Raw genomic sequence first — 55390 nt, 5'->3', positions numbered from 1 at the left:
CGGCTCCACCAGCCCTTAGAAAGGACCAGTTTCAAACCCTTCCGGCTGACCGGACGGGCCTGGCAGATATTACTTCTTCTTGCCTGCAATAGCCTTTGCCGGACCCTTGCGAGTGCGTGCATTGGTATGCGTGCGCTGACCGCGAACCGGCAGCGAGCGGCGATGACGCAGACCGCGATAGCAGCCAAGGTCCATCAGGCGCTTGATATTCATCGATGTTTCACGACGCAGGTCACCTTCGACCTGATAGTCGGCATCGATTGCTTCGCGGATCTGAAGTACTTCAGCATCCGAAAGCTGGTTCACGCGACGGTCATCGGCAATGCCGACCTTCGTCACGATTTCCCGGGCAAATTTCGGTCCGATCCCGTGAATGTACTGAAGCGCAATGATGACGCGCTTGTTCGTCGGGATGTTGACGCCAGCGATACGTGCCACGTCTGTTCTCCTTGAGTTAAATTTATCTCCATCCGAGGCTTTTCCCTCAGACAGCATGAAACAGCCGATTCCGGCTTCTTTCCTTTTCCGCCGGGACCGTCCATTCAAAACCAATTGAAGTGGCGCAGTCTTTGACGGAATCACCCAAAAAAGTCAACTCTTAACTCTCTGTAAAGCCGCCAAAAGCACCTTTCAGACCGTTAGAGCCATCTTTTTGAAGCGAAACCGGGCAGAAAGCCTGTCAGCCTCCTGCCCAAATTCTCTTATTGGCCGTCAGTCTTACGCCGGAACGAGAACTCTTTCGATCTCGGCGGTGACGTCATCGACCGATGCCATGCCATTGATCACGCGAAGTTCGCCGGTACCGGCATAATAGGCCGAAAGTGGCGCGGTCTTCTCGCGATATTCAACCAGACGCTTGCGGAACGATTCAGGATTGTCGTCCGAACGAACCTGACCGCCTTTGGCGATGGTTTCTGCCACGCGCGTTTCCATCCGCTTGACCAGAGCATTCTCATCGACCTTGAGCTCGATGACCGCATCGAGCTTGAGGCCCTTGTCCGCCAGCATCTGGCCCAGTGCTTCTGCCTGCGGGACAGTGCGCGGATAGCCGTCAAGAATGAACCCGCCTGCACAGTCCGGCGCATCAATGCGCTCGGAAACGATCTCATTTACCACATCATCGGACACCAGCTCACCGGCATCCATGATGGCTTTGGCGCGCTTGCCGATCTCGCTCTGCTGGGCAACTGCTGCACGCAGCATGTCTCCAGTCGAAAGCTGAGGTATCCCATGCTTCTTGGTAAGAAGTCCAGCCTGCGTCCCCTTACCTGCTCCCGGCGGCCCAAGAAGTATCAATCTCATCTATTACGTTTCCCACCTCTGAGTTTGGACTTCTTTATCAGCCCCTCATATTGATGAGCGACAAGATGCCCTTGAATTTGCGCAACCGTATCCAGTGTCACGCTGACGACAATCAGCAGCGACGTACCGCCAAGATAGAATGGCACGCCGGTTGCGGAAATCAGAAATTCCGGCAGGAGACAGACGAGTACGATATAGATGGCGCCAATAACCGTAATCCGCGTCAGCACATAATCGATGTACTCTGCCGTACGCTCGCCCGGACGAATGCCGGGAATGAAGCCGGAATGTTTCTTGAGCTGATCAGCCGTGTCCTTGGGATTGAACACGATCGCGGTATAGAAGAAACAGAAGAAAGCAATCAGTGCAGCATAAAGCAGCATATAAAGCGGCTGGCCATGACCGAGCGCATTGAGGATGACCGTAGCCCAGCCGGGCATTTCCGTGGTATTGGCAAATCCCGCCACCGTTGCTGGCAAGAGCAAAAGCGAGGAAGCGAAGATCGGCGGAATCACGCCAGCCGTATTAAGCTTGAGCGGCAGATGGGATGTATCGCCCTGGAACATCCGGTTGCCGACCTGGCGCTTTGGATACTGAATAAGCAAGCGGCGCTGCGCGCGTTCCACAAACACGATGACCGCGATCAGCACAATCGCCAGAACGATCACACCGAGAATAAGACCGGTGGACAGAGCGCCGGTACGGCCAAGTTCCAGTGTGCCCGAAATAGCAGACGGAAGATTGGCGACAATACCGGCAAAAATGATCAACGAAATACCATTGCCGATACCGCGAGCGGTGATCTGCTCACCCAGCCACATCAGGAACATCGTTCCGCCGACAAGCGTGATGACGGATGAAATGATGAAGAACGGTCCGGGTGAAGTCACGATTCCGCTACCCGACTGAAGTCCTACGGAAATTGCATAGGCCTGGACGATCGCCAGAAGCACCGTGCCGTAACGGGTATACTGGTTGATGATCTTGCGGCCCGACTCCCCTTCCTTCTTCAGCGCTTCAAGCGTCGGAACGACCGACGTCATGAGCTGCACGATAATGGAAGCGGAAATATAAGGCATGATGCCAAGGGCAAAAATGGCCATACGGCCAACCGCGCCACCGGCGAACATGTTGAAAAGGCCCAGAACACCACCGCTATGCTGCTGGAAAGCCTGCGCAAGGGCATCAGGATTGATACCGGGAAGCGGGATATAGGTACCGAAGCGATACACGAGCAGCGCGCCCAATGTAAACCAGATACGCTTCTTGAGTTCTTCTGCCTTGGAAAAAGCAGAAAAATTAAGATTGGAAACTAGCTGTTCAGCAGCCGATGCCATTAAATTTCTCCGGTGAAAAGTCTCCGGTCCTCTGATGATGAAGACGCGAATCTTTCAGACTCGTATCCGCAGATAAGAAGACCCTACCCAGATATGCGCATTGGCATAAAGGTGCAAGCGGCGGCCCAGTATTAATCGCAATTCAGGACGGAAAACCGATTAGAATTTTCCGCGAACCGCACCGGGCCGCCGCTTATATTTCTTGTTAAAGTCTTATTCCGCAGCAGCTTCGGGAAGCTTGATGCTGCCACCGGCCTTTTCGATCTTTTCGACCGCAGACTTGGAAGCGCCAGCTACCTCGAAAGCAACCTTTGCTTTCAATTCGCCATCGGAAAGAATGCGCACGCCATCCTTCGCACGACGAATGATGCCGGCAGCCTTCAGCGAATCGAGGTTCACGACATCTTTCGCATCGAGCTTGCCCGCATCGATCGCAGCCTGAATACGGCCAAGCGAAACGACGTTGAAGCTTTTTGCAAAAATGTTGGTGAAGCCGCGCTTCGGCAGACGGCGGTAGATTGGCATCTGGCCGCCTTCGAAACCATTGATCGAGACGCCCGAACGCGACTTCTGACCCTTGACGCCCCGGCCACCGGTCTTGCCGCTGCCCGAACCGATACCACGGCCAACGCGCTTGGCCGCCTTGACTGAACCTGGCTTGTCACGCAGATCGTTGAGTTTCATGTCTCTGTCTCCCTGCGTTATCAGGCCTCGTCCACGATGCGGACGAGATGCTGAACCCTGGCAATCATACCGCGAACGGAAGGTGTGTCTTCCAGCGTGCGGCGGCGGTGCATTTTATTAAGTCCGAGTCCGATCAGCGTAGCACGCTGCTCGACCGGACGGCGGATAGGGCTGCCGATCTGTTCGACCGTAACCGTCTTACCCTTCTTCTCAGCCATCACTCAAATCCCTTGTCTATGGCGTATCCGGCATTACCGCCGGACTGGCACAAACTATTGGCTATTCTTCCGAACCGACGACTTCGTGGCGGCGAGCCTGAAGCGTCGAGTACTTGATGCCACGCTGTGCAGCGATGTCCTTCGGATGCATCTGATGCTTCAGAGCGTCAAAGGTTGCGCGAACCATGTTGTAAGGGTTCGACGAGCCGAGCGACTTGGCAACCACGTCCTGAACGCCAAGCGTTTCGAAGACTGCACGCATCGGGCCACCGGCAATGATACCGGTACCGGCAGGAGCCGCACGCAGCAGAACCTTGCCTGCGCCATGACGGCCATGCACATCGTGATGCAGGGTACGGCCCGAACGAAGCGGGACGAAAATCAGGTCGCGCTTGGCCGACTCAGTCGCCTTGCGGATCGCTTCCGGCACTTCGCGCGCCTTGCCATGACCGAAGCCTACACGGCCCTTCTGATCACCAACGACGACGAGCGCAGCAAATCCGAAGCGACGACCGCCCTTGACCACCTTGGCCACACGGTTGATGTGAACGAGCTTGTCAACGAATTCGCTGTCACGCTCATCACGACCGCGATCATCGCGGTTACGTTCTCTCTGTGCCATATCCTGTTCCTTTGTTCTTTTCCGGAAGCACAAATATTGATTAGAAGCTCAGCCCGCCTTCGCGAGCGGCTTCAGCGAGAGCCTTGATGCGGCCGTGGTAAATGAATGCACCACGATCGAACACGACTTCCTTGACGCCTGCCTTGACTGCGCGCTCCGCAAGCAGCTTGCCAACCGCAGCCGCAGCCGCCTGGTCCGCACCAGTCTTGAGCTTGCCCTTCAGATCGCCGTCCAGGGTCGAAGCCGCCGCGATGGTAACACCGCGAACGTCATCGATGACCTGAACATAGATATTCTTCGAAGAGCGATGAACGCTGAGGCGCGGACGGCCATTGGCGACCGACTTGAGCTGGCGGCGTACGCGAGCAGCGCGGCGCTGCAAAATTTCTTTTGGCGATGCCATGACGCGCTTCCCTTACTTCTTCTTGCCTTCTTTGCGAACGATGGTTTCGTTCGCATACTTGACGCCCTTGCCCTTGTAAGGCTCTGGCGCGCGATATTCGCGGATCTCAGCCGCAACCTGGCCGACCTGCTGCTTGTCGATACCCGAGACGACGATTTCCGTCGGCTTGGGAACAGCTACAGTGATGCCGGCAGGCACGTCATAGACCACTTCATGGCTGAAACCGAGCGACAGCTGCAGGTTCTTGCCCTGCATAGCCGCACGATAACCAACGCCGCTGATTTCCAGCTTCTTCTCGAAGCCATCCTTCACACCGGTGAAGATGTTGGAAATCATCGTGCGGGCCATGCCCCACTTGGAGCGGGCATCCTTCGACTGGTCGCGCGGATCGACGGCAACGGCGCCATCTTCCATCTTCACCAGAACTTCATCGTGCACGACGAAAGACAATTCGCCTTTCGCGCCCTTGGCCTTGACGGTCTGCCCTTCAACACTGGCGGTCACGCCTGCCGGGACCGGCACGGGTTTTTTACCGATACGAGACATTTTTATACCTGTCTTTTATCTGTTCACTGCCGACCGCATCAGAAGATACGGCAGAGCAGCTCACCACCAACGTTTTGTTCACGGGCTTCATGATCCGCCATCACGCCCTTGGGCGTCGAGAGGATCGAGATGCCAAGGCCATTCGCGACCTGCGGGATCGACTTGACCGACACATAAACGCGACGGCCAGGCTTCGATACGCGGGTAAGTTCACGAATAACTGGAACACCTTCATAATATTTCAGCTCGATTTCGATCTCGGCCTTGCCGTTCACGAATTCGCTCTGCGAATATCCGCGGATGTAGCCTTCGGACTGAAGGACATCGAGAACGCGGGCGCGCAGCTTGGAAGCCGGGGTCGTAACCTTGGTCTTCCTGCGGCCAACCGCGTTGCGGATACGGGTCAGCATATCGCCGATAGGATCTGACACAGACATATGCTACTCCTTACCAGCTCGACTTGACGACGCCCGGAACCTGTCCAAGCGAACCCAACTGACGAAGCGCAATACGCGACATCTTCAGTTTACGGTAATAACCACGCGGACGGCCCGAAACTTCGCAACGATTGCGAATACGAACCTTGGCAGAATTGCGCGGCAACTCGGCGAGCTGGATGGTAGCGCGGAAACGCTCGTCCAGCGGAAGGCTCTGATCCATGACGATCGCCTTCAGGCGTGCACGCTTTTCGGCGTGACGCTTAACCAACTTTTCGCGGCGCTTGTTTTTTTCGACTGCGCTAGTCTTGGCCATATTAATATACCTCGCTACGCTTGCCGTTACTGCCTAAACGGGAAGTTGAAGGCACGCAGAAGTGAGCGCGCTTCATCATCCGTCTTGGCGGTCGTGCAAACGATGATGTCCATGCCCCAGATCTGATCAACTTTATCGTAGTTGATTTCCGGAAACACGATGTGTTCCTTGATACCCATGGCAAAGTTGCCACGACCATCAAAGCTCTTGGGATTCAGACCACGAAAGTCGCGAACACGCGGCAGCGCAATCGTGATCAGGCGGTCAAGAAACTCATACATGCGATCCTGACGAAGAGTAACCTTCGTGCCGATCGGCATGTCTTCACGCAACTTGAAGGTTGCGATCGAATTGCGAGCGCGCGTGATTACGGCCTTCTGACCGGCAATCAGGCCGAGATCTTCAGCAGCAACCGAAGGCTTCTTGGAGTCGCCCGTTGCTTCGCCTACGCCCATGTTGATGACAACCTTGTCGATGCGCGGAATCTGCATCTCGTTGTCATATTTGAATTCTTCAAGGAGAGCTTTGCGGATATTGTCCTGATAAAGCTTCTTGAAGCGGGGAAGTGCCTTTGCTTCAGCCATCGATCAGCGCTCCAGAACGTTTTGCGACACGAACCTTCTTGCCTTCCTCAACGCGGAAACCGACGCGGGTCGGCTTGCCATCCTTGGGGTCGGCGATTGCCAGGTTCGACAGATGAATCGGCGCTTCCTTGGAAATAATGCCGGCTTCCTGTGTCTGGGTCTGGCGCTGATGACGCTTTACGATATTGATGCCGCGAACGAGCGCCTGCTCGTCCTTCGGCATGACCTTGAGTACTTCGCCCTTACGGCCCTTGTCCTTACCGGACAACACGACAACGCTGTCGCCTTTGCGAATCTTTTGCATCGTCTTGCTTCCTTACAGAACTTCCGGAGCCAGCGAGATGATCTTCATGTGGCTCTTTGCACGAAGCTCGCGCGGAACCGGTCCGAAGATACGTGTACCGATAGGCTCTTTCTTGTTATCGATGAGAACGGCTGCGTTGTTATCAAAACGAATTACGCTGCCATCCGGACGACGGATGTCCTTGGCGGTCCGTACGACCACCGCCTTCATCACGTCACCTTTCTTGACGCGGCCGCGCGGAATAGCTTCCTTGACCGACACCACGATGATGTCGCCAACGGAAGCGTAACGCCGCTTCGAACCGCCCAGCACCTTGATGCACATGACACGACGTGCGCCGGAATTATCCGCCACGTCGAGGTTTGTTTGCATCTGAATCATGACTGGCCGCCTTCTTTTCCTTCAGCTGGTTAAGGGCTCCTGCCCTACCTAAGCTGCGTGTTTGTAATTTAGCCCGCTGCTTCGTTCGTCAGAACGACCCAGCGTTTGTCCTTCGAGATTGGTGCCGATTCCTGGATGGAAACGGCGTCGCCAACCTTGAACTGGTTGTTTTCGTCATGCGCTTTGTACTTCTTCGACTGGCGCACGGTCTTCTGGAGGAGCGGATGCGAATAGCGGCGCTCAACCTTAACCACAACAGTCTTGTCGTTCTTGTCGCTGACGACAACGCCCTGCAGAACGCGTTTAGGCATGATATTCTTCCTTATGCCTTGCTTGCGGCCGCCTTCTGGCGGGCAATAGTCTTGATACGCGCAATGTCGCGGCGAACCTGCTTCACGCGCGCGGTTTTTTCAAGCTGGCCGGTTGCTTTCTGAAAGCGCAGGTTGAACTGCTCCTTCTTCAATGCGGCCAACTCATCGTTGATCTGATCGAGGCTTTTCGCCCGAACGTCTGCGGCTTTCATGGCTGCCTCTCTTATTCAGCTATGCGCTGGATAAAGCGCGTCTTGATCGGCAACTTCGCAGCGCCGAGTCGTAGGGCTTCGCGTGCCACATCTTCGGGTACGCCGTCAAGCTCAAACATCACGCGACCTGGTGCCACACGGCATGCCCAGTAGTCAACCGAACCCTTACCTTTACCCATACGGACTTCAGTAGGCTTCGACGTAACCGGCAGGTCAGGGAAGATACGGATCCATACGCGACCCGCACGCTTCATATGACGGGTGATCGCGCGGCGGGCCGCTTCGATCTGCCGTGCAGTGACGCGCTCAGGCTCCATGGCCTTCAGGCCGAAAGCACCAAAATTGAGATCCGTGCCACCTTTCGAGTTGCCGTGAATACGGCCCTTGAACTGTTTACGGAACTTGGTGCGCTTTGGCTGCATCATTGTTCTCTACTCCAATTTTCTCGCCCGCGGCCCGCTTTATCAAGCGTTTTCGCGGCGGCGGTTCTGCTGGGAACCCTGATTGTCACCCTCAACCGCACGACGTTCGGAAGCCATCGGGTCATGTTCAAGGATTTCGCCCTTGAAGACCCAGACCTTCACACCGCAGATGCCGTAAGCGGTCTGCGCCTCAGCCGTACCGTAGTCGATGTCGGCGCGCAGCGTGTGAAGCGGAACGCGGCCTTCGCGATACCATTCCATACGTGCGATTTCAGCACCGCCAAGACGGCCGGAGCAGTTGATACGGATACCTTCCGCGCCCAGACGCATTGCCGACTGAACGGCACGCTTCATGGCGCGACGGAATGCCACACGGCGTTCGAGCTGCTGCGCGATCGACTGGGCAACCAACGTAGCGTCGATTTCCGGCTTGCGCACTTCGACGATATTGAGCGACGCATCAGAATTCGTCATCTCGGAAAGCTTCTTGCGCAGCTTTTCGATGTCTGCGCCCTTCTTGCCGATAATGATGCCCGGGCGAGCCGAATGAATGGTCACGCGGCACTTCTTATGCGGGCGCTCGATCACGATCTTCGAGATCGCGGCCTGCTTGAGTTCGCTTTTCAGATACTCACGGATCTTGACGTCTTCGTGCAGAAGCCTGCCGTATTCACCAGTATTCGCGTACCAACGTGAATCCCAGGTGCGGTTGATACCGAGACGGAAACCGATCGGATTAATCTTCTGGCCCATTATGCGGCCTCCCCTTTTTCCGCAACTTCGCGGACAACAATGGTGAGATGCGAAAACGGCTTTTCTATACGGCTTGCCTTACCACGTCCACGGACATGGAAACGCTTCATAACAATCGACTTGCCAACATAAGCTTCAGCAACGATCAGCGCATCAACGTCGAGATCATGATTGTTCTCAGCGTTGGCGATAGCCGATTCGAGCGTCTTCTTCACTGTTTCCGCGATCCGCTTGCGCGAGAACGTCAGATCGGCGAGTGCCGCATTCACCTTCTTGCCGCGAATCATGCTCGCTACAAGATTCAGCTTCTGCGGGCTGACGCGAAGCGTACGGGCGACGGCTTTCGCCTCGTTATCCTTAAGCTGGCGGGGAGCCTTGGCCTTGCCCATCGTTACTTCCTCTTTGCCTTCTTGTCCGCGCCGTGACCGTAATAGGTCCGTGTCGGCGCGAATTCACCGAACTTGTGACCGACCATCTCTTCGGAGATCGAAACCGGCACATGCTTGTTGCCGTTATAGACACCGAATGTCAGGCCGACGAACTGCGGCAAGATGGTGGAGCGACGGCTCCACATCTTGATGACTTCATTACGACCGCCCTCGCGCACCTTCTCAGCTTTCTTGAGAAGATAGCCATCGATAAACGGACCTTTCCAAACTGAACGAGCCATTTCAGACTACCTCTCTTATTTCTTGCGCTGATGGCGCGAGCGCATGATGAACTTGTCGGTCGACTTGTTCGAACGGGTCTTCTTGCCCTTCGTAGGCTTGCCCCACGGCGTAACCGGATGACGGCCACCTGAAGTACGGCCTTCACCACCACCATGCGGGTGATCGACAGGGTTCATCGCGACGCCGCGAACGCCCGGACGCTTGCCGCGCCAGACCGAACGACCGGCCTTGCCGTCCTTGATGTTGCCATGCTCCGGATTGGACACTGCGCCAACCGTTGCAAAACATGCACCAGGAACCAGACGCTGTTCACCCGAATTCAGGCGCAGGATGACCATGCCCTGATCGCGACCGACCAGCTGGGCATAGGTGCCTGCGGAACGAGCAATCTGACCGCCCTTGCCCGGCTTCATCTCCACATTGTGGATGATGGTGCCGACCGGCATGGACGAAAGCGGCATTGCATTGCCCGGCTTCACGTCGACGGACTGACCGGCAACGACCTTGTCACCGACTGCCAGACGCTGCGGCGCCAGAATATAGCTCAACTCGCCATCTTCATAGCGGATCAGCGCAATGAACGCGGTGCGGTTTGGATCGTATTCCAGACGCTCGACCGTTGCGACGACATCATGCTTACGGCGCTTGAAGTCGATGAAACGATAAGAACGCTTGTGACCACCGCCCTGATAGCGGACAGTGATACGACCGGTGTTGTTACGGCCACCCTTCTTGGACAGACCTTCGGTCAGGGACTTGACCGGCTTGCCCTTGTAGAGTTCCGAGCGATCCACGATGACCAGCTGGCGCTGGCCCGGCGTGATCGGATTATAGTGCTTGAGTGCCATTGTCTTTACTCCACGGCCTCTCAGAGACCAGTCGAAACGTCGATGCTCTGGCCTTCAGCCAAAGTCACGATCGCTTTCTTGACGTCGCTCTGGCGCCCGACAATGCCGCGGAACCGCTTCACCTTGCCTTTGCGCACAGTGGTGTTGACGGCCTTGACCTTGACGCCGAAAAGCGCCTCGATTGCAGCCTTGATTTCGGGCTTCGTCGCCTTGCGGGCTACGTTGAAGACAACCTGGTTGTTTTCGGAAACCAGCGTGGACTTCTCCGTAATGACGGGGCTGACGATCACGTCGTAGTGGCGAAGATCAGTCATTTGAAACGCTCCCATTAAAACGGGCTTCGAGAGCTTCGACAGCGGCCTTGGAAAGCACGAGCTTGCCGCGACGCAGAATGTCGTAAACATTGATGCCCTGCACCGGCAGAACGTCGATGTTCGGAATGTTCGAAGCCGCACGCGAGAAGTTTGCCTCGATCTCGGCACCGCCGATGAGAAGCGCATTCTCAAGTCCAAGCTTGGCGAATTGCGACACGAGCGCCTTCGTCTTGGCGTCCTTGGCCGTCAGATCATCGATGATGATCAGATCGGAAGCCTTGGCCTTTGCAGACAGGGCATGACGCAGACCAAGAGCGCGAACCTTCTTCGGCAGATCGTGGTCATGCGAACGAACCACCGGTCCGTGAGCCTTGCCACCACCGCGGAACTGCGGAGCGCGAGCCGAATGGTGACGGGCGCGGCCCGTACCCTTCTGCTTGTACATCTTGGAGCCGGTGCGAGCAACTTCACCACGCGTCAGCGTCGAGTGACCGCCCTGCTGGCGACGTGCCAACTGCCAGCGCACGACGCGCTGGAGAATGTCGTCACGCGGGTCAAGGCCGAAGATGTCCTCGTTCAGCTTGACCTTGCCGGCATCCTTGCCTTCAAGAGTTGTAATCGTGAGATCCATTATTCGGCTCCCTCAGTCGCGACAGCATCCGCTGCTGCATTATTCGCGCCTTGGCGCAGGGCAGCCGGCTTTGGTGCATTCTCTGGCAGAGAAACCTTCACGGCATCGCGAACCAGAATCCAGGCTCCCTTGGAGCCGGGAACCGCACCGCGGACCAGAATGAGGCCACGATCGCTGTCCGTGGAGACAACTTCGATGTTCTGCGTGGTCACGCGGGTCTGCCCCATGTGACCGGCCATCTTCTTGCCCTTGAACACCTTACCCGGATCCTGACGCTGGCCGGTAGAACCGTGAGCGCGGTGGGTAATGGAGTTACCGTGCGACGCACGATGACCGCCAAAGTTGTGACGCTTCATAACACCGGCAAAACCTTTACCGATAGAAGTACCTGTCACGTCAACCTTTTGACCGGCGACGAAATGCTCGGCAGTGATTTCCGAGCCAACTTCAAGAAGGTTATCCGGGGAAACGCGGAATTCCGCAAGCTTCGCCTTCGGCTCGACCTCGGCCTTCGCGAAATGACCGCGCATAGCCTTGGACGTGTTCTTCACCTTGGCGAGTCCTACGCCAAGCTGAACAGCCGTATAACCGTTCTTTTCAACTGTACGCTGAGCGACCACATGGCAGCTCTCCATACGAAGAACTGTCACCGGTACATGCTCGCCTGCGTCGTTATAGACGCGGGTCATGCCCAGCTTTTGTGCAATAACACCTGAACGCATCGGGTTCGTTCCTTCCGTCCTCAAGCCGATTAAAGCTTGATCTCGACATCGACACCTGCTGACAGATCGAGCTTCATCAGCGCATCAACTGTCTGCGGGGTCGGGTCAACGATATCGAGAAGACGCTTGTGCGTGCGCATCTCGAACTGCTCGCGGCTCTTCTTGTCGATGTGCGGCGACCGGTTGACTGTGAACTTCTCGATCCGCGTTGGAAGCGGGATCGGTCCGCGCACATTGGCACCGGTACGCTTGGCAGTCGACACGATTTCCCGCGTCGAAGCGTCAAGGATCCGATGATCAAACGCCTTGAGGCGAATGCGGATGTTTTGACCGTTCATTTCATCTGTTCCTTGTTACGCGGGACGCTCAGCTTTGAGCATGACCTTATCCGAAAACCGGAAACCACTTTTCGGGATCATGTTCGGGGCCAAGCGCCCCTGCACAATCTAATTACTCGATGATCGAGGATACGATGCCGGCGCCGACGGTGCGGCCGCCTTCACGGATAGCGAAGCGCAGCTTCTCTTCCATTGCAATCGGCACGATCAGCGTCACGTCCATGGCAACATTGTCGCCAGGCATGACCATTTCCGTACCTTCCGGCAGCGTCACAACACCCGTCACGTCGGTCGTGCGGAAGTAGAACTGCGGACGGTAATTGGTGAAGAACGGCGTATGACGGCCACCTTCGTCCTTGGTCAGAATATAGGCTTCTGCCTTGAACTTGGTGTGCGGCTTGACCGAACCCGGCTTGCAGAGAACCTGACCGCGCTCGACGTCTTCACGGCCAACGCCGCGAACCAGTGCGCCGATATTGTCGCCAGCCTGGCCCTGATCGAGCAGCTTGCGGAACATTTCAACGCCCGTAACCGTCGTCTTCGACGTCGCCTTGATGCCGACGATTTCGACTTCTTCACCAACCTTGACGATACCGCGCTCGACACGACCGGTCACAACCGTACCACGGCCCGAGATCGAGAACACGTCTTCGATCGGCATCAGGAACGGCTGGTCGATCGGACGTTCCGGGGTCGGGATGTAGCTGTCGACAGCTTCCATCAGCGAACGGATCGCGTCTTCGCCCAGTTCCTTCGAGCTGTCTTCAAGAGCGGCCAGTGCCGAACCCTTGATGATCGGGGTTTCGTCGCCGGGGAAGTCGTACTTCGAAAGAAGCTCGCGCACTTCCAGTTCGACCAGTTCGAGCAGTTCCGCATCGTCAACCTGATCGCACTTGTTGAGAAACACCACGATTGCCGGAACGCCGACCTGACGGGCAAGCAGGATGTGCTCGCGGGTCTGCGGCATCGGGCCATCAGCAGCCGAAACCACCAGGATCGCGCCGTCCATCTGAGCGGCACCGGTGATCATGTTCTTCACATAGTCGGCGTGGCCGGGGCAGTCGACATGCGCATAGTGACGGTTCGGCGTCTCATATTCGACATGCGAGGTCGAAATGGTGATGCCGCGTGCCTTTTCTTCCGGCGCTGCGTCAATCTGGTCATACGCCTTGAAGTCGCCGAAGAACTTCGTAATCGCCGCAGTCAACGACGTCTTGCCATGGTCAACGTGACCAATCGTGCCAATGTTAACGTGGGGCTTGTTACGTTCAAATTTGCTCTTTGCCATCTGAGCTCTCCTAATTTCTAGCCTGCTCAGGCTCTATTACTGTCTGGCGTAATGAAGGATTACGCGAACTTCTTCTGGATTTCCTGTGCGACCGCGGTCGGAACCGGCTCATAATGGTCGAACTGCATCGTGTACTGCGCGCGGCCCTGGGACATCGAACGCAGGCTGTTGACGTAGCCGAACATATTGGCCAGCGGAACCATTGCGTTGACGACCGTAGCGATACCACGGGCTTCAGTGCCGGAAATCTGACCGCGACGCGAATTCAGATCGCCGATCACGTCACCGACGTAATCTTCAGGCGTCACGACCTCGACCTTCATGATCGGTTCGAGAAGCTGTGCGCCAGCTTTCTGTGCGCCTTCGCGGAACGCTGCACGGGCAGCGATTTCGAAAGCGAGAACCGAAGAGTCGACATCATGGTAAGCACCATCGATGAGCGTGGCCTTCACGCCGAGCATCGGGAAGCCGGCGAGCGGACCCGCGCCCATGACGCTTTCGATACCCTTCTGAACGCCCGGAATGTATTCCTTCGGAACTGCGCCACCGACGATCTTCGATTCGAAGATGAAATCATCACCTTCATGCGGCTCGAAAATGATCTTGACGCGAGCGAACTGACCCGAACCACCCGACTGCTTCTTGTGGGTGTAATCGATTTCGGCAGCCCGCGTGATGGTTTCACGATACGCAACCTGCGGCGCACCGATATTGGCTTCAACCTTGAATTCGCGCTTCATGCGGTCGACGAGAATGTCGAGGTGAAGCTCACCCATACCTGCAATGATCGTCTGGCCGGATTCTTCATCCGACTTGACGCGGAAGGACGGATCTTCGGCAGCCAGACGGTTGAGCGCAATGCCCATCTTTTCCTGGTCAGCCTTGGTCTTCGGCTCGATAGCGATCTCGATAACCGGATCCGGGAATTCCATGCGTTCAAGGATAACCGGCTTCAGCGGATCGCAAAGCGTATCGCCAGTCGTGGTTTCCTTGAGGCCTGCCAGAGCAACGATGTCGCCTGCAAAGGCTTCTTCGATGTCTTCGCGGGAATTCGAGTGCATCTGCAGCATACGACCGATGCGCTCGCGCTTGCCCTTGACAGTGTTCTCAAGCGAGACACCCTTGGTCAGCTTGCCCGAGTAGATGCGAGCAAAGGTCAGCGAACCAACGAACGGATCGTTCATGATCTTGAATGCGAGCAGCGAAAGCGGTGCTTCATCCGAAGATTCGCGCGTCGTTTCCTGTTCGGTCTTCACGTCGATGCCCTTGATCGCAGGCACTTCGTTCGGAGCCGGCAGGAAGTCCACAACCGCATCAAGAAGCGGCTGAACGCCACGGTTCTTGAACGCCGTACCGCACAGGACCGGATGGAACTGAACGGCGATGGTGCCCTTGCGGATCAGCGAGCGCAGTTCGTCGTTCGACGGCATATTGCCTTCGAGATAGGCTTCCATAGCCGATTCTTCGACTTCAACAGCCGTTTCGATCAGCTTCTCGCGGTACTCTTCCGCCTTGGCCTGCATGTCGGCAGGAATCTCGCCAACTATCGTCGCGCCACCGATCGAACCATCCCAGGTATAGGACTTCATTTCGATCAGGTCGATGACGCCTTCAAACTCGGTTTCAGCACCGATTGGCAGCTGGACGACCAGAGCGGTCGCACCAAGACGGGTCTTGATCATCTCGACGCAGCGATAGAAATCCGCACCGATCTTGTCCATCTTGTTGACGAACACCATACGCGGGACGTGATACTTCTCAGCCTGACGCCAGACGGTTTCCGTCTGCGGCTCAACACCGGCATTCGCATCGAGAAGAGCGATTGCACCGTCGAGAACGCGGAGCGAACGCTCGACTTCAATGGTGAAGTCAACGTGGCCCGGCGTGTCGATGATGTTGAAACGACGCTTGTGTCCGTCGCGACCCTGCCAGAAGGTGGTGGTTGCAGCAGAAGTGATCGTGATGCCACGCTCCTGCTCCTGCGCCATCCAGTCCATCGTAGCCGAACCATCATGGGTTTCACCAATCTTATGGTTCTTACCCGTGTAGAACAGGATACGTTCCGTGGTCGTGGTCTTGCCGGCGTCAATATGCGCCATGATACCGAAATTACGGTAGTCTTCGATTTTATATTCGCGGGCCATGTTTTTGCTCTTTGAATAGGGTTCGACGATTACCAGCGGTAATGCGAGAAGGCGCGGTTTGCCTCCGCCATGCGGTGCGTATCTTCACGCTTCTTCACTGCAGAACCACGGTTGTTTGCCGCATCGAGCAATTCACCCGACAGACGATCGATCATCGTGGTTTCGTTACGACCACGGGCGGCGTTGATCAGCCAACGGATAGCGAGAGCCTGGCGGCGATCCGCACGCACGTCGACCGGAACCTGATAGGTGGCACCGCCAACGCGACGCGAACGGACTTCGACATGCGGAGCAACGTTATCAAGCGCCTGATGGAACAGCGCGACCGGCTCGGACTTCGCCTTGGCTTCGATTGTCTCAAGCGCACCGTAAACGATGCTTTCGGCAACCGACTTCTTGCCATGAAGCATGATTGCATTCATGAACTTGGTAATGACAAGATCACCGAACTTCGGATCCGGGTTGATCTCACGCTTTTCTGCTTTATGGCGTCTGGACATTTCGTCTCGATCTTTCAATTACATCGGGCTCAACTCGCCTTCCGGCGGCCGGTATCCCCGGAAAATTCTTACTTAGGACGCTTCGCACCGTACTTCGAACGGCGCTGCTTGCGGTTCTTGACGCCTTGCGTATCGAGGACACCGCGGATGATGTGGTAACGCACACCCGGCAAGTCCTTGACGCGACCGCCGCGGATCATGACCACGGAGTGCTCCTGAAGGTTATGGCCTTCACCCGGAATGTAACCGATGACTTCGAAGCCATTGGTCAGGCGGATCTTGGCAACCTTACGCAGAGCCGAGTTCGGCTTCTTCGGGGTCGTCGTATAAACGCGGGTGCAAACGCCGCGCTTCTGAGGGTTGGCCTGCAAAGCAGGTACCTTATTACGCTTCACCGGGGCAGTGCGCGGCTTGCGGATCAGCTGGTTTACGGTAGGCATCCAAACCTTCCTCTATAAAAAATCTCGTATCAGCGCCCCAGAAGGGCCGTTTCACCGGAGTGCTCATGCACAAAATCCGGGACCAGCCACACCATTTAGCGGCCACCCCGAACAAAAGCAGAGGAAGCATTAGCTTCATGCGAACGGCAAGTTGCATTTCGATCGTAAAACGAACCCTGTTTGAGGCGAAGTTCAGGACGTGTCGCCCCGAAACGGCCAGCCTCACATCGGCTCAGATGGGCTGCTGATACGTGTTTGAAGGCGTTTCGTCAAGAGCAACACGTCAAGTTTCTGCTCCAAACAGCAGTAAGGCTGCGATTTCGCTGCGCCTGGACCGCTTATTGCGCTAATATCGACCTCGTATTGCGATTATTTCGCATTCAAAACTGTCATTTTCATCTGGCAGCATGGCATGATCGATCAACAGCCGCTATTGAAGCACATCTGACTCGAAACGCAACCGAATATTAAGGGATCTTCAATGTCATCCACCCCCACATCCGCGGACAACGATTCGCAAACTGTTCATCTGGTTATTGCCGACGTCTGGACCGAGGGAGAAGAGGGATCCGTTGAGGTCCACCTGCTTCTCAAGGCTGATGAGGATGAAGACCTCGTTCAAACCGTACTCGGAATTCTGGCCGAGGAAGGTTTTCACGAAGCGGAACTGCTCGAAATCGGCACCATCACCGAAGAACCGGAAGAAGAGCCGCACAAGAGTGCGTGGAAAACCGCGCTCACCGGCGAAGTCGCCCTCATCGAATTTGAAGATGACGACGAGGACGAAAGCAAAGAATAGCAGGCACGGATTTGGCGATTACCATGTAGTCGCCATTTTTGCGCTGGCAGCTTCAAAAAAACACTTTAAAAAACAAAAGGCCGCCCGAAAGGCGGCCTTTTCAATTTATAAACCCGGCTTATTCGGCCGCGCTGTTGGTCATATCCGTCAGCATGGCGTTTGCTTCCGCCGATCCCGAGGACTTGCGGCGCTCGTCGATGATCAGTTCGTCGCGAGCCGTTGCAATGCGGCGGATCTGATTGGTCATGCCGCCCGTGCCTGCCGGAATGAGACGTCCAACGATGACGTTTTCCTTGAGGCCTTGCAGCGTATCGATCTTGCCTGCAACCGCAGCTTCGGTCAGCACGCGGGTCGTTTCCTGGAACGATGCCGCCGAGATGAACGAAGGCGTTTGCAGCGAAGCCTTGGTAATACCGAGCAGGACCGGATTGCCGGAGCCCGGCGCCTTGCCTTCCTCGATGAGACGTTCATTGATCTCTTCGAGTTCGATACGGTCGACATGATCGCCGGTAATATAACCGGTATCCCCTGCCTCGGTGATTTCCACCTTCTGCAGCATCTGGCGAACAATCACTTCAATGTGCTTGTCGTTGATAAGAACGCCCTGCAGACGATAGACTTCCTGGATTTCGTTAACGAGGTAAGAAGCAAGCGCCTCTACACCCTTGATCGCCAGGATGTCGTGCGGCGCCGGATTGCCGTCGAGAATATACTCACCCTTTTCGATGACGTCGCCATCCTGAAGATGGAATGGCTTGCCCTTCGGAATGAGATACTCGACCGGCTCGATCGTGTCATCATTCGGCTCGATGACGATGCGGCGCTTGTTCTTGTAGTCGCGACCGAAGCGGACAGTACCATCGATCTCGGCGATGACGGCATGATCCTTCGGACGACGAGCTTCGAACAGTTCCGCAACACGCGGCAGACCACCGGTAATATCCTTGGTCTTGGCGCTTTCCATCGGCAGACGGGCGATAACGTCACCAGCCTTCACATGCGCGCCCGGCTCGAACGAAAGGATCGTTTCCACCGAAAGCAGGAAGCGGGCTTCGCCACCCTTCGACAGCTTGGCGACCTTGCCGCTCTTGTCCTTGATAACCATGGCCGGCTTGAGGTCCGAACCGCGCGGGGTAGAACGCCAGTCGATAACGACGCGCTTGGTGATACCGGTCGATTCATCGGTCGTTTCCGAAACCGAAAGACCATCAACGAGATCTTCGAACTCGATATAACCTTCCACTTCGGTGAGGATCGGACGGGTATATGGATCCCATTCGGCAATACGCTGGCCGCGCTTGACCGTGTCGCCCTCGTCCACGAACAGGCGTGAACCATAGGTGACGCGATGGACCGCCCGCTCCTTGCCCGAAGCATCGACGATCAGGACCGCCATGTTGCGGCCCATGACGACGAGATTGCCGTCAGAGTTACGCACCACATTGCGGTTACGCAACTTGACAGTACCCTCATAGGAGGCTTCCAGATAGGAGCTGTCGACAACCTGCGCCGTACCGCCAAGGTGGAAGGTACGCATGGTGAGCTGCGTGCCCGGTTCACCGATCGACTGCGCGGCAATAACACCGACAGCCTCGCCCTGATTGACCGGCGTACCGCGTGCAAGGTCACGACCATAGCACTTGGCGCAAACGCCATTGCGGGTTTCACAGGTCAGGGCCGAGCGGATACGGATCGACTGGATACCGGCCTTCTCGATGACTTCGACGTCCTTCTCCTCGATCATGCGGCCAGCTTCGACGATAACCTCGCCGGTCGCAGGATGCAGGATCGGATCAAGCGCCGTACGGCCCAGAACGCGCTGGCCGATGGAAGCCACGATCTGGCCCGCATCGACGATCGGCTGCATGGTGAGGCCGATTTCGGCGCCGCAATCCACTTCCGAAATGATCGCATCCTGAGCGACGTCAACGAGACGACGCGTCAGATAACCGGAGTTTGCCGTCTTCAAAGCCGTATCAGCCAGACCCTTACGGGCGCCGTGGGTCGAGTTGAAGTACTCGTTAACGGTCAGGCCTTCCTTGAAGTTGGAAATGATCGGCGTTTCGATGATTTCACCCGACGGCTTGGCCATCAGGCCGCGCATGCCGCCAAGCTGGCGCATCTGGTTGACCGAACCACGGGCACCCGAATGCGACATCATGTAAACCGAGTTCATCTGCTTCTGGCGACCGCTCACCGGATCGAATTCGACGGCCTTGATGCGCGCCATCATCTCTTCGGTGATCTTGTCGGTAGCCTTGCCCCAGGCATCGACAACCTTGTTGTACTTTTCGCCCTGAGTGATCAGGCCGTCATTGTACTGCTGCTCATACTCGGTTGCCAGCGCTTCGGTATCGGCGACGATCTTCGCCTTGGCGTCCGGAATGACCATGTCATCCTTGCCAAACGAAATCCCCGCACGGCACGCATGCGCAAAGCCGAGCTGCATGATGCGGTCGCAGAAAATGACCGTCTCTTTCTGTCCGCAATGGCGGTAGACGTGGTCGATCATCTTGGAGATGTTCTTCTTCGTCATTTCCTGATTGCAGATGTCGAACGGCACGGCTGCGTGCTTCGGCAGCAGTTCGCCGATGATCATGCGACCGGGGGTCGTATCAAAAATCTTCGATACCGGATTGCCTTCGGCATCCACGCTCTTGTAGCGGCCCTTGATCTTGGTGTGCAGCGTGACGATCTTGTTTTCAAGAGCATGCTGCATCTCGCCCATATCGGCGAATGCCATGCCCTCGCCCGGCTCCTTCTCTGCCACGATCGACAGGTAATAAAGGCCGAGAACCATGTCCTGCGACGGAACGATGATCGGTGCGCCGTTCGCCGGGTGCAGGATGTTGTTGGTCGACATCATCAGCACGCGTGCTTCAAGCTGCGCTTCAAGCGAAAGCGGGACGTGAACAGCCATCTGGTCGCCGTCGAAGTCGGCGTTAAATGCCGTACAGACGAGCGGATGCAGCTGGATCGCCTTGCCTTCGATCAGAACCGGCTCGAAAGCCTGAATGCCAAGACGGTGCAGCGTCGGAGCGCGGTTCAGCAGAACCGGATGCTCGCGGATCACTTCGTCAAGAATATCCCAGACTTCCGGACGTTCCTTTTCAACCAGCTTCTTTGCCTGCTTGACGGTCGAGGAGAAACCCTTGGCGTCGAGGCGGGCATAGATGAACGGCTTGAACAGTTCGAGCGCCATCTTCTTGGGCAGGCCGCACTGGTGCAGCTTGAGTTCAGGACCAGTCACGATAACCGAGCGGCCGGAATAGTCGACGCGCTTGCCAAGCAGGTTCTGGCGGAAGCGGCCCTGCTTGCCCTTGAGCATGTCGGAGAGCGACTTCAGCGGACGCTTGTTGGCACCGGTGATGACACGACCGCGACGGCCATTGTCGAACAGTGCATCGACAGCTTCCTGCAACATGCGCTTTTCGTTGCGGATGATGATGCCGGGTGCCCGCAGTTCGATCAGGCGCTTGAGACGATTGTTACGGTTGATGACGCGACGATAGAGATCGTTGAGATCCGAAGTCGCGAAACGACCGCCATCCAGCGGCACAAGCGGACGCAAATCCGGCGGAATGACCGGAACGATCTTCATGATCATCCATTCGGGCCGATTACCGGACTCGATGAAGTTCTCAACGATCTTGAGACGCTTCATCAGCTTCTTCTGCTTGAGTTCAGACGTTGTCTCGGCGAGCTCGACGCGCAGATCGGCACCGATCTTGTCGAGTTCCATCGAGGCCAGAAGCTCATAGATGGCTTCCGCGCCGATAAGCGCCGTAAACTGATCTTCGCCGAACTCATCGACAGCGATCATATATTCTTCTTCCGAAAGAAGCTGATGCTCTTTCAGCGAAGTGAGACCCGGCTCGGTGACGATATAGTTCTCAAAATAAAGGACGCGCTCAATATCCTTGAGCGTCATGTCCAAGAGCGTGCCGATGCGGCTCGGCAGCGACTTGAGGAACCAGATATGCGCTACGGGTGCAGCCAGTTCGATATGGCCCATGCGCTCGCGACGAACGCGCGACAGCGTGACTTCAACGCCGCACTTTTCGCAGATGATGCCTTTATATTTCATGCGCTTGTACTTGCCGCACAAGCATTCATAATCCTTGATCGGGCCAAAGATGCGCGCGCAGAAGAGACCATCGCGTTCTGGCTTGAACGTGCGATAGTTGATCGTCTCCGGCTTCTTGATCTCGCCGTATGACCAGGACAGAATCTTCTCAGGGCTGGCAATCGAGATTCTGATGGAATCGAACGTCTGTGCCGGAGCCTGAGGATTGAAAAGATTCATGACCTCTTGGTTCATGCCGTTCTCCTTGAGGGCGATCCGCCGCCCTGTGTCGCCGATGGCAAGTTCAAAGCCCCGATTGGCTGCAAACTGCCATCCAAAATAGAATTCGCGGTATAGGCAGCAACGCGCTGCTCATTCTCTAACCGTTCCCGGATGCAGGCACCCTGCCCTTCACGGGAACAGTTTATGGGCGCGCCATGGCATTAGCATGGCGCGCCTCGATTTTATTCCGCCGCGTCCGGAAGCGCCGGATGCTGGTCTTCACGCGTGTCGTCCAGTTCGACATCAAGGCCGAGCGAGCGCATTTCCTTGACGAGAACGTTGAAGCTCTCCGGAATGCCTGCCTCGAACGTGTCGTCGCCGCGAACGATCGCTTCGTAGACCTTGGTACGGCCCGCAACGTCGTCCGACTTGACGGTCAGCATTTCCTGCAGCGTGTATGCCGCACCATATGCTTCCAGCGCCCAGACCTCCATTTCACCGAAACGCTGTCCGCCGAACTGTGCTTTACCGCCCAGAGGCTGCTGCGTGACGAGGCTGTAAGGCCCGATCGAACGTGCGTGGATCTTGTCGTCGACCAGATGGTGAAGCTTGAGCATATAAATATAGCCCATTGTCACCTGCCGGTCGAACGGCTCACCCGTGCGTCCGTCATAGAGCGTCGACTGACCCGAAGTCGCAAGACCCGCATCTGCCAGCATCGCATTGATGTCGTTCTCAACCGCACCGTCAAAGACAGGCGTTGCGATCGACACGCCGCGCTTCGTCTGCTCGGCCAGCATGAGGACAGCATCGTCGTCATAAGAGCGAACCGGTTCGTTGCGGTCATTGTCGGGATAAATATGTTCCAGTGTCTCACGCAGCGGCTTGATGTCAGCCGACTTGCGATAAACGTCCAGAAGTTCCCCGATCTTCTTGCCCATGCCTGCACAGGCCCAGCCAAGATGGGTTTCCAGAATCTGGCCCACATTCATACGGCTCGGCACGCCAAGCGGATTGAGCACGATGTCGGCATGCGTGCCATCTTCAAGGAACGGCATGTCCTCGACCGGCAGAATGCGGGAAACCACACCCTTGTTGCCGTGACGGCCAGCCATCTTGTCGCCCGGCTGGATCTTGCGCTTAACAGCGACAAAGACCTTGACCATCTTCATGACGCCCGGAGGCATCTCGTCGCCGCGCTGGACCTTCTCGACCTTATCCATGAAGCGTGCTTCAAGCAGCTTCTTGGAATCGTCGTACTGGCTGCGCAATGCTTCCAGCTCGCCCTGAAGCTTTTCGTCTTCAACAGCAAACTGCCACCACTGTGAACGCGGATATTCCTTGATGATCTCCGGCGAAAGCGAGGTGCCCTTCTTGAAGCCCTTCGGCCCGGCAACAGCGGCCTTGCCATCGAGCATGTCCGTCAGGCGACCATAGACGTTGCGATCGAGAATCGCCTGTTCGTCGTCACGGTCCTTGGCCAGACGTTCGATTTCCTCGCGCTCGATCGCCATTGCGCGTTCGTCCTTTTCAACGCCGTGGCGGTTGAAAACGCGAACTTCAACGATCGTACCGTAGGTTCCGGGCGGCATCCGCATGGAGGTGTCGCGAACATCGGACGCCTTTTCACCGAAGATGGCGCGCAGAAGCTTTTCTTCCGGCGTCATCGGGCTTTCGCCCTTCGGCGTGATCTTGCCGACCAGAATATCGCCCGGCTGCACTTCTGCACCGATATAGACGATCCCTGCTTCATCGAGGTTTTTCAGCGCTTCTTCCGAGACATTCGGAATATCGCGGGTGATTTCCTCAGGCCCAAGCTTGGTGTCGCGCGCGGCTACTTCGAATTCCTCGATATGGATCGAGGTGAAGACGTCATCCGAAACGATCTTCTCGGAAAGAAGGATCGAATCTTCGTAGTTGTAGCCGTTCCATGGCATGAACGCGACGAGCACGTTGCGGCCAAGCGCCAGATCACCCAGATCCGTTGACGGGCCATCAGCAATGATGTCGCCCTTCTGAATCCGGTCGCCTACACGCACGAGCGGACGCTGATTGATGCAGGTGCTCTGGTTGGAGCGCTGGAACTTCTGCAAGCGGTAAATATCGACACCCGATTTCGACGGGTCGAGATCTTCCGTCGCACGGATGACGATACGCGTTGCGTCCACCTGATCGACCACGCCGCCGCGACGTGCGCCAATAGCGGCGCCAGAGTCGCGCGCCACGATCGGCTCCATGCCGGTGCCGACAAATGGCGCTTCCGCACGCACGAGCGGCACGGCCTGACGCTGCATGTTCGAGCCCATGAGCGCGCGGTTGGCGTCGTCGTTTTCGAGGAACGGAATAAGTGCCGCCGCAACCGAAACGATCTGCTTGGGCGAAACGTCCATCAGGTCCACGTTTTCACGCGGGGTCAGCATCACTTCACCGGCATGACGGCAGATGACGAATTCTTCAGCAAAACCGCCGTCTGCATCCAGCTCGACATTGGCCTGTGCGACCGAATGCTTTGCCTCTTCCATCGCCGAAAGATAAACGACGTCGTTCGTTACCTTGCCATCGACAACCTTGCGGTACGGGCTTTCGATGAAGCCGTACTTGTTGACGCGGGCAAAGGTTGCAAGCGAGTTGATCAGACCGATATTCGGGCCTTCCGGCGTTTCAATCGGGCAGATACGACCGTAATGGGTCGGATGCACGTCACGCACTTCAAAGCCGGCACGCTCGCGGGTCAGACCACCCGGTCCAAGTGCCGAAAGACGGCGCTTGTGGGTGATTTCCGAAAGCGGGTTGGTCTGGTCCATGAACTGTGAGAGCTGCGACGAGCCGAAGAACTCGCGCACAGCCGCTGCGGCAGGCTTCGCATTGATCAGATCCTGCGGCATGACCGTATCGATTTCGATCGAGGACATACGTTCCTTGATCGCACGCTCCATGCGCAGCAGGCCGACGCGATACTGATTTTCCATCAGCTCGCCGACCGAACGCACGCGGCGGTTGCCAAGATTGTCGATGTCGTCGACTTCACCGCGGCCATCGCGCAGCTCAACGAGCATCTTGACGACGGCAAGGATGTCTTCCTTGCGCAGCACGCGTACGGTGTCTTCCGCATCCAGATCAAGGCGCATGTTCATCTTCACGCGGCCAACCGCGGAAAGATCATAGCGCTCCGCATCGAAGAAGAGCGAATGGAACATCGCTTCCGCCGAATCGATCGTAGGCGGTTCACCCGGACGCATGACGCGATAAATATCGAACAACGCATCCTGACGACCTTCATTCTTGTCGGCAGCCAGAGTGTTGCGGATATAGGCACCAATATTGACATGGTCGATGTCGAGAACATTGATCTCTTCAACGCCCGTGTCGAGCAGGGTCTTGAGAACTTTCTCATCGATCTCGTCACCGGCTTCGAGATAAATCTCACCGGTCGCGTAATTGACGATGTCTTCGGCAAGATAGGAATCGAAAAGATCGTCTTCCGTCGCCTTGATTGCCTTGAGGCCCTTCTCGGCAAGCTGGCGGGCTGAACGCGCCGTCAACTTTTTACCTGCTTCCAGCACGACCTCGCCCGTATCCGCATCGATAAGATCGGAGACGATTTTCATGCCCTTGAAGCGCTCGACCGAATAGGGAATGCGCCAGTTGTCGCCATCACGCGTATAGGTAACGGTGTTGTAGAACTTCGAGAGAATATCCTCGCCGTCCATGCCAAGCGCCATAAGCAGCGTCGTGACGGGCAGCTTGCGGCGGCGGTCGATGCGGGCATAGACTATGTCCTTGGCATCGAACTCGATGTCAAGCCAGGAACCGCGATAAGGAATGACGCGCGCGGCGAAAAGCAGCTTGCCCGAAGAGTGGGTCTTGCCCTTGTCGTGATCGAAAAACACGCCCGGCGAACGGTGCATCTGCGAAACGATCACGCGTTCCGTACCGTTGACGATGAAGGTGCCGTTATCCGTCATGAGGGGCATGTCGCCCATATAGACGTCCTGCTCCTTGATGTCCTTGATGGACTTGGCGCCGGTATCCTCGTCAATATCGAACACGATCAGGCGCAGCGTCACCTTGAGCGGCGCCGAATAGGTCAGATCGCGCTGACGGCATTCGTCAACGTCAAATTTCGGCGCGTCGAATTCATAGCGGACGAATTCCAGCATGGAAGCGCCGGAGAAATCCTGGATCGGGAAAACAGACTTGAAAACCGCCTGCAAACCTTCGTCAGTACGCCCGCCTGCGGGTTCCTCAACCATGAGAAACTGGTCGTAAGATGCCTTCTGAACCTCGATAAGGTTCGGCATTTCCGCGACTTCGGGTATCTTGCCGAAAAATTTGCGTACGCGCTTGCGACCATTGAAAGAATGGGTCTGAGCCATCGTCGCTCCTCGTTCTATAGCCTTACGGCTTGCTCACGCCTTGCGGCCTTTATCCTGTGCCGCCTTCGGCGGTCCTTTTGTGCCTATCCCTCTCGATAAAAAGAGCGATATGCATAATCTCCTGAACAGTTTGGCACATCCACCGGATATACCCTGCTCTAACGGGCTAAAACCCGTTTCCTGAAAGCCTGCCATGGCCATCAGGAAAAGGGTTTATGCAGATCGGAATGGGCATTCCACGGCCTTTCCGATTATAGCCCCACAAGCAAACCTTCTGGTTTTCGGTATCGCCTGTGCATTGCTCACCCGGCACGGGGCGAAAACCGGCGAACGTCATACGTCCGCCGGAATTTTCGAACTTACTTGAGTTCGACCTTGGCGCCAGCAGCTTCGAGCTGTGCCTTGATCTTCTCAGCTTCGTCCTTCGAAGCGCCTTCCTTGACTGCCTTCGGAGCAGCTTCGACCAGATCCTTGGCTTCCTTGAGGCCAAGACCGGTGATTGCGCGCACTTCCTTGATCACGTTGATCTTGTTGGCGCCGCCGTCAGCAAGAACGACGTCGAATTCGGTCTTTTCTTCAGCAGCGGCCGCAGGAGCAGCACCGCCAGCAGCAGCGACTGCAACAGGAGCAGCAGCCGAAACGCCCCACTTCTCTTCGAGAAGCTTGGAAAGCTCTGCAGCTTCCAGAACGGTCAGGGCCGAAAGGTCTTCAACGATCTTTGCGAGATCAGCCATTTTTGTACTTCCTATAGTTAAGGTTTGAACTGTTGACAGCGAGAAACGGCCTTAAGCCGCCTCGTTCTTCCGGGCGTGCGCGCCGATGACGCGGGCGATCTGGCCCGCCGGAGCGCTGGTGAGCACTGCAAGACGCTGAGCCGGGGTCTGGATCATACCAACCAGCTTTGCGCGCAGTTCGTCGAGCGACGGGAGCGAAGCGAGCGACTTGACGCCTTCGGCGTCGAGCGTCGTTGAACCCATTGCACCGCCGAGAACAACGAGCTTGTCGTTGGTCTTGGCGAATTCGACGGCTACTTTCGGAGCGGCGATCGGGTCGTTTGCATAAGCAACGACCGTCTGACCTGTAAACAGGTCAGCGATGCCTTCCGATTCCGTGCCCTGAAGAGCGATTTTGGCAAGGCGGTTTTTCGCGACTTTAACGGACCCACCTGCTTCACGCATCTTCGAGCGAAGATCGCTCATCTGCGCAACGGTGAGACCGGTATAGTGGGCCACGACGACCGAACCGGACTCTTTGAAAGCGCCGTTCAGCCACGCGACAAATTCGCGTTTTTCCGCTCTATCCACTGTCTCTCTCCAGTTGACAGGACCGACATGGTCCTGCTGGGTTGCCTTTGCCGGTTATGCCTTGCGATACAACCGACGTTCGAGGATCCTGTCCCCTTCAGCTCCACCCGCATCCAGCAGGCTTTGCCCAAGGCAACTACGGTTCAAACCTTGCATGCGCTTGCGCGCGAAACTCGGTTATTCCACGTCTCATGCAGGCTATGGGTTTAAGGCAATTGTCTCACGACGATAGCCGCCTGCAATCTCGGACAGGATAACCGGATTTTCATCCGGTTATCCGGATCTTGCGATCCGGAATTCTTGCTTTTCGTTCCGCATCTGCGAAACAGGCCAGCAGCCTTCCCTTCATGCGAAAGGATACAGGCCCCGGCGAACCGGAGCCTTGAAAACTCAGGCGACGACCTTGACCGTTGCCGGATCGACTTTGACGCCAACACCCATGGTCGACGAAATCGAAACGCGCTTGAGGTACTCGCCCTTCGCTGCCACAGGCTTTGCCTTGAGAACAGCGTCGGCAAATGCCTTGATGTTTTCTTCAAGCTTCTGGCTGTCGAAGGAAACCTTGCCGATACCGGCATGGATGATACCAGCCTTTTCGACGCGGAATTCGACAGCACCGCCCTTGGAAGCGGTAACAGCGCCAGCAACGTCAACGGTGACGGTGCCGACCTTCGGGTTCGGCATCAGGCCGCGTGGGCCGAGAACCTTACCCAGACGACCGACGAGCGGCATCATGTCCGGCGTCGCAATGCAGCGATCGAATTCGATCTTGCCGCTATTGACGATCTCTACCAGATCTTCTGCGCCGACGATGTCTGCACCAGCCTTCTTGGCTTCTTCAGCCTTGTCGCCGCGTGCGAAGACCGCGACGCGAACGGTACGGCCGGTACCATTGGGCAGATTGACGACACCGCGAACCATCTGGTCGGCATGACGCGGATCAACGCCGAGATTCATGGCGATCTCGATGGTCTCGTCGAACTTGGCGACCGCACGATCCTTCACCAGACCAACAGCCGTGGACAGGTCATAGAGCTTATCGCGGTCAAGACCGTCACGAATCTTTGCAACGCGCTTGGAAATCTTTGCCATCGTCTCAGCCCACCACTTCCAGGCCCATCGAACGGGCAGAACCTTCGATCATGCGAATGGCCGCTTCCACGTCAGCCGCATTCAGGTCTTTCATCTTTGCCTCAGCGATCTCGCGCACCTTGTCGCGATTGATCGTTCCGGCGCTCGCCTTGCCCGGAGTCTTGGAACCGGACTTGAGGTTGGCGGCTTTCTTGAGGAAATAGGTCACAGGAGGCGTCTTCATCACAAAAGTGAAAGACTTGTCCTGATAATATGTGATCACGACTGGAATCGGGGAACCCTTTTCCATTTCCTGCGAGGCAGCGTTGAACGCCTTGCAGAATTCCATGATGTTAATGCCACGCTGACCGAGAGCTGGACCGATCGGGGGCGACGGATTGGCCGCGCCTGCCGGAACCTGGAGCTTCAGCTGGCCTGCAACTTTCTTAGCCATTGCTTTCTGCCTTCATAAAATGCCGGAAACCCGGCGTTCTCAATACATGCCGGAAACCCGGCCTTCCTTCGACGTCAGATAAACTGACTGGCAGTTTGGTGGTCCGGAAATCAGCCGCCGGCTAAGCAGCCCGCCCTCCCACCATTTTCACCTTTTACGGTGAGCCCTTGCGGGCGAACGATCAGATCTTGTCGACCTGACCGTATTCGAGATCCACAGGCGTCGCACGCCCGAAGATCGAAACCTCAACCTTGAGCCGCGCGCGCTCCTCGTCAACCTCCTGAACGACACCGTTGAACGATGCGAAGGGACCATCGGAAACACGAACCTGCTCGCCAATCTCGAAAGTGACAGACGATCTTGGCCGATCGACACCATCCTGAACCTGATTCAGAATCTGGTCGACTTCCTTTTGCGACACGGGAACCGGCTTCGAATCCCCAAGAAAGCCGGTAACTTTCGGCGTGTTCTTGATGAGCGAAAAAACCGCATCGGTCAGCGTTGCCTGCACCAGCACATAGCCGGGGAAAAACTTGCGCTCGGTATCGACCTTGCGGCCACGCCGTACCTCAACGACCTTTTCGGTCGGAACCACGATCTGCTCGATATAATCCGACAAGCCCTTCTGCTTGGCTTTCGTCTCAATATCTTCGGCCACCTTCTTTTCGAAGTTGGAATAGGCGTGAACGATGTACCAGCGCGCCGTCATCTCGTAGCTCTCCAATCCTGCCTAGCGACCAAAGCCAAGTATAAATTCTACGCCATAAGCCATGATCTGGTCGGCAAGAAAAAAGAACGCGGCAGCAAGAAACGCCATAACGACCACCATAATAGTGGAGATGATCGTTTCACGCCGCGTCGGCCAGGTCACTTTCGCCGTTTCAGCGCGAACCTGTTGAATAAATGTGATCGGATTCGTCTTGGATGCCATCTGCCGCTCTGTCTTGCCGGGGGCGCCACTGCTTCCGACCCAAAACGAATCAGTACAGGTCCCCACGCATATACGGCACGCAAAGCTAAAAAATCAGCCCCACGCGCCGCGTGTCTGTTGACGTTACATAGAACCGATTCCCGCAAAACACAAGCCCATTGGTAAAAGAATATTATACGGGCTTATCGGCACGACCGATCTTTGCGATCTTCGCCGCCTCCATCATTCGAAGCCATGCCTTGAATGACGCCTGAAAACGGCGATCATGTTACATCTCATAGATATAAAACAAGAATATAAAAAACGGGCGCTCATAGTCAAGCTACAAGCACCCGTTTAAATGGCAGGGGCAGCAGGGCTCGAACCCGCGACCTACGGTTTTGGAGACCGTCGCTCTACCAACTGAGCTATACCCCTATAGCAGACGCCATGACGCCACTATATAAATCCTTGCACCTCAACCGGTGCCGCCCCAATCTTTGCAAAGGCTCAGGCCGACAACAAGCGCCGGCCTGTAATGATTACTCGATGATCGAGGATACGATGCCGGCGCCGACGGTGCGGCCGCCTTCACGGATAGCGAAGCGCAGCTTCTCTTCCATTGCAATCGGCACGATCAGCGTCACGTCCATGGCAACATTGTCGCCAGGCATGACCATTTCCGTACCTTCCGGCAGCGTCACAACACCCGTCACGTCGGTCGTGCGGAAGTAGAACTGCGGACGGTAATTGGTGAAGAACGGCGTATGACGGCCACCTTCGTCCTTGGTCAGAATATAGGCTTCTGCCTTGAACTTGGTGTGCGGCTTGACCGAACCCGGCTTGCACAGAACCTGACCGCGCTCGACGTCTTCACGGCCAACGCCGCGAACCAGTGCGCCGATATTGTCGCCAGCCTGGCCCTGATCGAGCAGCTTGCGGAACATTTCAACGCCCGTAACCGTCGTCTTCGACGTCGCCTTGATGCCGACGATTTCGACTTCTTCACCAACCTTGACGATACCGCGCTCGACACGACCGGTCACAACCGTACCACGGCCCGAGATCGAGAACACGTCTTCGATCGGCATCAGGAACGGCTGGTCGATCGGACGTTCCGGGGTCGGGATGTAGCTGTCGACAGCTTCCATCAGCGAACGGATCGCGTCTTCGCCCAGTTCCTTCGAGCTGTCTTCAAGAGCGGCCAGTGCCGAACCCTTGATGATCGGGGTTTCGTCGCCGGGGAAGTCGTACTTCGAAAGAAGCTCGCGCACTTCCAGTTCGACCAGTTCGAGCAGTTCCGCATCGTCAACCTGATCGCACTTGTTGAGAAACACCACGATTGCCGGAACGCCGACCTGACGGGCAAGCAGGATGTGCTCGCGGGTCTGCGGCATCGGGCCATCAGCAGCCGAAACCACCAGGATCGCCCCGTCCATCTGAGCGGCACCGGTGATCATGTTCTTCACATAGTCGGCGTGGCCGGGGCAGTCGACATGCGCATAGTGACGGTTCGGCGTCTCATATTCGACATGCGAGGTCGAAATGGTGATGCCGCGTGCCTTTTCTTCCGGCGCTGCATCAATCTGGTCATACGCCTTGAAGTCGCCGAAGAACTTCGTAATCGCCGCAGTCAACGACGTCTTGCCATGGTCAACGTGACCAATCGTGCCAATGTTAACGTGGGGCTTGTTACGTTCAAATTTGCTCTTTGCCATCGCCGTTGTTCTCTTTGTTCTAGAACCGCTCAAGCGCCGCCACGAAAGTCGACCGACCCTCGCGCCAGCATTTATGCCAAAACGGAACGGCGAACCGCCCGTCGATGATTCCTTACACGCCTATCCGCCGTCGATAAATCTGGAGCGGGTAGCGGGAATCGAACCCGCGTATTCAGCTTGGAAGGCTGCTGCTCTACCATTGAGCTATACCCGCGCACTCATGACTCGGTCCGACAGTGGTGGAGGAAGTTGGATTTGAACCAACGTAGGCATAGCCAACGGATTTACAGTCCGTCCCCTTTAACCACTCGGGCATTCCTCCACATAACACTATCAGCAGAGTCGAGCGACTAGGCATTTTGCGGGCCTCCGGTTGACTTGCCAGCCATCCATCGTTCCGCGATGGGCCTTATGCAGATAAGCTTATCGCCTGTCAACAGGCTAAAAGCGAAAAGAATGCATGTCTGTTATCAGCGGCTTGGTCGCCATCCCTTCATATGCCGCCCCAGCCCCGATAAACTGGCGTTTTTGCGCAAAAGGGCACATGGTTTACGAATGAATTTAATCTTGGCCCCTGCTATCTTCCAATCTGTGAACACGTTATAAGCGCCGCCATGAATGATGAAAAATCGCCCCGCACACCCAAAGATTCTCACTATGCGCGCCTGCGCCGCCAGTTCCGCGACCAGAAAGCGGGCGCGGAAGGCAAACCCGCGCCCAGGCCGAAGCGCGCCGCATTTGCCGGCAGCGCCGTCACTGAGGGCACGGTGCGTCTGTATGGTCTGCATACGGTACGCGCGGCGGTAGAAAATCCGGCCCGCAAAATCTTGCGCATGCGCGCGACCCGCAATGGCTTCGCGCGGCTGGAAATCGGCGAAGCGGAGCACCTGCCCTTCCCCGTCGAAATCGTTGAACCGCGCGAAATCGACAAGGAAACCGGCTCGGAAGCCGTGCATCAGGGCGTCATGGTCGAAGCTGAGCCGTTGCGCCCGAAAAAACTCTCGGAACTTGGCGAATGCCCGCTATTGCTGGTGCTCGATCAGGTGACAGACCCGCATAATGTCGGCGCGATCATGCGTTCGGCAGTGGCTTTCGGCGCAGGCGCCCTGATCACGACCAGCCGCCACAGTCCACAGGAAAGCGGCGTTCTGGCCAAGGCGGCATCCGGTGCGCTGGAACTGATTCCCCATATCGAGGTGCGCAATCTCGCCGAAGCCATCGAAGAGCTTCATGCCCTCGGTTTCATGACCATCGGCCTTGATTCGGAGGGGCCGCTGGAAATGGAAGCGTCGTTGGACAGGGACCGAATCGCTCTTGTTCTGGGAGCCGAAGGCAAGGGGCTGCGCCAAAAGACCCGCGAAACGGTCACGACGCTGGCACGGCTCGATATGCCCGGCGAGATCAAATCGCTCAACGTATCGAATGCGGCGGCTATTTCCCTTTATGCGGCCGAGCGCTATCTGCGCGCCCGGCAGCTGAAACCCGCATAAGGCGCATCCGTCAGGCCGTGGCGATATAGGTGCGTATATCTTCCGCTTCGCGTTCCACATCCTCGATGCGACGCTTCACCACGTCGCCGATGGAAACGATTCCCACCAGCTTCCCGTTTTCCTCAACCGGCATGTGACGAAACCGGCTGCGTGTCATGATTTCCATAACCTGGTTGATTGTGTGGTGTTCACGGCATTTCTGGACACTGGCGGACATGAATTCCGATAGCGGTCGCTCGACGGCGGCGCTTCCCATGGCGGCGATTGCCCGCACGACGTCCCGCTCCGAAAGTATCCCCCCGATCTGCCCTGCCGCATCGCACACCACCAGTGCACCGATTTTATACTGGTTGAGAACGGCGATAGCCTGCGCGAGCGTCTCATCGGGCCTGATCACCACGACGTCTCGGCCTTTCAGTTCGAGAATGGATCTAACAGTCATGCCAAAGTCCCTCCCAAGGTCTGGAAACCCAATATATGGAATTACCACAACAAGATAACGCAACTCCTCCTGCTGCGTTCCGTGATGGTGCACCTGCAATGTGGCTTTTGCAAGCGCGCTGAATAAGTTGGCGAATGATTCTAACGCCTTAGGACCGCGTCATAATTGCGCGGTCGATCAAGCAGCGAAATGCCGAAGAAGCCCGCCACGAAGCCGCCAATATGCGCTTCCCACGCAATACCCGAAAGATCGGCCCCCCCTGTCGAGTAAAGCCCGCTGATGATATTGATGAGGAACCAGATACCGACAAAAGTCAGAACCGGCTTCAGTGTCAGCGTCAGCCCGACAGGAAGGACGGGTCCGGCAAATTCCGAGCGACGCCCATCGCCCACACGGCGGAAACCATAACGGGCCGCAGCCCCCATCATGCCGGATATGGCGCCCGATGCACCTACGAGCGGCGTAACGCTTTCGGGGTAAAGCGCATAATGGGTCAGCCCCGCGATGATCGCGGTCAGGCCCCAGAATATAAGCATGCGCCCGGTGCCGATACGTCCTGCAAGCGGCGAACCGAAAGCAGCAAGCCAGATCATATTGACGGCGATATGGGCGATTCCCCCATGCATGAATGAATAACTGATCAGCGTGAAGAGGGCCGCAGGATCAAAAAACCCGCCAGCCAGCGAAAACCGCGCCGGTATCAGCGCAAAATTGAGCATGAACGCATAGTTTGCCTGCTCGCTGATCAGATAGTTCTGATAGACATATACCGCGATGCAAATGCCCATGAAGGCGAGTATGACGCCGGGGATATTGAAGATGGGTTCGCGTCCATTCCCGCGACGATTATCAAGGCGCGTTTCAGGCTGGGACATGTTCATGGCTGATCGCTTTCATCTGGCAATTGAAGGATGCGTCGCAAGCCGGTCGCGCATTTGTCATTTGGATGGCATCTGCGTTCAGAAACGCCCCCCTGAATCGCACTAAAGCGTGTCGCGATTTTTCAGATTCGCTCCTTACGCTTTCAGTTTTTGTTTTTACGCGCATCTTTTCCGAAAACCGTTTCACACTTTTCGAGATGCGCTTTCAGTTTTTGTTTTAACGCATGTCGTTATCCCGAAACCGGTTCCCGCTTTCGGACGACATGCTTTAGGTAAATGACAATTTGTTAAAAATAAAGGCCGCCGGAATATCCCCTGCGGCCTTGTCGCAAATCATCTGTCTGCGAGAATAAATCTGGAGATCAGAAAAAACTCAAACAAGACAAGGGCTTCTTCTGACAAGCCATCAAACCGCTGTAAGGCGGATTTTGCAACCATTACTTCCTGTTAACCTTAATGGCTGGCTTTGGTGGATGAGTGACGTGTCGCGCTGGCATTGCGCGCATTAATATTCTCTTAATAGAGCAACTGGCGGCTCAGCCTCCCCCCGAAATCCAGATTAATGGCAAGCAGCAGACGATGAAGCACCGCAGCACACGCGCGATTTTCAGCGAATGGCAGCGACTGGCCTTTGAGAAAAAGGGCAGTCTTCGCGCACCTGCACGCGAATCGATCAAGCCGCGCAAGCTGGGACGGCACCTGTCCAATCTCTTTTTGCTTGAAGAGGATAAAAACGCAGAACTGGTTTTCCGGCTCGCCGGAACGCAGATATGCACCCTTTTCGGGCGAGAGCTTAGAACTGTTCGTTTTGCATCTTTATGGCCGCACAGCAATCGCCCCGCCCTGGATGAGCTTTTGGGTAATGTGAACAGCTTGCTTGTACCGGCACTCAGCCGTCATGACGGTATCAGCCTCGCCGGGCGCAGCCTTGCATTTGAAATGCTGCTCGCTCCTCTCAGACCGCATGAGAATCACAAGGCCAGCCTCCTCGGCGCCATTTCACCGCTTGATGATGTCAGTTGGGTTGGCGCGGACCCGCTTGTCTTGGCAAATCTCAACACGATCACGCCGCTCGCCCCTGACATGATACTGGAACAGGAAGTGTCTAATCCGCCAGTCCGTGCAGCCAATGCCTCCAATATGGTGCTTTGCGAGACAAATCTTCCTGCTGTGCGTCGATCTCCCCGATTGCGCATCATCAATGGCGGAAAAGTCTGAAAACGCCCAACCCCAAAAGTAAACGCAAACTAAGGTTACGGATTGGCAAACCTCAGATAGCGGCTTTAAAGCCCGAAAACCCCATAAATAGCGTCAAAATCAGGATTATCGGGGTAATTATGAATGAGTTATTGCTCATTCATGCGGCTTTTTAAGCAAATTTGACTCGTATTTTCGCGCGCAAATTTCCCCGCCCGCAAACTCTTGCCCGCATTCTGCTTCCATCAGGGAGATAAAGAATGAGCAGGCACGCAATCCTTTCAACACTTATTGCAGCACTCATGATCCTGTTCGGAATAATCCCGGCACAGGCAGCCAATCCTGCATCGGCTTCACCCTGGATGCCGACAAGCGGACGCACTTCGCAGCCCATCGGCCATTACGAATTCTGTGAACGCTATTCCGCCCGATGCAAAAGCCACAGCCTCGTCAACGCCCCGCTGTCGCTTACAATGGAGCTTTGGCAGCAAATCATAGCCGTGAATGACAGCGTGAACAGGAAAATCGCGCCGAAAACCGATATGGAAGTCTGGGGACGGGAAGAATATTGGGAATATCCCGTCACCGCTGGCGACTGCGATGACTATATGCTTTTAAAGCAGCGTGAACTGATGGCGCTCGGCATACCCGCCCATTCCCTGCTTCTCACTGTCGTGCGCCAGCCCAATAATGAAGGCCATGCGGTATTGACGCTGCGCACCGATCGCGGCGACTTCATTCTCGACAACCTCGAAGCGCGCATTCTGGCCTGGAACAAAACTGAATATACCTACCTCAAGCGCCAATCGACGACTGATGCAGGCAGCTGGGTATCAATCAGAAACGACCGCGACCTTCTGGTCGGCAGCATCCGGCATTAAAAATTTTCGCGAGGACGCCGGGATTTTTCAAGCAGGCTCCAAACCACGCATGAAGGAATGCGCCCGCTGCACATAATGCTGCGCCGAAGCCTTCAACCGCTCGATGGCAGCTGCATCAAGCTCGCGGATTACCTTTGCAGGCGATCCGACGATCAGCGAATTATCCGGAAACTCCTTGCCTTCAGTCACCAGTGCGCCTGCACCCACGAGGCAGTTTTTGCCAATCTTTGCACCATTGAGCACGATGGCGCCCATCCCGATCAAAGTGTTATCGCCAATGATGCAGCCATGCAGAATCGCGCGATGGCCGATGGTGCAGCCCTGACCGATGGTAAGCGGAAACCCAATATCCGTATGCAGGACACAAAGTTCCTGAATATTGCTGTCCGCGCCGACAGTAATCGGCTCATTGTCGCCACGCAGCACAGTGCCAAACCAGAAACTGGCATTTTCCTCGGCAATGATCTTACCGATCAATGTCGCATCCGGTGCGATCCAATTGCTGCCTTGTTCAGAAAACTGCGGTTTATGACCATTATAGACATAGACGGGCATGGGCTCTCCTCCCTCGGATTCCATTTAGACCGCATCCCGGCAAATAGCCAATAAAAAACCCTCTCCGTAAACGAAGAGGGCTTGGCAAGCTGGCTGCGGCGACGCTTACAGATCGACGTCGAGAATCGCCATGGAAAAATTATAGGAGAGCTCTCCCTCATCCTCATCCTTGTAGACAAGGCCCAGAAACTCATCGCCAAGATAAAGCTCGGCAGAATCGTTCTTGCGAGGGCGCGCCTTCACCTGCAGATCGGGATTGTTAAACGTCCGTTTGAAATAGGCATCGAGTTTCTTGAGTTCGTCGGGTTTCAACCGGATTCTCCTGATAATGATTTGGAGCCGGTGTAATGCACCCGGCATTATAAGATGTAAAGGGCCTGATATTGGCAGGGCACAGGCACGAATAGTTCGACTGCCTGAACATATAGGTCGCCTGCTGAAAAAAGACAGCGGACGACCCGAGAATGATGGAAAAAATCAGATACCCTCGCCGAACATATGGTCGCCAAAGGCCTGCTCGTTCAGTGTCTGGTCCATGACGCGCGATGGTTCCGCGCAGCCGCTCTCACCGACAACCTTGGCCGGCACACCCGCCACAGTGCTGTTGTGCGGCACGGGTTTGAGCACAACCGAGCCCGCGGCAATTTTTGAGCAATGGCCAACTTCGATATTGCCGAGGATTTTCGCCCCCGCGCCAATCAGCACGCCATAGCGGATTTTCGGATGACGATCACCGCCAGCCTTGCCCGTGCCGCCTAACGTCACCCCATGCAGGATAGACACATTGTCTTCAATCAGTGCCGTCTCGCCGACAACCAGCCCGGTGGCATGATCAAGAAACAATCCGCTTCCGAATTTCGCGCCGGGATGAATATCTGTCTGGAACATCGATGACGAACGGCTTTGCAGATAATAGGCGAAATCCGTCCGGCCTTCCTGATAAAGCCAATGCGCCAGACGGTGGGTCTGGATCGCATGAAAACCCTTCAGATAAAGAACCGGGTCCATGAAACGGTTATAGGCCGGATCCCGGTCATATACGGCCTGAATATCCACGCGCAAAACCCGCGACCACTCCGGATTGGCCTCCAGCATCGCTTCGAAAGTCTGCCGCAGAATATCCGCGCTGACATCGGCATGCCCAAGACGCTCCGCTATGCGATGCATCACCGCGTCTTCCAGAGTGGGTTGGTTGATAATGGTCGCGTAAAGAAATGACGCCAGAATGGGATCATTTCTGGCAGCTTCTTCCGCTTCCGCACGAATGGAATGCCAGATTGGATCAAGCTGCCCCAAAGTGGAGGACGCTTTTGCCACTGAAGGAGCCGACATCACATATTACTCCGCTTTCAAACAGGCCATGAAGGGCGATTTCATCGCGCCCTTCATATAGAACAGGAATATGGCCTGCACCATATCGCAAAACAGGGCATCTTGACACCCTCGCATATTGGCATTGCGCTCAACTCAGGCAAGGTGCGTATCCACGTCAAAGCGCATTTTCTTCGAGAAACGCCAGAACGCCTTTTTTATACACCTTGTCGCCAACCGCCAGCATGTGATCCCGTCCCGGAATGTCCAGGGCTTGTCCATTGGGCAGCATATCGGCCAGTTCCTGAGCGCTACCGGCAATATCGTCTGTCGTGCCGACCGCAACAAGCGTGGGCTGCATGATACGTTCGATGGCTGCAGCCGGGACCAGTTCCTTGGACGTAATAACGCAGGCCGCAAGGGCAATGCGATCGCTCTTTGTCTGGTCGGCGAATTTTCGGAACATCTGCGCGCGCGGCAAGGTGATCGTCGCCGGGTCTTCGGCCAACAGCGCTTCGCCGATCGGCTCCCAGTCACCGGCACCCGTCACCATCCCGATGCCAAGTCCGCCAAACACCGCGCTGTGCACGCGCTGCGAATGCTCGATCGCCAGAAAGGCGCTGATCCGCGCGCCCATCGAATAGCCCATCACATGGGCCTTTTCGATGCCCAGATGATCCAGCAATGCAGCCGCATCACCCGCCATCCTGCTTGGCGTATAATCCTTTTCATCGTGGCTTTTGGTGGAGAAACCATGGCCGCGATTATCGATGGCGATCACGCGATAACCCGCTTCCCTCAGCGTGCGAAACCAGCCCGGCGAAACCCAGTTGACCAGACTGGAGGATGCAAAACCATGAATGAGCAGAATAGGGTCGCCTTCCCCGTCCTGACGGTATGCCAGACGCATGCCATCATGTTCGAAATAGTCGATGTCGAGCGCACTCACCTGTTATTCCTTTGATTTTCAGCCAATGTCATGCCGCGCGGCAGATGCTCAATTGCGGCATTCTCCGCAAATGATCCGGTGGATCACCCGGTCCCCGCGCTTGATGGCGTTCTTTTTAACAGTGCCGGCCAGAAGTTCAACGACATAAGCCGCCGGACCTTCCGAGGAAATAATATTTTCGGAAAAAGGCACGGCATTTTCGTGAATGGCCGATACATGCCCGTTATCGTCGAGAAACACCATGTCGAGCGGCGATGGCGTATTCTGCATCCACATCATGATGTCTCTCATCTTTCCAAAGACGAAAAGCATTGCACGATCTTGCGGAAAATCAGTCCGCCACATAAGGCCGCGCATGCGCGCTTCATCCGTATTTGCGATCTCGACGCCAAAGGCCACGTCCCCTTTATCCGTCTTGAAAACCAGCAATTGCGGATCGACAGGCAGTCGCATCGGCTTCGTTTCCTGCGCCTGCGCCGCCAAAGTCATGAACATGAATGCAACTGTTAAGAGAATGCGGCCCATGATGAATACCCCGATTAGAGTGCATTTCGATCTGACTGGATCAGATCGAAATGCACTCTAATTATTTGTTTTTACCGCGCATCTTGCCCGAAACCGTTTCACACTTTTCGGGATGCGCTCTAACCGCAAAGCTTTGGCTGCATGGGAGAGAATATCAATCCGCAGTCCCGACAGCAAGATCGGTCCGACAGCCTCACCGGCTTGTGACACGCGTTGCAGCCCCCACCGGTACGAAAGGCGGATCAATGGGAAACTGGAATTGCCGTGCCGATGTCGGGGTGAATTTCAGCCGCCATCAATCCCTTGTCGCCCTCGCCAAAGCGGATCAGAACCACTTGACCGGGGCGTAATTCCATCATGCCGAAGCGGCGCAAGGTTTCCATATGGATGAAAATATCTTCCGTACCCTCGCCACGGGTCAGAAACCCGAACCCCTTGGTACGATTAAACCACTTCACAATGACGCGCTCCAGTCCACTGGACGGCGTCACCGTCACATGCGTCCGCTGCGGCGGCATCTGTGCGGGGTGAACCGCCGTGGATGTGTCCATTGAAATTACGCGGAAACATTGCATGCCGCGCTCACTCTGCCGCACCTCGCAAACGATGCGCGCCCCCTCCAGTGCGGTCTGGAAGCCATCCCGGCGCAGCGAAGTGACATGGAGCAGAATATCGGACAATCCGGCGTCGTCTGGAACAATAAAGCCATATCCCTTGGCGACGTCGAACCATTTTATATGGCCCGATATTTCCATGAGATCGGCAAGCTCTTCCGAGGAGTTCTGATTGCGAAACTGGTCGTCCGACACAGATTTTTCCGCCATGCGCTCACCCCTCCTCTACTGTTCCGTTGTAACTCTGACGTGATTCTTGCTGGAAGCATAACACTTCCTTAACCATGGGCGGCAAGTCCAATCTTTCAAAGTTCCACCGATGACCACAGGCTTTATGCCTTCATCGTTAATTTGCGAATGCCTGAAATATGCTTCCGGCTGCTGCGGAAGATATGGCACCATGCCGCTTCGGCAAGCGTTCTTTCTGCTGGATGACTGAACCGGACGCGCGCAAATGCGTTAACTTCAATCTTCCGCACCCAACGAATCAGGAGAAGACCATGCGTTATCTGCATACGATGGTGAGAGTTCGCGACATCGATGAATCGCTCGACTTTTACGTCAACAAACTTGGCCTTGAGGAAATCCGTCGCAAGGAAAATGAAAAAGGCCGCTTCACATTGATTTTCCTTGCCGCACCCGCAGACAAGGAAGGCGCTGAAACAGACCGCGCGCCGGAACTGGAACTGACCTATAACTGGGATCCTGAAACCTATACGGGCGGACGTAATTTCGGACATCTCGCCTATATGGTCGATGACATTTACGCCGTCTGCAAGAAATTACAGGATAAGGGCGTCACCATCAATCGGCCACCGCGTGACGGCCATATGGCTTTCATCAAATCGCCTGACGGCATTTCCATCGAACTGATTCAGAAAGGCGAAAGCCTGCCCCCGCAAGAGCCATGGGCATCTGCGGAAAATATCGGTAGCTGGTGAAATAGGAAGCATAAAGCCCGGTCATCAGACCGGGCTTTTCCACGAGTTCATAAGCTAAAACAGAGATTTACGCTGCATGCTTGATTCAAGTCGCGAAGACTATTCCGTCCCTTGAATAGCACCGAGCATCCATGCACCCCCAGCCTTGCGGGTAAAGGTCCAGACTTCAACACTCTCCGATGGCGTTTCGGGATCGCCTTCCACAACCGCGCCCGTGTTACGGTCGAGCATGACGTCGATCGACGAATAGCGGATTGCCACGGTCGCATAGTCCACGTCACCTTCGCGCCAGGCTTCTGAAATGTCGCCCTGCAACAGTTTGACGTCCTTCACCTCATTGCGCTTGCCGCTGGAGGCGATTTCGCCCAGTTCTTCCGCGAGATAGGACATGGCTTCCGGCGTGGTCAAGCCGCGCAGCGCTGCATAATCCTCGCGACCATAGGCTTCCTGAATTTCCGAAAGCATCTCTTCAAAACGATCGAGATCGGACTGGCCAACCTCGATTGGCTCGTCTTCAACGGCAGGCGCTGCGGAGGCGGTTGCTTTTTGCTCAAAAGGATTGACCGAAGGCGTGCGAGCGCCGGAACCTGCCTGCGATGCGGCAGTCTTTGCCGCGCCGAAAGGCTGTGACGAACCAAAGCCTTGCGGCCCGACATTGCCTGCTCCGGCCCCCGCACCGACCGCTGCCTGCTTGCGATTAGCCAGCATACGCATAATGAACATTGCAACCAGAGCAATAACCGCTACCTGAAGCAGCAGGCCGAACATGCCTGCAAGTCCGCCAAGTCCATTGCCAAGCAGCATGCCGATCAGGCCGCCGACGAGCAGACCGCCCAGCATGGAACGACCGAAGTTACCGAACATGCCGCCCGAACGCTGCGCTGCCGCTGCATTTGGTGCGCCTGCGGCCGGACGGCTGGTCTGCGGGCCGGGATTAGGCGTCATCGAACGCTCGATGGGCGCCGCATTATTGGGAGCCGTGCGCGTCGGCGCAGGCGCCTGATAGGTGCGCGCACCCCGACTGCCAAATCCAGCTCCGCCCCCGCGGCGCGCATCGGCGAAATCGACAGTGGCAAGAGAGGCGACAACCCCCAGCATGATTGCAACTGTCAGTTTGGTCAGGCGCTTGGCTGAACCCGGCATAGATTTCTCCCGTAAAGAGCATTCCCGGCAAAATGCAAAACGCCTTTGCGCGGGATAATGCGAAAACAAAACATGCGAAACGATTTCTATATTTCCATTCCCGGATATGGGACGTCGGCCCCCACTTGCACAAGGGCAATAATTGAGAAAACTTAGTTTTTTCAATTAGCCACAGCGGCATCCAGAATCTGTATCTGAGGAGTGACGGAGCCATTCCAGTGATTGAGGGAAAGATTACCGGCTACATGGACGCTCTCCCCTATATTATTGAAGAGAAAACGGCCCAAATCCCCTTCCGCGGCCCTGAATGCGATGGCATTGACGCGCTTTCCATCCGCACCGCGCAAGACAGCACGAACATGATCACGCCCGACGCCGCGCACATCGGCCAATATATGATGCGGGAGCGCAAGCACGGGTTGCGGATGCCCCGATCCATAAGGCCCGGCCCGTTGCAGGGCTTCATATAGGGCAATCGTCGCGCCCGAAGCGGCCACGGCCCCATCGATTGAAAGGCTTTGCTTTTCGCGCAGTGCGGTAATCGCTGCCGCCGTTTCCTCTTCAAAGAAAGCGCGCAGCGCACCCAGCTTGCCGCGCTCGATGGTGATGCCTGCAGCCATGGCGTGCCCGCCGCCCTTCACCAGAAGCTCTTTTTCCACGGCCTTGCGCACCAGCCGCCCCAGATCCAGCCCCGCTATCGAGCGACCGGAGCCTGATCCCACGCCATTGGCGTTGAAGGCAATAGCGAAAGCCGGGCGACGCGCTTTTTCCTTCAGCCGCGAGGCCAGAAGCCCGACAATACCGGGATGCCAGTGATCATTGGCGGTCACGATCACCGATGCGCCGCCACCACCGGAAAGTTCAAGCATGGCTTCCGCTTCCGCTTCCACCAGCATTTCCGCTTCCATGGCCTGCCGCTCCTGATTGAGACGATCAAGCTCGATCGCAATGGATTGTGCTGCGGCTGGATCGTCGAACGTCAGCAGCCGCGCCCCAAGCCCGGCGTCGCCGATACGCCCGCCCGCATTGATGCGCGGGCCGAGAAGAAAGCCCAGATGAAACACATTCAGCGGTTCGCCGATCCTGGCAACGCGCGCCAGAGCCGCGAGCCCGGCATTGCTCTGGCTGCGTGCAACCAGCAAGCCCTTGACGACAAAGGCACGGTTGACGCCCTTGAGCGGCACCACGTCGCAAACCGTCGCCAGCGCCACCAGATCAAGCATGGCAAGCAAGTCCGGCCCTGCCCCCTTGCCCCGCTCGCGCAGGATTTTGGCAACCTGCACCAGCGTCAGAAAAACAACGCCAGCCGCGCAGAGATGCTCCTGTTGCGATATATCATCCTCGCGATTTGGATTGACGACGGCTGTCGCATCTTCGGGCAGTTCACCCCCAAGCTGGTGGTGGTCCAGCACGACAACATCCGCACCGGCCTGTTTGGCGGCAGTAATGGATGGCGCGCTATTGGTGCCGCAATCGACGGTGACGATGAGCGAAGCGCCCTTGACGACCAGTTCACGCATGGCATCGGGATTGGGGCCATAGCCTTCGAAAATCCGGTCAGGGATATAGATGGAATGCGAAATTCCATAATGTTTGAGAAAACGGGCCATCAGCGCCGATGAACAGGCCCCGTCCACATCATAATCGCCAAAGATTGCGACTGTCTCGCGCCTGTCTATCGCATCGGCAATCCGGCCTGCCGCATTTTCCATATCGGTCAGCGAGGCGGGATCGGGCATGAGATTGCGCAGGCTCGGATCGATGAATTCCGGCGCATCTTCCACGGTGACTCCGCGCCCGGCAAGTACACGCGATACGAGATCGGATATGCCATGATGCTGCGCGATGGCCAATGCCGTGTTGGTTTCACGCAGGCCAAGCCGGTCGATCCATTTCTGGCCGGTTATGGATTGTTGAATTCCGAGAAAAAGGCGTTCTGTCGTCATATCCCTGTTAAGACACAAAAGGCGGCATTGTTGCAATGCCGCCTTTTACCGTTCACAAAACCTTTTGCCTCAAAACTTGGACATATCCTGATGCCGCGCCTTGATTTCGCGGATCGTCTGCGAACTTGAGCGCATGACAATCGTATGGGTCTGGATATAGTCACGGGCGAATTTTACGCCCGAAAGCATATTGCCATCCGTTACGCCGGTCGCGGCGAACAGCACGTCACCCTTGGCCATTTCTTCCATCGTATAGACCTTTTTGGGGTCTGAAATGCCCATTTTTGCCGCGCGGGCAATTTTCTCGTCGGAATTGAGCTGGAGCCGTCCCTGCATCTGACCGCCGATGCAGCGAAGCGCTGCCGCAGCCAGAACACCCTCCGGCGCGCCGCCGATGCCGATGTAAATGTCGATACCGGTCTCATCCGGGTCGGTCGTGTGCATCACGCCCGCCACATCGCCATCGCCGATCAGGCGGATCGCCGCACCCGTTGCGCGCACCTCCTCGATAAGACGTGCATGACGCGGGCGGTCCATGATGCAGGCGGTGATTTCGTGCGGCTTCACGCCCTTTGCCTTGGCGACCGACATGATATTGTCGGTTGGCGTCGCATCGAGATTGACGACGCCTGCCGGATAGCCGGGGCCGACCGCGATCTTTTCCATATAGACGTCGGGCGCGTAAAGAAGATTGCCCTTCTCCGCAATTGCGATCACCGCCAGCGAATTGGGCAGGTTTTTTGCGCAGATGGTGGTGCCTTCCAGCGGATCGAGCGCAATATCAACGTCCGGTCCCTGCCTGGTGCCGACCTCCTCGCCGATATAAAGCATGGGCGCTTCGTCACGCTCGCCTTCGCCGATGACGACCGTACCGGCAATCGGCAGGCGGTTGAGTTCCTGCCGCATGGCGTCGACCGCAGCCTGATCGGCGGCCATTTCATCGCCGCGCCCGCGCAGCCTTGCCGCAGCCACCGCAGCGCGTTCCGCCACGCGGACCAGTTCCAGCGTAAGGATACGATCCAGCCCCTGAGGCTGCTGCTCTACAGTCTTGGCCATGTGAACAAGTCCCGAATTTGAATTGCATCAGACGCGGCATCAAAAGCCGCACAACGTTATAGCGACATTGTGCAAACCTTTTGTCAAAGTCCCTCGCCCCCCGCAAGGGGCGAAAACAGAAAACATTGCGCACTCAAATGCTTAATCGATTTAAGGGCAATTTCCTGCTCAGGGCATTGCGCCGCAAGCAATCTGCAAAATCGCTCAACCGGCCCGTTCGATGCGTATCATCTGCGGCTTGCTGACCAGATGATCATCCTTGAGAATGGCCTCCAGCGCCTTGCGGACGGCAGCTTCGGTTGTTTCGTGGGTGACGAGAATAACCGTCTTGATACCATCCTGCACATCGCTGTCCATGCGTGGGCGCTGGACGATGGATTCGAGCGAAATATCGTTATCGGCCATGCGCTTGGCAATCGCGGCAAAAGCACCGATCCGGTCATGAACCGTCAGGCGGATGAAATAGCCGCCCGCATGTTTGCGCATCTTGGCACGCTTATAGGGCTGCAACGCCTTGGCAGGCGTGCCGAAGACCGGTCCGTGCTGGAAACCGGGGCGGCTCTTGGCAATATCCGCCAGATCGCCAATCACGGCGGAAGCGGTCGCATTGCCGCCAGCGCCCGGACCCGACAGCAGAAGTTCGCCTAAAAGATCGGTTTCGATCGCCACGGCATTGGTTACGCCATGCACCTGCGCGATGACCGAAGATACGGGCACCATGGTCGGATGCACGCGCTGCTCGATACCGGATTCGGTCTGCTGCGCCACACCCAGAAGCTTGATGCGATAGCCAAGCTCATCGGCGGCGCGAATATCGGCCAGCGAAATATTGGAAATGCCTTCAAGATAAATATCATCGGCGGCGATCTGCGTGCCGAAAGCCAGACTGGTGAGCAGTGCAAGCTTGTGCGCGGTGTCATTGCCCTCGATGTCGAACGTGGGATCAGCTTCCGCATAGCCAAGGCGCTGCGCATCCTTGAGACAGTCCTTGAAGGAAATGCCCTCTTCCCCCATGCGGGTGAGGATATAGTTGCATGTGCCGTTCAGGATGCCATAGACGCGCGAAACCGTATTGCCCGTCAGCGATTCACGCATCGCCTTGATGACCGGAATACCGCCTGCGACAGCGGCTTCAAAATTGAGAAGAACGCCTTTTTCTTCCGCCAGTTTTGCAAGCTTCACGCCATGGCGGGCCAGCAGCGCCTTATTGGCCGTCACGACATGATGGCCAGCAGCCAGAGCCGCTTCAACAGCATCTTCGGCAGGGCCGGAGTCGCCACCGATCAATTCCACGAAAACATCGATCTTGCCGCTTTTTGCCAGTTTGACCGGATTGTCAAACCAGGTCACGCCGGACAGATCAACCCCGCGATCCTGACTGCGATTGCGAGCGCTTACCCCGGTAATGACCAGCGGCCTGCCGCATTGGCGAGTGAGCATATCGGCCTTGTCACGCAGAATACGCAACACCGAACCACCAACGGTGCCCAATCCGGCAACGCCGATCCGCAATGCATCACTCATTATTTCGACCTTCTGAATTATTGGCTATAAAGAGACGGGAATGGCAGGGGCCAGTGCGATGACGGCCCCCGCAAGCTGAAGGCCAGCCGTTAACGGCGACCTTCAAGCGGAATGATATTGTGCAGGTTCTCATCCTTGGTGGACAAGAAGCGCTTGATATTGCGCGCGGCCTGCCGGATGCGATGCTCGTTTTCGACCAGCGCGATGCGTACATATTCATCGCCATGCTCGCCGAAACCGACACCCGGCGCAACCGCGACATCAGCCATCTCGACCAGCAGTTTGGAGAATTCAAGCGACCCCATGGCGCGGAAGCGCTCGGGGATCGGAACCCACGCAAACATGGTCGCGGCCGGAGGCGGCACATCCCAGCCCGCGCGGCCAAAGGTTTCGACCAGCACATCACGGCGCTGTTTATAGATATTGCGCACATAGGTGATGTCCGAGCCATCGCCATTGAGCGCTGCGGTTGCCGCGACCTGAATAGGCGTGAATGCACCGTAATCGAGATAGGATTTCACCCGCGTCAAAGCGGCGATCAGCCGTTCATTGCCGACCGCAAATCCCATGCGCCAGCCGGGCATGGAAAAGGTCTTCGACATGGAGGTGAATTCCACCGTCACATCCATCGCGCCGGGGACTTCCAGAACCGATGGCGGCGGATTGCCGTCAAAGTAGATTTCCGAATAAGCCAGATCCGACAGGATGATGAGGTCGTGCTTGCGCGCGAAGGCCACCACATCCTTATAGAAATCAAGCGTTGCGACATAGGCCGTCGGGTTGGATGGGAAATTGAGGATAAGCGCCAGCGGCTTGGGGATCGAATGCTTGACCGCACGTTCCAGCGCCGGAATGAACTGGTCATCCGGCCTGGCCTGAATGGAGCGGATCACCCCGCCCGACATGATGAAGCCGAACGAGTGAATGGGATAGGTCGGATCGGGGCAAAGCACTACATCGCCGGGAGCGGTGATCGCCTGCGCCATATTGGCAAAGCCTTCCTTGGAGCCGAGCGTCGCGACGACCTGCGTATCCGGATTGAGCTTAACACCGAAACGCCGCGCATAATATTGCGCCTGCGCGCGGCGAAGTCCGGGAATGCCCTTCGAGGCCGAATAGCGATGGGCACGCGGATCCTGCACCGCCTCGCAAAGCTTGTCGACGATGTTCTGCGGGGTGGGAAGATCGGGATTGCCCATGCCAAGATCGATAATGTCGGCTCCCGCCGCTCGCGCCGATGCCTTCAGGCGGTTGACCTGTTCAAAGACATAGGGCGGCAAACGACGGACTTTATGAAACTCTTCCGACATGATCCTGTTCCAAAAGGAGAGTTGAACGAAATGGTGCTCATGCACCGCATTAGGAGCTATACACCCGTTATCGAATCGGGTCGATACTTGTTACAAGTCTGAAATCAGGCTTTTTTATCAGAAGCGGCCTATTCTTCCCCGGCTTCGATCTGCCTGAGCGTCGCATCCGTTTCTTCCTGCGCCTGCTTGCGCAGTGCTGCTGCCTGTGCGGGGGTCACACCGCTATTGGAGGAGCGTGTCGCCGCCAGACGCGTCCGGTCGGAATCGAGCGAAGACATCATCTGCTCTTTCTCTTCCGCTGTGATCTGCGCCGTCGCGGCCTTGGGCATACGGCCAAAAGTCGGATAGGTGCCGGTCTTCGCCGCCCCCTCCTGCGGTACGCCCTGAAATTCTGGTCCACCCGCACAACCGGCGAGAAGTGCTGCGGCTGTTGCTGCCAGCACGAGATTGGCAACCTGCCGCGTGCGCTTAATCATATTACCAATCCCAATTCGTCATTGACCACCTGCGCTTATCCCGGCGCATGAAAATATTCTGTTTGAGAAGGGATAGCACCAAGACGACGCCCTCTGTCAATAAGCGAGTTTCCATTGCGCCATATCCCGTGCCGCCTGTCCTCCGCCTGCAATGGCCACACCTTAATATAACTCATAATTACAATCAGTAACATTACGTTATACTATAGTATATTCCGCTCAATTAAATGCGCGTAAACAATCTGCTGCTTTCAATAGTTGCGTTTACCAATTAAAAAGCATAAAAATTGACGATGTTTTAACCGTGAGTGATTTGTGCCTTTATGCATTTTTATGCATGCAGCCAGATTTACGTGCGATAGCCGATTGGGAAAATTGGCTGCCTGTCCGGCAAAACGCCGGGCTCTGTGAGAAAAACCGTCTTGCAAGCGTTCACGCGAGACTCGTACGGGAGAAGTCGATCTCCCGAAACCAGGCGGGCCCGATCTGTTTCGGTTCGCCAGACTGGTCAGGGAAATCGAGCCGGAGCAGATCATTGATTTTTGTCGAACCTTCATCTCTCTCGTCCCGGAAACTCCTATGCGGCAGTGTCGCCCTTCTGGCGCTTGTGCTTACATCCTGCACGTCCACCGGCGACGGCATGACACCAATGCAGATGAGCGCCAGCGCTGACGGTTCCGTCGTCGCCGATGCGTTGCAAAGCGCTGCCGACGAGACCGCAGCCGCGGAAGCTTCCACAAAAGCTGAAGCGGAGGCTTCCGCACAAGCCGAAGCGGATGCGACCAAGAAAGCAGACAATCAGCCTGAGCCTCCAACCGGGCAAGCCGCAGTCACATCCGCGACTGCGCAATCCGACAATCCTGCAATAGAAGACGCAGGCACCGGCAAAGCGCTCGAACCGGAAGAACCAGTGCAGGTCGCAGCACTCGCTTCCGAAACAAAACCAAGCGGGCTCTTTAGCATTTTTGGCAAGAAATCCGACAATAGCCCAAGCGAAGCAGCCCCTCCCGAAGCGCCGGCGGCAACCACTGACGAAAAGCCCGCAACCGCTAAAACCGAACCGGCACAGGAAGCACCCCAAGCCCCGCAAGTCGAAGCCAGCCAACCACCCGCGCCGGAAAAGCCTGCCGAAGTCACTTCCCTGTTTGGGTCCGCCAAAAATGCAAATGCCTTTGCAGCGCCGCAAAAGCCCGCATCCTCGCAGTCTCAATCGCAGGGCAGTATTGCAAGATTGTTCAGCGATGACGCGGCAAGCGGTTCCAGCAAAGCGGAAAACAAGAAACTCGCCGTAGTCAAACCCGTTTCATCGCCAACACGAAATTATAACTACTCCCTGCCCGGCGTCCGCGCCAATGGCGGAATCGAAATCAAGCATCGCCAAAGCCTGTATGATGACAGCGACATTGATGCCAACGAATATGACGACTATTCCTCCATTCAGCTTGCGTCAGCGCCCGGGCTTGCGCGCCTTGCGCCAAATGGCCTGAAAGTACAGCGCCAGACCGTTGATGTCGCATGTCTCAAGCCGCAACTGGTTTCGATGCTGAAAACGATGGAGCGCCATTTCCGCCGCCCGGTCATGGTGACGTCCGGTTATCGTAGCCCTTCCTATAACCGCAAGGTCAACGGCGCACGCAAATCGTTGCATATGATCTGCGCCGCAGCCGATATTCAGATCGACGGGGTTTCAAAACACGAAATCGCGCGCTTTGCACGCTCCATGCCAAACCGCGGCGGTGTCGGCACTTACTGCCATACCAAATCGGTCCATGTGGATATTGGCCCCGAACGGGACTGGAACTGGCGCTGCCGCAAATAAACTGGATTTGATTTTATATTTTAATTCAAAGAGTTGGCATAGAAATTCACAGCAAAATACCCGTTATGCCTGCCTCCCGGAAATATTTTTCTGAAAAACTTGGAATAAGGGCTTGCGAGTCAGAAGCTTCCTGCATATAAGCCCACACACACCAGCAACGGGCGCCCATCGTCTAGCGGTTAGGACGCCGCCCTTTCACGGCGGAAACAGGGGTTCGATTCCCCTTGGGCGTACCATTTGCTGGTTTTTCTCCTGAAAATCTTTCTCTATAATTCGAATTGAAGATGCTTGACCTTCCGGTCTTTCATATTGTTTTTCTTATTGAATTTACGGAAAAAATGCTTGCGCGCAGGATTTTTCCCGCATATAAGCCCACACACCAGCAACGGGCGCCCATCGTCTAGCGGTTAGGACGCCGCCCTTTCACGGCGGAAACAGGGGTTCGATTCCCCTTGGGCGTACCACTTGCTGTCTGTTTCTCGCTTTAAATTGATCGCATGTGAGCGCGCCAGACGTGACAGTGCCTTCTCGCTGCTATAGCAGTTCCTGTATTACATAATGAAACAGGATAGCGATCTCATGTCCCAAACCACCGCGATTGTTCCCACCGCCCATGCCAGCCGCTATCTGCAACAGCTCTGCAAGCACTGGGCGCATAAATTCGCCACTGAATTTACCCCCGAGAAGGGACGTATCGATCTTGGCGAAAACCGTCTTGTGATTCTCAAGGCCGAACCGGAACAGCTCATTGTCGAGATTGACGCCGCCGAGGATGCCCTGCCCCAGATGGAAGACGTCGTCGCAAGCCATATCGTTCGCTTTGCCTTTCGCGAGGAACTGGCTTTTAACTGGGTCCGGCAATAGAGGATTCTCAGCAAAACCGTGAAATGCCTTTGCAGGACTGATTTCTTTCCCTGTCAGGCTCAAGGCTTGCAGCAATCCTGTTCCGGGCCTAAATGGGCCCTATGCTTTTTCCTTCACCCCTTGTGACCGGTCGCCTTGAGCGCCGCTATAAGAGATTTCTGGCCGACGTGACTTTAGACGACGGCCGGTTTATTACGGCCTCCGTTCCCAATACCGGCTCGATGCTCGGTTTGACGGCACCGGGTTCGCGCGTCTGGCTGAGTGTTTCAGATGCGCCGCACCGCAAATATGCCCATACGCTCCAGATTGTCGAAGCCGATAACACGCTTGTCGGCGTCAATACCGGCCTGCCCAACCGAATCGCCGAAGAGGCAATTCTTTCCGGTCTCGTTCCCACCTTGGAAAATTATCGCAATCTGCGGCGCGAGCAGAAATATGGGCGCAATTCACGCATAGATATTCTGCTCGACAATGGAGAGGATGCACGCGCCTATGTGGAAGTGAAAAATGTGCACTTCACGCGCACGGCCCGCCTCGCCGAATTTCCCGACACCGTCACGGCGCGCGGCGCCAGGCATCTTGATGAATTGGTCGATGTCGTAGCGGCTGGCCATCGGGGCGTGATGGTGTTTATTATCCAGCGTAATGATTGCGACAGATTCAGCATTTCCGGTGATCTCGACCCCGCTTATGCCCGCGCTTTCGAACGCGCAATGGCATCGGGGGTTGAGGCCTGGGCTGTTCAATGCCAAATAACGGATAAAGGCATTCACGCCACGCAATTGGTGCCGATAGAGTAGAAAGACAGGTCAAAAATGGTGACTTATATCGAAGCAGCAAGCGCACCGGTAAAATATACGGGCCAGATCAGGCTTTACGGGCCGGAAGCCTTCGAGTCCATGCGCAAGGTCTGCAATCTCACCGCGCGTTGTCTCGATGTGCTCAATGATGTGGTCAAGCCCGGCGTCACGACCAATGAGATTGACCGTTTCGTTTTCGAATTCGGGATGGACAACGGCGCTTTTCCGGCAACATTGAACTATCGCGGCTATACCAAATCGACCTGCACCTCGATCAATCACGTCGTATGCCACGGCATTCCCAACGACAAGCCGCTGCGCGAGGGCGAGATCGTCAATATAGATGTCACCTACCTGCTGGATGGCTGGCACGGCGATTCAAGCCGCATGTATGCAGTGGGCGAAATCAAGCGTTCGGCGGAGCGCTTGCTCGAAGTGACCTATGAAAGCCTCTTGCGGGGCATTTCTGTCGTAAGGCCGGGTGTGAAAACCGGCGCTATCGGCGCTGCCATTCAGTCCTATGCGGAAGCAGAGCGTTGTTCGGTCGTGCGCGATTTCTGCGGCCATGGCGTCGGCCAGCTCTTTCATGATACGCCCAACATCCTGCATTACGGTGCGCCCGGCGACGGCGTGGAAATAAAGGAAGGCATGATCTTTACGATTGAACCGATGATCAATCTCGGCAAGCCGGGTGTGAAGGTTCTCTCCGATGGCTGGACCGCGGTAACGCGCGACCGCTCGCTGACGGCTCAATATGAACATACGGTGGGCGTCACGAGCGATGGCTGTGAGATCTTCACGCTGTCGCCCAAGAATCTCTTCGGTCCGCCCTCGATGCGCTAGCATGGCCTTGAATCCGGGATTCGTTCGCGGCTTCGCTCCAGAGCGATACGAATTCCGGATTTGCCAGAATAGTGTAAAATATACTGTCTGTCTGTTTCGGCGGGGGTAAAACAGAATGACGCGTACCGATAAAAAGCCGGGCGGTTATGACCTTCCCGGCTTCAACGACCGGATGCAGATGGCAGCTCCCCTGGAGAAGCCGCACCATCTGGGCCATCGTGATCGATTGCGCCAGCGCTTCAGGGCCGCTCCCGATACATTGGCCGATTACGAATTGCTGGAGTTGCTGTTATTCCGGGTTATCCCCCGCGCCGACACCAAGCCGCGCGCCAAAGCCTTGCTGAACCGCTTCGGCTCGCTTGCAGAAGTGCTGGGAGCCTCTGAACAACTGATCGCCGAAACGCCCGGTGTCGGCCCCTCCATTGCCCTCGACCTGAAAATCATCGAAGCCGTGCTCAAGCGCTCGGCGCGCAGTACGGTCATGGAGCGCGAAGTCCTCGGCTCATGGAGCAAGGTCGTCGAATATTGCACCGCAGCCATGGCCTACGAGCCGCGCGAACAATTCCGCATTCTCTTCCTCGACAAGAAAAACCGCCTGATTGCCGACGAGATCCAGCAGCAGGGGACCGTCGACCACACACCCGTCTATCCACGCGAGGTGGTGAAGCGCGCCCTGGAACTCTCCGCGACCGCCATCATATTGGTGCACAATCATCCTTCAGGCGACCCAACCCCCTCCCGCGCTGACATCGAGATGACGAAACTGCTTGTCGATGCCGCCAAAGCGCTCAATATCGCCGTGCATGACCATATCATCGTCGGCAAGCACGGCCATGTCAGCATGCGCGGGTTAAAGCTCATGTAGACCTGCCACCTGTGGCGGCACGGTCTTGCCCTAACCTTCTGTTAAGCATGTCCAGCAAAACGACCCGCAAAGACGTGCAGATTACTGCCGTTTCATTGGATTTCGACACAATCACAGACCATGTGAATAACAGTCAGGAGGTGACGGATTCGTCCTTCACGAAGGCAGCATATTTTCCGCCAGCGTTTCGGGCGGGAAAACCGGAGTAAAAAATGTTAAAGCGTTTCCACATTGCCGCGGCATTAGGTGCCGCAATCGCCAGTTTTGCCAGCGCATCTTTCGCAGCCGATATGTATGATGGATCGGATTACAGCTATAGCGATCCAGCGCCTTCCGGTCCACATGACTGGTCGGGCAATTATATCGGCGCACAAATCGGCGCCTCATCATCCAGGGTTCCCAGTCCCTTCTCCAATCGCACCGGCCTGCTTGGCGGAGCGGTCGTCGGCAAGAACATGCAAAGCGGCAACGTCGTTTTTGGCGGCGAGCTGGAAGGCAATTTTGCTGAAGCAGAACATCGTATCGGCAATGGCGGCAGCCTCCAGCAATCCTGGAACGGCAATGTGAAAGCCAAGGTCGGCTATGCGCTCGACAAAACCCTTATTTACGGCACTGCCGGCTATGGCGTTGCCCGCTTGAAGGCCAAGGGCGCAACCACGTCCGCACCGGGCTGGGAAGCGGGTCCAGTGGTCGGCGTCGGTGTGGAACAGGCCATCTCCGGTCCGCTGTCGCTAAAGGCCGAATATGACTTCCAGCGCTTTAACGATGTGAAGTCCAAGGTCAATGGCGTTAGCCAGCGCAACGACCTGAAGAATCACTCTCTCAAGGCCGGTCTTAATTACCGGTTCTGATATATCCACAGCGTTCATGCCAATTATGCATGAACTCATCTGATTTTCGCACCAAAAGCCGCACATCACAGTGCGGCTTTTTCTATTTGGTCAATTTTGTCACCGGGCGATCATGCATCCACCCGGTTACGAGCTTGACACTCCTGTCTCCCAACATCTTAATACCGAATATTTGTTGGGGGCTTTCTTCTTCCACTACCGGCTTATTGCTAGGATTGATAAATGCATCGCGTTTTCGACGGACATAATGATGTCCTCTTGCGTCTATGGGAAAATAGCCGGAATGGCGGGGATCCCGTCAAGGAATTCATCGGCGGCGCCAAACTAGGCCATCTGGATTTGCCCCGTGCCAGGGCGGGCGGTGTTGCTGGCGGCATTTGCGCCATTTATATTCCGTCCAGCCATCAGATCGAACTGGCCGGAGCCGATACCGATGGCGCTTACGAAACGCCGCTGGCC

Annotated in this window: 63 protein-coding genes and 5 tRNA genes (1 of these 68 running past the window's edge); 14 read left to right on the top strand and 54 right to left on the bottom strand. The window is 56.2% G+C overall.

The window, feature by feature from the left end; genetic code table 11:
• Positions 1-69: 69 nt before the first annotated feature.
• The 28 genes from rpsM to rpsL all read right to left on the bottom strand — a co-directional run bounded on the left by rpsM (position 70) and on the right by rpsL (position 16728).
• Complete coding sequence (gene rpsM / locus DKP76_RS08365; protein ID WP_109706009.1) at positions 70-438, bottom strand: 30S ribosomal protein S13; 369 nt, start codon at positions 436-438, stop codon at positions 70-72.
• A gap of 279 nt (positions 439-717) precedes the next feature.
• On the bottom strand, positions 718-1302 hold the full coding sequence (locus DKP76_RS08360; RefSeq protein WP_109706008.1) for an adenylate kinase: 585 nt from the start codon (positions 1300-1302) through the stop codon (positions 718-720).
• Positions 1299-2639: a preprotein translocase subunit SecY gene (gene secY, locus DKP76_RS08355; protein ID WP_109706007.1), complete on the bottom strand. Its 1341-nt coding sequence runs from the start codon at positions 2637-2639 to the stop codon at positions 1299-1301. Before secY ends, DKP76_RS08360 begins: the two co-directional genes overlap by 4 nt.
• Before the next feature lie 213 nt (positions 2640-2852).
• A complete protein-coding gene (rplO, locus tag DKP76_RS08350) occupies positions 2853-3323 on the bottom strand; it encodes a 50S ribosomal protein L15 (RefSeq protein WP_109706006.1) in 471 nt (156 codons plus the stop codon).
• A gap of 20 nt (positions 3324-3343) precedes the next feature.
• Positions 3344-3541: a 50S ribosomal protein L30 gene (gene rpmD / locus DKP76_RS08345; RefSeq protein ID WP_109706005.1), complete on the bottom strand. Its 198-nt coding sequence runs from the start codon at positions 3539-3541 to the stop codon at positions 3344-3346.
• Positions 3542-3602: 61 nt separating this feature from the next.
• Complete coding sequence (gene rpsE / locus DKP76_RS08340; RefSeq protein ID WP_109706004.1) at positions 3603-4163, bottom strand: 30S ribosomal protein S5; 561 nt, start codon at positions 4161-4163, stop codon at positions 3603-3605.
• A gap of 40 nt (positions 4164-4203) precedes the next feature.
• Positions 4204-4566 carry a 50S ribosomal protein L18 gene (gene rplR, locus DKP76_RS08335; protein WP_109706003.1) on the bottom strand — a complete coding sequence of 121 codons (363 nt, stop codon included), beginning with the start codon at positions 4564-4566 and terminating at the stop codon, positions 4204-4206.
• Between the two features lie 12 nt (positions 4567-4578).
• Positions 4579-5112 (bottom strand): 50S ribosomal protein L6, encoded by a 534-nt coding sequence (gene rplF, locus DKP76_RS08330; protein WP_109706002.1) that lies wholly within the window; start codon positions 5110-5112, stop codon positions 4579-4581.
• A 38-nt stretch (positions 5113-5150) separates the two neighbouring features.
• Positions 5151-5549 (bottom strand): 30S ribosomal protein S8, encoded by a 399-nt coding sequence (rpsH, locus tag DKP76_RS08325; RefSeq protein ID WP_109706001.1) that lies wholly within the window; start codon positions 5547-5549, stop codon positions 5151-5153.
• A 10-nt stretch (positions 5550-5559) separates the two neighbouring features.
• Complete coding sequence (gene rpsN, locus DKP76_RS08320; RefSeq protein ID WP_109706000.1) at positions 5560-5865, bottom strand: 30S ribosomal protein S14; 306 nt, start codon at positions 5863-5865, stop codon at positions 5560-5562.
• 26 nt (positions 5866-5891) lie between these two features.
• Positions 5892-6449 carry a 50S ribosomal protein L5 gene (rplE, locus tag DKP76_RS08315; RefSeq protein ID WP_109705999.1) on the bottom strand — a complete coding sequence of 186 codons (558 nt, stop codon included), beginning with the start codon at positions 6447-6449 and terminating at the stop codon, positions 5892-5894.
• Positions 6442-6753, bottom strand: coding sequence for a 50S ribosomal protein L24 (gene rplX / locus DKP76_RS08310; protein ID WP_109705998.1), 312 nt, complete (start codon positions 6751-6753; stop codon positions 6442-6444). The genes rplE and rplX overlap by 8 nt, the downstream gene beginning before the upstream one ends.
• A gap of 12 nt (positions 6754-6765) precedes the next feature.
• A complete protein-coding gene (gene rplN / locus DKP76_RS08305; RefSeq protein WP_109705997.1) occupies positions 6766-7134 on the bottom strand; it encodes a 50S ribosomal protein L14 in 369 nt (122 codons plus the stop codon).
• A 68-nt stretch (positions 7135-7202) separates the two neighbouring features.
• A complete protein-coding gene (gene rpsQ / locus DKP76_RS08300) occupies positions 7203-7445 on the bottom strand; it encodes a 30S ribosomal protein S17 (RefSeq protein WP_109705996.1) in 243 nt (80 codons plus the stop codon).
• Between the two features lie 11 nt (positions 7446-7456).
• Positions 7457-7657, bottom strand: coding sequence for a 50S ribosomal protein L29 (gene rpmC, locus DKP76_RS08295; protein WP_109705995.1), 201 nt, complete (start codon positions 7655-7657; stop codon positions 7457-7459).
• An 11-nt stretch (positions 7658-7668) separates the two neighbouring features.
• Positions 7669-8082, bottom strand: a complete 414-nt coding sequence (gene rplP / locus DKP76_RS08290) for a 50S ribosomal protein L16 (protein ID WP_109705994.1) — start codon at positions 8080-8082, stop codon at positions 7669-7671.
• Positions 8083-8121: 39 nt separating this feature from the next.
• Positions 8122-8832 (bottom strand): 30S ribosomal protein S3, encoded by a 711-nt coding sequence (rpsC, locus tag DKP76_RS08285; RefSeq protein ID WP_109705993.1) that lies wholly within the window; start codon positions 8830-8832, stop codon positions 8122-8124.
• Positions 8832-9221, bottom strand: coding sequence for a 50S ribosomal protein L22 (rplV, locus tag DKP76_RS08280; RefSeq protein ID WP_109705992.1), 390 nt, complete (start codon positions 9219-9221; stop codon positions 8832-8834). Before rplV ends, rpsC begins: the two co-directional genes overlap by 1 nt.
• Before the next feature lie 2 nt (positions 9222-9223).
• Positions 9224-9502: a 30S ribosomal protein S19 gene (rpsS, locus tag DKP76_RS08275; RefSeq protein ID WP_109705991.1), complete on the bottom strand. Its 279-nt coding sequence runs from the start codon at positions 9500-9502 to the stop codon at positions 9224-9226.
• Positions 9503-9517: 15 nt separating this feature from the next.
• Entirely contained in the window at positions 9518-10351 is an 834-nt protein-coding gene (gene rplB / locus DKP76_RS08270) for a 50S ribosomal protein L2 (protein ID WP_109705990.1), read from the bottom strand.
• Positions 10352-10371: 20 nt separating this feature from the next.
• On the bottom strand, positions 10372-10665 hold the full coding sequence (locus DKP76_RS08265) for a 50S ribosomal protein L23 (protein WP_109705989.1): 294 nt from the start codon (positions 10663-10665) through the stop codon (positions 10372-10374).
• Positions 10658-11296: a 50S ribosomal protein L4 gene (gene rplD / locus DKP76_RS08260; RefSeq protein ID WP_109705988.1), complete on the bottom strand. Its 639-nt coding sequence runs from the start codon at positions 11294-11296 to the stop codon at positions 10658-10660. The genes DKP76_RS08265 and rplD overlap by 8 nt, the downstream gene beginning before the upstream one ends.
• Positions 11296-12018, bottom strand: a complete 723-nt coding sequence (rplC, locus tag DKP76_RS08255; RefSeq protein WP_109705987.1) for a 50S ribosomal protein L3 — start codon at positions 12016-12018, stop codon at positions 11296-11298. The genes rplD and rplC overlap by 1 nt, the downstream gene beginning before the upstream one ends.
• 29 nt (positions 12019-12047) lie before the next feature.
• Positions 12048-12356: a 30S ribosomal protein S10 gene (gene rpsJ / locus DKP76_RS08250; RefSeq protein ID WP_002964363.1), complete on the bottom strand. Its 309-nt coding sequence runs from the start codon at positions 12354-12356 to the stop codon at positions 12048-12050.
• Positions 12357-12468: 112 nt separating this feature from the next.
• Positions 12469-13644: an elongation factor Tu gene (gene tuf / locus DKP76_RS08245; RefSeq protein WP_109705975.1), complete on the bottom strand. Its 1176-nt coding sequence runs from the start codon at positions 13642-13644 to the stop codon at positions 12469-12471.
• A 59-nt stretch (positions 13645-13703) separates the two neighbouring features.
• Positions 13704-15788, bottom strand: a complete 2085-nt coding sequence (fusA, locus tag DKP76_RS08240) for an elongation factor G (RefSeq protein ID WP_109705986.1) — start codon at positions 15786-15788, stop codon at positions 13704-13706.
• Between the two features lie 29 nt (positions 15789-15817).
• On the bottom strand, positions 15818-16288 hold the full coding sequence (rpsG, locus tag DKP76_RS08235) for a 30S ribosomal protein S7 (protein ID WP_109705985.1): 471 nt from the start codon (positions 16286-16288) through the stop codon (positions 15818-15820).
• A 68-nt stretch (positions 16289-16356) separates the two neighbouring features.
• On the bottom strand, positions 16357-16728 hold the full coding sequence (gene rpsL, locus DKP76_RS08230) for a 30S ribosomal protein S12 (RefSeq protein WP_006168377.1): 372 nt from the start codon (positions 16726-16728) through the stop codon (positions 16357-16359).
• A gap of 481 nt (positions 16729-17209) precedes the next feature.
• Here rpsL and DKP76_RS08220 point away from each other — a divergent pair, with 481 nt between their 5' ends.
• A complete protein-coding gene (locus tag DKP76_RS08220; RefSeq protein WP_109705983.1) occupies positions 17210-17527 on the top strand; it encodes a hypothetical protein in 318 nt (105 codons plus the stop codon).
• A gap of 118 nt (positions 17528-17645) precedes the next feature.
• Here the strand turns inward: DKP76_RS08220 and rpoC are convergent, their stop codons facing one another.
• The 12 genes from rpoC to DKP76_RS08160 form a co-directional block, all read right to left on the bottom strand.
• A complete protein-coding gene (gene rpoC, locus DKP76_RS08215) occupies positions 17646-21848 on the bottom strand; it encodes a DNA-directed RNA polymerase subunit beta' (protein WP_109705982.1) in 4203 nt (1400 codons plus the stop codon).
• Between the two features lie 209 nt (positions 21849-22057).
• Entirely contained in the window at positions 22058-26191 is a 4134-nt protein-coding gene (gene rpoB / locus DKP76_RS08210; RefSeq protein WP_109705981.1) for a DNA-directed RNA polymerase subunit beta, read from the bottom strand.
• Positions 26192-26550: 359 nt separating this feature from the next.
• A complete protein-coding gene (gene rplL, locus DKP76_RS08205) occupies positions 26551-26925 on the bottom strand; it encodes a 50S ribosomal protein L7/L12 (protein ID WP_094539769.1) in 375 nt (124 codons plus the stop codon).
• 51 nt (positions 26926-26976) lie between these two features.
• Positions 26977-27495: a 50S ribosomal protein L10 gene (gene rplJ / locus DKP76_RS08200; RefSeq protein ID WP_109705980.1), complete on the bottom strand. Its 519-nt coding sequence runs from the start codon at positions 27493-27495 to the stop codon at positions 26977-26979.
• A gap of 390 nt (positions 27496-27885) precedes the next feature.
• Positions 27886-28587 carry a 50S ribosomal protein L1 gene (gene rplA / locus DKP76_RS08195; RefSeq protein WP_109705979.1) on the bottom strand — a complete coding sequence of 234 codons (702 nt, stop codon included), beginning with the start codon at positions 28585-28587 and terminating at the stop codon, positions 27886-27888.
• A 4-nt stretch (positions 28588-28591) separates the two neighbouring features.
• Complete coding sequence (gene rplK / locus DKP76_RS08190; protein WP_109705978.1) at positions 28592-29020, bottom strand: 50S ribosomal protein L11; 429 nt, start codon at positions 29018-29020, stop codon at positions 28592-28594.
• A gap of 181 nt (positions 29021-29201) precedes the next feature.
• Positions 29202-29729, bottom strand: a complete 528-nt coding sequence (gene nusG, locus DKP76_RS08185) for a transcription termination/antitermination protein NusG (RefSeq protein WP_109705977.1) — start codon at positions 29727-29729, stop codon at positions 29202-29204.
• A 21-nt stretch (positions 29730-29750) separates the two neighbouring features.
• A complete protein-coding gene (secE, locus tag DKP76_RS08180) occupies positions 29751-29951 on the bottom strand; it encodes a preprotein translocase subunit SecE (RefSeq protein WP_109705976.1) in 201 nt (66 codons plus the stop codon).
• A 341-nt stretch (positions 29952-30292) separates the two neighbouring features.
• A tRNA-Trp gene (locus tag DKP76_RS08175) sits at positions 30293-30368 on the bottom strand.
• 104 nt (positions 30369-30472) lie between these two features.
• Positions 30473-31648: an elongation factor Tu gene (tuf, locus tag DKP76_RS08170; protein WP_109705975.1), complete on the bottom strand. Its 1176-nt coding sequence runs from the start codon at positions 31646-31648 to the stop codon at positions 30473-30475.
• A gap of 140 nt (positions 31649-31788) precedes the next feature.
• A tRNA-Gly gene (locus DKP76_RS08165) sits at positions 31789-31862 on the bottom strand.
• Positions 31863-31885: 23 nt separating this feature from the next.
• A tRNA-Tyr gene (locus DKP76_RS08160) sits at positions 31886-31970 on the bottom strand.
• Between the two features lie 292 nt (positions 31971-32262).
• Between DKP76_RS08160 and rlmB the strand changes: the two genes are divergently transcribed.
• A complete protein-coding gene (gene rlmB / locus DKP76_RS08155; RefSeq protein WP_109705974.1) occupies positions 32263-33138 on the top strand; it encodes a 23S rRNA (guanosine(2251)-2'-O)-methyltransferase RlmB in 876 nt (291 codons plus the stop codon).
• 10 nt (positions 33139-33148) lie between these two features.
• On the opposite strand, the gene DKP76_RS08150 is transcribed toward rlmB, so the two are convergent.
• A complete protein-coding gene (locus DKP76_RS08150; RefSeq protein ID WP_109705973.1) occupies positions 33149-33580 on the bottom strand; it encodes a CBS domain-containing protein in 432 nt (143 codons plus the stop codon).
• Positions 33581-33720: 140 nt separating this feature from the next.
• Complete coding sequence (locus DKP76_RS08145) at positions 33721-34461, bottom strand: rhomboid family intramembrane serine protease (RefSeq protein WP_109705972.1); 741 nt, start codon at positions 34459-34461, stop codon at positions 33721-33723.
• A 579-nt stretch (positions 34462-35040) separates the two neighbouring features.
• Between DKP76_RS08145 and DKP76_RS08135 the strand changes: the two genes are divergently transcribed.
• Together DKP76_RS08135 and DKP76_RS08130 are read left to right on the top strand one after the other, a co-directional pair.
• Positions 35041-35679, top strand: a complete 639-nt coding sequence (locus tag DKP76_RS08135; protein ID WP_109705970.1) for a PAS domain-containing protein — start codon at positions 35041-35043, stop codon at positions 35677-35679.
• 239 nt (positions 35680-35918) lie between these two features.
• Complete coding sequence (locus tag DKP76_RS08130) at positions 35919-36539, top strand: transglutaminase-like cysteine peptidase (protein WP_109705969.1); 621 nt, start codon at positions 35919-35921, stop codon at positions 36537-36539.
• Between the two features lie 27 nt (positions 36540-36566).
• Here the strand turns inward: DKP76_RS08130 and DKP76_RS08125 are convergent, their stop codons facing one another.
• The 6 genes from DKP76_RS08125 to DKP76_RS08100 form a co-directional block, all read right to left on the bottom strand.
• Positions 36567-37094: a gamma carbonic anhydrase family protein gene (locus tag DKP76_RS08125; RefSeq protein ID WP_109705968.1), complete on the bottom strand. Its 528-nt coding sequence runs from the start codon at positions 37092-37094 to the stop codon at positions 36567-36569.
• A 105-nt stretch (positions 37095-37199) separates the two neighbouring features.
• Positions 37200-37406, bottom strand: a complete 207-nt coding sequence (locus DKP76_RS08120) for a DUF3126 family protein (RefSeq protein WP_109705967.1) — start codon at positions 37404-37406, stop codon at positions 37200-37202.
• Between the two features lie 165 nt (positions 37407-37571).
• Positions 37572-38426: a serine O-acetyltransferase gene (gene cysE, locus DKP76_RS08115; protein ID WP_109705966.1), complete on the bottom strand. Its 855-nt coding sequence runs from the start codon at positions 38424-38426 to the stop codon at positions 37572-37574.
• Positions 38427-38583: 157 nt separating this feature from the next.
• Entirely contained in the window at positions 38584-39354 is a 771-nt protein-coding gene (locus DKP76_RS08110; RefSeq protein ID WP_109705965.1) for an alpha/beta fold hydrolase, read from the bottom strand.
• Between the two features lie 48 nt (positions 39355-39402).
• Positions 39403-39879 carry a DUF192 domain-containing protein gene (locus tag DKP76_RS08105; protein WP_109705964.1) on the bottom strand — a complete coding sequence of 159 codons (477 nt, stop codon included), beginning with the start codon at positions 39877-39879 and terminating at the stop codon, positions 39403-39405.
• A gap of 242 nt (positions 39880-40121) precedes the next feature.
• On the bottom strand, positions 40122-40703 hold the full coding sequence (locus DKP76_RS08100; RefSeq protein WP_109705963.1) for a cold-shock protein: 582 nt from the start codon (positions 40701-40703) through the stop codon (positions 40122-40124).
• Between the two features lie 290 nt (positions 40704-40993).
• On the opposite strand from DKP76_RS08100, the gene gloA reads away from it, so the two are divergent.
• Positions 40994-41434 carry a lactoylglutathione lyase gene (gene gloA, locus DKP76_RS08095; RefSeq protein ID WP_109706495.1) on the top strand — a complete coding sequence of 147 codons (441 nt, stop codon included), beginning with the start codon at positions 40994-40996 and terminating at the stop codon, positions 41432-41434.
• A 99-nt stretch (positions 41435-41533) separates the two neighbouring features.
• Here the strand turns inward: gloA and DKP76_RS08090 are convergent, their stop codons facing one another.
• From DKP76_RS08090 to DKP76_RS08065, 6 genes are all read right to left on the bottom strand, one after another.
• Positions 41534-42577 (bottom strand): Tim44 domain-containing protein, encoded by a 1044-nt coding sequence (locus DKP76_RS08090; protein WP_109705962.1) that lies wholly within the window; start codon positions 42575-42577, stop codon positions 41534-41536.
• A gap of 161 nt (positions 42578-42738) precedes the next feature.
• On the bottom strand, positions 42739-44523 hold the full coding sequence (recJ, locus tag DKP76_RS08085; RefSeq protein WP_109705961.1) for a single-stranded-DNA-specific exonuclease RecJ: 1785 nt from the start codon (positions 44521-44523) through the stop codon (positions 42739-42741).
• A 69-nt stretch (positions 44524-44592) separates the two neighbouring features.
• Positions 44593-45579, bottom strand: a complete 987-nt coding sequence (gene glpX, locus DKP76_RS08080; protein WP_109705960.1) for a class II fructose-bisphosphatase — start codon at positions 45577-45579, stop codon at positions 44593-44595.
• Between the two features lie 204 nt (positions 45580-45783).
• Positions 45784-47103, bottom strand: a complete 1320-nt coding sequence (locus DKP76_RS08075; protein WP_109705959.1) for a homoserine dehydrogenase — start codon at positions 47101-47103, stop codon at positions 45784-45786.
• 89 nt (positions 47104-47192) lie between these two features.
• On the bottom strand, positions 47193-48413 hold the full coding sequence (locus DKP76_RS08070) for an LL-diaminopimelate aminotransferase (protein WP_109705958.1): 1221 nt from the start codon (positions 48411-48413) through the stop codon (positions 47193-47195).
• A 128-nt stretch (positions 48414-48541) separates the two neighbouring features.
• Positions 48542-48889 (bottom strand): hypothetical protein, encoded by a 348-nt coding sequence (locus tag DKP76_RS08065; protein WP_109705957.1) that lies wholly within the window; start codon positions 48887-48889, stop codon positions 48542-48544.
• Positions 48890-49424: 535 nt separating this feature from the next.
• Here DKP76_RS08065 and DKP76_RS08060 point away from each other — a divergent pair.
• The 9 genes from DKP76_RS08060 to DKP76_RS08020 form a co-directional block, all read left to right on the top strand.
• Positions 49425-50708 carry a YcbK family protein gene (locus DKP76_RS08060; RefSeq protein ID WP_245410188.1) on the top strand — a complete coding sequence of 428 codons (1284 nt, stop codon included), beginning with the start codon at positions 49425-49427 and terminating at the stop codon, positions 50706-50708.
• 161 nt (positions 50709-50869) lie between these two features.
• A tRNA-Glu gene (locus DKP76_RS08055) sits at positions 50870-50944 on the top strand.
• 153 nt (positions 50945-51097) lie between these two features.
• Positions 51098-51172, top strand: a tRNA-Glu gene (locus tag DKP76_RS08050).
• A 115-nt stretch (positions 51173-51287) separates the two neighbouring features.
• Positions 51288-51572, top strand: coding sequence for a DUF2218 domain-containing protein (locus DKP76_RS08045; RefSeq protein ID WP_109705955.1), 285 nt, complete (start codon positions 51288-51290; stop codon positions 51570-51572).
• 101 nt (positions 51573-51673) lie between these two features.
• The gene (gene sfsA, locus DKP76_RS08040) at positions 51674-52372 is read left to right on the top strand and encodes a DNA/RNA nuclease SfsA (protein ID WP_109705954.1); all 699 of its coding nucleotides are present in this window, start codon (positions 51674-51676) and stop codon (positions 52370-52372) included.
• 15 nt (positions 52373-52387) lie between these two features.
• Positions 52388-53215, top strand: coding sequence for a type I methionyl aminopeptidase (map, locus tag DKP76_RS08035; RefSeq protein WP_109705953.1), 828 nt, complete (start codon positions 52388-52390; stop codon positions 53213-53215).
• 115 nt (positions 53216-53330) lie between these two features.
• Positions 53331-54080: a RadC family protein gene (gene radC, locus DKP76_RS08030; protein ID WP_109705952.1), complete on the top strand. Its 750-nt coding sequence runs from the start codon at positions 53331-53333 to the stop codon at positions 54078-54080.
• A gap of 212 nt (positions 54081-54292) precedes the next feature.
• The gene (locus DKP76_RS08025) at positions 54293-54931 is read left to right on the top strand and encodes an outer membrane protein (protein WP_109705951.1); all 639 of its coding nucleotides are present in this window, start codon (positions 54293-54295) and stop codon (positions 54929-54931) included.
• A 222-nt stretch (positions 54932-55153) separates the two neighbouring features.
• Positions 55154-55390, top strand: partial view of a dipeptidase gene (locus tag DKP76_RS08020; RefSeq protein ID WP_109705950.1) — the start only. It continues 822 nt past the right edge of the window; only the first 237 of its 1059 coding nucleotides appear in the window; it begins with the start codon at positions 55154-55156; the stop codon falls past the right edge of the window.

Origin of the sequence: Falsochrobactrum shanghaiense (assembly GCF_003149535.1) — a bacterium.
Lineage (GTDB): Bacteria > Pseudomonadota > Alphaproteobacteria > Rhizobiales > Rhizobiaceae > Brucella > Brucella shanghaiense.
The sequence above is the reverse complement of the archived record's forward strand: the minus strand, read 5'-3'. Positions and strand labels throughout refer to the sequence as shown.

Bases quoted from the DNA above. Each gene is read 5' to 3' on its own strand.
- rplR (WP_109706003.1), bottom strand. From the start codon at position 4,566: ATGGCATCGCCAAAAGAAATTTTGCAGCGCCGCGCTGCTCGCGTACGC.
- radC (WP_109705952.1), top strand. From the start codon at position 53,331: ATGACGCGTACCGATAAAAAGCCGGGCGGTTATGACCTTCCCGGCTTC.
- DKP76_RS08045 (WP_109705955.1), top strand. From the start codon at position 51,288: ATGTCCCAAACCACCGCGATTGTTCCCACCGCCCATGCCAGCCGCTAT.
- rplF (WP_109706002.1), bottom strand. From the start codon at position 5,112: ATGTCTCGTATCGGTAAAAAACCCGTGCCGGTCCCGGCAGGCGTGACC.
- rpmD (WP_109706005.1), bottom strand. From the start codon at position 3,541: ATGGCTGAGAAGAAGGGTAAGACGGTTACGGTCGAACAGATCGGCAGC.
- rplA (WP_109705979.1), bottom strand. From the start codon at position 28,587: ATGGCAAAGATTTCCAAGCGCGTTGCAAAGATTCGTGACGGTCTTGAC.
- DKP76_RS08360 (WP_109706008.1), bottom strand. From the start codon at position 1,302: ATGAGATTGATACTTCTTGGGCCGCCGGGAGCAGGTAAGGGGACGCAG.
- cysE (WP_109705966.1), bottom strand. From the start codon at position 38,426: ATGTCGGCTCCTTCAGTGGCAAAAGCGTCCTCCACTTTGGGGCAGCTT.
- rplO (WP_109706006.1), bottom strand. From the start codon at position 3,323: ATGAAACTCAACGATCTGCGTGACAAGCCAGGTTCAGTCAAGGCGGCC.
- rpsL (WP_006168377.1), bottom strand. From the start codon at position 16,728: ATGCCTACCGTAAACCAGCTGATCCGCAAGCCGCGCACTGCCCCGGTG.
- DKP76_RS08125 (WP_109705968.1), bottom strand. From the start codon at position 37,094: ATGCCCGTCTATGTCTATAATGGTCATAAACCGCAGTTTTCTGAACAA.
- DKP76_RS08090 (WP_109705962.1), bottom strand. From the start codon at position 42,577: ATGCCGGGTTCAGCCAAGCGCCTGACCAAACTGACAGTTGCAATCATG.
- rplK (WP_109705978.1), bottom strand. From the start codon at position 29,020: ATGGCTAAGAAAGTTGCAGGCCAGCTGAAGCTCCAGGTTCCGGCAGGC.
- rplD (WP_109705988.1), bottom strand. From the start codon at position 11,296: ATGGATCTCACGATTACAACTCTTGAAGGCAAGGATGCCGGCAAGGTC.
- DKP76_RS08100 (WP_109705963.1), bottom strand. From the start codon at position 40,703: ATGGCGGAAAAATCTGTGTCGGACGACCAGTTTCGCAATCAGAACTCC.
- DKP76_RS08075 (WP_109705959.1), bottom strand. From the start codon at position 47,103: ATGAGTGATGCATTGCGGATCGGCGTTGCCGGATTGGGCACCGTTGGT.
- rplB (WP_109705990.1), bottom strand. From the start codon at position 10,351: ATGGCACTCAAGCACTATAATCCGATCACGCCGGGCCAGCGCCAGCTG.
- map (WP_109705953.1), top strand. From the start codon at position 52,388: ATGGTGACTTATATCGAAGCAGCAAGCGCACCGGTAAAATATACGGGC.
- secE (WP_109705976.1), bottom strand. From the start codon at position 29,951: ATGGCATCCAAGACGAATCCGATCACATTTATTCAACAGGTTCGCGCT.
- rpmC (WP_109705995.1), bottom strand. From the start codon at position 7,657: ATGAAAGCCGCAGACGTTCGGGCGAAAAGCCTCGATCAGATCAACGAT.
- DKP76_RS08265 (WP_109705989.1), bottom strand. From the start codon at position 10,665: ATGACTGATCTTCGCCACTACGACGTGATCGTCAGCCCCGTCATTACG.
- rpsG (WP_109705985.1), bottom strand. From the start codon at position 16,288: ATGTCCAGACGCCATAAAGCAGAAAAGCGTGAGATCAACCCGGATCCG.
- gloA (WP_109706495.1), top strand. From the start codon at position 40,994: ATGCGTTATCTGCATACGATGGTGAGAGTTCGCGACATCGATGAATCG.
- DKP76_RS08130 (WP_109705969.1), top strand. From the start codon at position 35,919: ATGAGCAGGCACGCAATCCTTTCAACACTTATTGCAGCACTCATGATC.
- rpsJ (WP_002964363.1), bottom strand. From the start codon at position 12,356: ATGAACGGTCAAAACATCCGCATTCGCCTCAAGGCGTTTGATCATCGG.
- rpsS (WP_109705991.1), bottom strand. From the start codon at position 9,502: ATGGCTCGTTCAGTTTGGAAAGGTCCGTTTATCGATGGCTATCTTCTC.
- rpsN (WP_109706000.1), bottom strand. From the start codon at position 5,865: ATGGCCAAGACTAGCGCAGTCGAAAAAAACAAGCGCCGCGAAAAGTTG.
- rplC (WP_109705987.1), bottom strand. From the start codon at position 12,018: ATGCGTTCAGGTGTTATTGCACAAAAGCTGGGCATGACCCGCGTCTAT.
- fusA (WP_109705986.1), bottom strand. From the start codon at position 15,788: ATGGCCCGCGAATATAAAATCGAAGACTACCGTAATTTCGGTATCATG.
- secY (WP_109706007.1), bottom strand. From the start codon at position 2,639: ATGGCATCGGCTGCTGAACAGCTAGTTTCCAATCTTAATTTTTCTGCT.
- nusG (WP_109705977.1), bottom strand. From the start codon at position 29,729: ATGACGGCGCGCTGGTACATCGTTCACGCCTATTCCAACTTCGAAAAG.
- rlmB (WP_109705974.1), top strand. From the start codon at position 32,263: ATGAATGATGAAAAATCGCCCCGCACACCCAAAGATTCTCACTATGCG.
- DKP76_RS08105 (WP_109705964.1), bottom strand. From the start codon at position 39,879: ATGGGCCGCATTCTCTTAACAGTTGCATTCATGTTCATGACTTTGGCG.
- rplN (WP_109705997.1), bottom strand. From the start codon at position 7,134: ATGATTCAGATGCAAACAAACCTCGACGTGGCGGATAATTCCGGCGCA.
- tuf (WP_109705975.1), bottom strand. From the start codon at position 31,648: ATGGCAAAGAGCAAATTTGAACGTAACAAGCCCCACGTTAACATTGGC.
- rplX (WP_109705998.1), bottom strand. From the start codon at position 6,753: ATGCAAAAGATTCGCAAAGGCGACAGCGTTGTCGTGTTGTCCGGTAAG.
- rplV (WP_109705992.1), bottom strand. From the start codon at position 9,221: ATGGGCAAGGCCAAGGCTCCCCGCCAGCTTAAGGATAACGAGGCGAAA.
- rpoB (WP_109705981.1), bottom strand. From the start codon at position 26,191: ATGGCTCAGACCCATTCTTTCAATGGTCGCAAGCGCGTACGCAAATTT.
- DKP76_RS08220 (WP_109705983.1), top strand. From the start codon at position 17,210: ATGTCATCCACCCCCACATCCGCGGACAACGATTCGCAAACTGTTCAT.
- DKP76_RS08025 (WP_109705951.1), top strand. From the start codon at position 54,293: ATGTTAAAGCGTTTCCACATTGCCGCGGCATTAGGTGCCGCAATCGCC.
- rpsE (WP_109706004.1), bottom strand. From the start codon at position 4,163: ATGGCACAGAGAGAACGTAACCGCGATGATCGCGGTCGTGATGAGCGT.
- rpsH (WP_109706001.1), bottom strand. From the start codon at position 5,549: ATGTCTGTGTCAGATCCTATCGGCGATATGCTGACCCGTATCCGCAAC.
- DKP76_RS08070 (WP_109705958.1), bottom strand. From the start codon at position 48,413: ATGTCGGAAGAGTTTCATAAAGTCCGTCGTTTGCCGCCCTATGTCTTT.
- rpsC (WP_109705993.1), bottom strand. From the start codon at position 8,832: ATGGGCCAGAAGATTAATCCGATCGGTTTCCGTCTCGGTATCAACCGC.
- rpsQ (WP_109705996.1), bottom strand. From the start codon at position 7,445: ATGCCTAAACGCGTTCTGCAGGGCGTTGTCGTCAGCGACAAGAACGAC.
- sfsA (WP_109705954.1), top strand. From the start codon at position 51,674: ATGCTTTTTCCTTCACCCCTTGTGACCGGTCGCCTTGAGCGCCGCTAT.
- DKP76_RS08065 (WP_109705957.1), bottom strand. From the start codon at position 48,889: ATGATTAAGCGCACGCGGCAGGTTGCCAATCTCGTGCTGGCAGCAACA.
- DKP76_RS08150 (WP_109705973.1), bottom strand. From the start codon at position 33,580: ATGACTGTTAGATCCATTCTCGAACTGAAAGGCCGAGACGTCGTGGTG.
- tuf (WP_109705975.1), bottom strand. From the start codon at position 13,644: ATGGCAAAGAGCAAATTTGAACGTAACAAGCCCCACGTTAACATTGGC.
- rplE (WP_109705999.1), bottom strand. From the start codon at position 6,449: ATGGCTGAAGCAAAGGCACTTCCCCGCTTCAAGAAGCTTTATCAGGAC.
- DKP76_RS08145 (WP_109705972.1), bottom strand. From the start codon at position 34,461: ATGAACATGTCCCAGCCTGAAACGCGCCTTGATAATCGTCGCGGGAAT.
- glpX (WP_109705960.1), bottom strand. From the start codon at position 45,579: ATGGCCAAGACTGTAGAGCAGCAGCCTCAGGGGCTGGATCGTATCCTT.
- rpoC (WP_109705982.1), bottom strand. From the start codon at position 21,848: ATGAACCAAGAGGTCATGAATCTTTTCAATCCTCAGGCTCCGGCACAG.
- rplL (WP_094539769.1), bottom strand. From the start codon at position 26,925: ATGGCTGATCTCGCAAAGATCGTTGAAGACCTTTCGGCCCTGACCGTT.
- recJ (WP_109705961.1), bottom strand. From the start codon at position 44,523: ATGACGACAGAACGCCTTTTTCTCGGAATTCAACAATCCATAACCGGC.
- rplP (WP_109705994.1), bottom strand. From the start codon at position 8,082: ATGATGCAGCCAAAGCGCACCAAGTTCCGTAAACAGTTCAAGGGCCGT.
- DKP76_RS08135 (WP_109705970.1), top strand. From the start codon at position 35,041: ATGAAGCACCGCAGCACACGCGCGATTTTCAGCGAATGGCAGCGACTG.